The organism is Elusimicrobiota bacterium (genome assembly GCA_026388095.1).
GTDB lineage: Bacteria > Elusimicrobiota > Elusimicrobia > UBA1565 > UBA9628 > UBA9628.
Map to the genome: position 1 here is coordinate 1 of JAPLKL010000045.1, position 56,242 is coordinate 56,242.

General features: G+C 67.8%; 49 protein-coding genes. 13 read left to right on the plus strand and 36 right to left on the minus strand.

What is annotated here, in order from left to right; genetic code table 11:
- Positions 1–226 precede the first annotated feature (226 nt).
- Genes NTY77_11365 through NTY77_11375 form a run of 3 tightly spaced genes read right to left on the minus strand, consistent with a single transcriptional unit; the run spans position 227 to position 3,842 of the window.
- Positions 227–1,246: an alkaline phosphatase family protein gene (locus NTY77_11365; protein MCX5796084.1), complete on the minus strand. Its 1,020-nt coding sequence runs from the start codon at positions 1,244–1,246 to the stop codon at positions 227–229.
- Positions 1,247–1,263: 17 nt separating this feature from the next.
- On the minus strand, positions 1,264–2,313 hold the full coding sequence (locus NTY77_11370) for a hypothetical protein (protein MCX5796085.1): 1,050 nt from the start codon (positions 2,311–2,313) through the stop codon (positions 1,264–1,266).
- Positions 2,310–3,842 carry a sulfatase gene (locus NTY77_11375; GenBank protein ID MCX5796086.1) on the minus strand — a complete coding sequence of 511 codons (1,533 nt, stop codon included), beginning with the start codon at positions 3,840–3,842 and terminating at the stop codon, positions 2,310–2,312. The genes NTY77_11370 and NTY77_11375 overlap by 4 nt, the downstream gene beginning before the upstream one ends.
- 26 nt (positions 3,843–3,868) lie before the next feature.
- Between NTY77_11375 and NTY77_11380 the strand changes: the two genes are divergently transcribed.
- The 5 genes from NTY77_11380 to NTY77_11400 are packed head-to-tail and all read left to right on the plus strand — an operon-like array spanning position 3,869 to position 10,951.
- Positions 3,869–6,082: a sulfatase gene (locus tag NTY77_11380; protein ID MCX5796087.1), complete on the plus strand. Its 2,214-nt coding sequence runs from the start codon at positions 3,869–3,871 to the stop codon at positions 6,080–6,082.
- On the plus strand, positions 6,069–7,163 hold the full coding sequence (locus tag NTY77_11385) for an amidohydrolase family protein (protein MCX5796088.1): 1,095 nt from the start codon (positions 6,069–6,071) through the stop codon (positions 7,161–7,163). The genes NTY77_11380 and NTY77_11385 overlap by 14 nt, the downstream gene beginning before the upstream one ends.
- A 46-nt stretch (positions 7,164–7,209) precedes the next feature.
- A complete protein-coding gene (locus NTY77_11390; GenBank protein MCX5796089.1) occupies positions 7,210–8,277 on the plus strand; it encodes an ABC transporter ATP-binding protein in 1,068 nt (355 codons plus the stop codon).
- The gene (locus tag NTY77_11395) at positions 8,274–9,263 is read left to right on the plus strand and encodes an extracellular solute-binding protein (GenBank protein MCX5796090.1); all 990 of its coding nucleotides are present in this window, start codon (positions 8,274–8,276) and stop codon (positions 9,261–9,263) included. Before NTY77_11390 ends, NTY77_11395 begins: the two co-directional genes overlap by 4 nt.
- Positions 9,260–10,951, plus strand: coding sequence for an ABC transporter permease subunit (locus NTY77_11400; GenBank protein ID MCX5796091.1), 1,692 nt, complete (start codon positions 9,260–9,262; stop codon positions 10,949–10,951). Before NTY77_11395 ends, NTY77_11400 begins: the two co-directional genes overlap by 4 nt.
- Here NTY77_11400 and NTY77_11405 read toward each other — a convergent pair.
- A complete protein-coding gene (locus NTY77_11405) occupies positions 10,885–11,460 on the minus strand; it encodes a HEAT repeat domain-containing protein (GenBank protein MCX5796092.1) in 576 nt (191 codons plus the stop codon). The genes NTY77_11400 and NTY77_11405 overlap by 67 nt on opposite strands.
- A 38-nt stretch (positions 11,461–11,498) precedes the next feature.
- Here NTY77_11405 and NTY77_11410 point away from each other — a divergent pair, with 38 nt between their 5' ends.
- Entirely contained in the window at positions 11,499–12,851 is a 1,353-nt protein-coding gene (locus tag NTY77_11410) for an alkaline phosphatase (protein MCX5796093.1), read from the plus strand.
- Here the strand turns inward: NTY77_11410 and NTY77_11415 are convergent.
- The 9 genes from NTY77_11415 to NTY77_11455 form a co-directional block, all read right to left on the minus strand.
- On the minus strand, positions 12,842–13,933 hold the full coding sequence (locus NTY77_11415) for a sulfatase-like hydrolase/transferase (protein ID MCX5796094.1): 1,092 nt from the start codon (positions 13,931–13,933) through the stop codon (positions 12,842–12,844). The two genes, NTY77_11410 and NTY77_11415, sit on opposite strands and share 10 nt — an antisense overlap.
- A 22-nt stretch (positions 13,934–13,955) precedes the next feature.
- The gene (locus NTY77_11420; protein MCX5796095.1) at positions 13,956–16,013 is read right to left on the minus strand and encodes a TonB-dependent receptor; all 2,058 of its coding nucleotides are present in this window, start codon (positions 16,011–16,013) and stop codon (positions 13,956–13,958) included.
- Positions 16,014–16,105: 92 nt separating this feature from the next.
- Positions 16,106–16,870 (minus strand): Crp/Fnr family transcriptional regulator, encoded by a 765-nt coding sequence (locus NTY77_11425; protein MCX5796096.1) that lies wholly within the window; start codon positions 16,868–16,870, stop codon positions 16,106–16,108.
- 51 nt (positions 16,871–16,921) lie between these two features.
- Positions 16,922–18,310 (minus strand): sulfatase, encoded by a 1,389-nt coding sequence (locus NTY77_11430; GenBank protein ID MCX5796097.1) that lies wholly within the window; start codon positions 18,308–18,310, stop codon positions 16,922–16,924.
- Position 18,311: 1 nt separating this feature from the next.
- Positions 18,312–19,088 (minus strand): ABC transporter ATP-binding protein, encoded by a 777-nt coding sequence (locus tag NTY77_11435; GenBank protein ID MCX5796098.1) that lies wholly within the window; start codon positions 19,086–19,088, stop codon positions 18,312–18,314.
- A gap of 3 nt (positions 19,089–19,091) precedes the next feature.
- Positions 19,092–19,841, minus strand: coding sequence for an ABC transporter permease (locus NTY77_11440; protein MCX5796099.1), 750 nt, complete (start codon positions 19,839–19,841; stop codon positions 19,092–19,094).
- Positions 19,838–20,767: an ABC transporter substrate-binding protein gene (locus NTY77_11445; protein ID MCX5796100.1), complete on the minus strand. Its 930-nt coding sequence runs from the start codon at positions 20,765–20,767 to the stop codon at positions 19,838–19,840. Before NTY77_11445 ends, NTY77_11440 begins: the two co-directional genes overlap by 4 nt.
- A complete protein-coding gene (locus NTY77_11450) occupies positions 20,764–22,227 on the minus strand; it encodes a radical SAM protein (protein ID MCX5796101.1) in 1,464 nt (487 codons plus the stop codon). The genes NTY77_11445 and NTY77_11450 overlap by 4 nt, the downstream gene beginning before the upstream one ends.
- Positions 22,224–22,817 carry a class I SAM-dependent methyltransferase gene (locus NTY77_11455; protein MCX5796102.1) on the minus strand — a complete coding sequence of 198 codons (594 nt, stop codon included), beginning with the start codon at positions 22,815–22,817 and terminating at the stop codon, positions 22,224–22,226. The genes NTY77_11450 and NTY77_11455 overlap by 4 nt, the downstream gene beginning before the upstream one ends.
- Positions 22,818–23,110: 293 nt before the next feature.
- On the opposite strand from NTY77_11455, the gene NTY77_11460 reads away from it, so the two are divergent.
- The 3 genes from NTY77_11460 to NTY77_11470 all read left to right on the plus strand — a co-directional run bounded on the left by NTY77_11460 (position 23,111) and on the right by NTY77_11470 (position 27,500).
- Positions 23,111–25,210: a TonB-dependent receptor gene (locus tag NTY77_11460; GenBank protein ID MCX5796103.1), complete on the plus strand. Its 2,100-nt coding sequence runs from the start codon at positions 23,111–23,113 to the stop codon at positions 25,208–25,210.
- A gap of 127 nt (positions 25,211–25,337) precedes the next feature.
- The gene (locus NTY77_11465) at positions 25,338–26,135 is read left to right on the plus strand and encodes a 50S ribosomal protein L11 methyltransferase (protein ID MCX5796104.1); all 798 of its coding nucleotides are present in this window, start codon (positions 25,338–25,340) and stop codon (positions 26,133–26,135) included.
- Positions 26,136–26,153: 18 nt separating this feature from the next.
- Positions 26,154–27,500 carry a sulfatase gene (locus NTY77_11470; protein MCX5796105.1) on the plus strand — a complete coding sequence of 449 codons (1,347 nt, stop codon included), beginning with the start codon at positions 26,154–26,156 and terminating at the stop codon, positions 27,498–27,500.
- 27 nt (positions 27,501–27,527) lie between these two features.
- Here the strand turns inward: NTY77_11470 and NTY77_11475 are convergent, their stop codons facing one another.
- The 4 genes from NTY77_11475 to NTY77_11490 are packed head-to-tail and all read right to left on the minus strand — an operon-like array spanning position 27,528 to position 32,462.
- Positions 27,528–30,053, minus strand: coding sequence for a DegT/DnrJ/EryC1/StrS family aminotransferase (locus NTY77_11475; GenBank protein MCX5796106.1), 2,526 nt, complete (start codon positions 30,051–30,053; stop codon positions 27,528–27,530).
- A 2-nt stretch (positions 30,054–30,055) separates the two neighbouring features.
- Positions 30,056–30,835, minus strand: coding sequence for an ABC transporter permease (locus NTY77_11480; GenBank protein MCX5796107.1), 780 nt, complete (start codon positions 30,833–30,835; stop codon positions 30,056–30,058).
- 42 nt (positions 30,836–30,877) lie between these two features.
- Positions 30,878–31,762: a radical SAM protein gene (locus NTY77_11485; GenBank protein MCX5796108.1), complete on the minus strand. Its 885-nt coding sequence runs from the start codon at positions 31,760–31,762 to the stop codon at positions 30,878–30,880.
- Between the two features lie 19 nt (positions 31,763–31,781).
- On the minus strand, positions 31,782–32,462 hold the full coding sequence (locus NTY77_11490; protein ID MCX5796109.1) for an SDR family NAD(P)-dependent oxidoreductase: 681 nt from the start codon (positions 32,460–32,462) through the stop codon (positions 31,782–31,784).
- A gap of 160 nt (positions 32,463–32,622) precedes the next feature.
- Between NTY77_11490 and NTY77_11495 the strand changes: the two genes are divergently transcribed.
- The gene (locus NTY77_11495; protein MCX5796110.1) at positions 32,623–33,498 is read left to right on the plus strand and encodes a radical SAM protein; all 876 of its coding nucleotides are present in this window, start codon (positions 32,623–32,625) and stop codon (positions 33,496–33,498) included.
- Between the two features lie 246 nt (positions 33,499–33,744).
- Here the strand turns inward: NTY77_11495 and NTY77_11500 are convergent, their stop codons facing one another.
- The 6 genes from NTY77_11500 to NTY77_11525 are packed head-to-tail and all read right to left on the minus strand — an operon-like array spanning position 33,745 to position 38,655.
- On the minus strand, positions 33,745–34,689 hold the full coding sequence (locus NTY77_11500) for a hypothetical protein (protein ID MCX5796111.1): 945 nt from the start codon (positions 34,687–34,689) through the stop codon (positions 33,745–33,747).
- Positions 34,686–35,678: a glycosyltransferase gene (locus tag NTY77_11505; GenBank protein MCX5796112.1), complete on the minus strand. Its 993-nt coding sequence runs from the start codon at positions 35,676–35,678 to the stop codon at positions 34,686–34,688. Before NTY77_11505 ends, NTY77_11500 begins: the two co-directional genes overlap by 4 nt.
- The gene (locus NTY77_11510; GenBank protein MCX5796113.1) at positions 35,669–36,688 is read right to left on the minus strand and encodes a glycosyltransferase family 4 protein; all 1,020 of its coding nucleotides are present in this window, start codon (positions 36,686–36,688) and stop codon (positions 35,669–35,671) included. Before NTY77_11510 ends, NTY77_11505 begins: the two co-directional genes overlap by 10 nt.
- Positions 36,685–37,593 carry a glycosyltransferase family 9 protein gene (locus tag NTY77_11515; protein ID MCX5796114.1) on the minus strand — a complete coding sequence of 303 codons (909 nt, stop codon included), beginning with the start codon at positions 37,591–37,593 and terminating at the stop codon, positions 36,685–36,687. Before NTY77_11515 ends, NTY77_11510 begins: the two co-directional genes overlap by 4 nt.
- A complete protein-coding gene (locus NTY77_11520; protein MCX5796115.1) occupies positions 37,590–37,859 on the minus strand; it encodes a PqqD family protein in 270 nt (89 codons plus the stop codon). Before NTY77_11520 ends, NTY77_11515 begins: the two co-directional genes overlap by 4 nt.
- On the minus strand, positions 37,810–38,655 hold the full coding sequence (locus NTY77_11525) for a glycosyltransferase family 2 protein (protein MCX5796116.1): 846 nt from the start codon (positions 38,653–38,655) through the stop codon (positions 37,810–37,812). The genes NTY77_11520 and NTY77_11525 overlap by 50 nt, the downstream gene beginning before the upstream one ends.
- A 42-nt stretch (positions 38,656–38,697) precedes the next feature.
- Here NTY77_11525 and NTY77_11530 point away from each other — a divergent pair, with 42 nt between their 5' ends.
- The 3 genes from NTY77_11530 to NTY77_11540 all read left to right on the plus strand — a co-directional run bounded on the left by NTY77_11530 (position 38,698) and on the right by NTY77_11540 (position 41,997).
- Positions 38,698–40,248 carry a hypothetical protein gene (locus tag NTY77_11530; protein MCX5796117.1) on the plus strand — a complete coding sequence of 517 codons (1,551 nt, stop codon included), beginning with the start codon at positions 38,698–38,700 and terminating at the stop codon, positions 40,246–40,248.
- Positions 40,249–40,342: 94 nt separating this feature from the next.
- Positions 40,343–40,762 (plus strand): SPOR domain-containing protein, encoded by a 420-nt coding sequence (locus NTY77_11535; protein MCX5796118.1) that lies wholly within the window; start codon positions 40,343–40,345, stop codon positions 40,760–40,762.
- Positions 40,763–40,785: 23 nt separating this feature from the next.
- Positions 40,786–41,997: a hypothetical protein gene (locus tag NTY77_11540; protein ID MCX5796119.1), complete on the plus strand. Its 1,212-nt coding sequence runs from the start codon at positions 40,786–40,788 to the stop codon at positions 41,995–41,997.
- On the opposite strand, the gene NTY77_11545 is transcribed toward NTY77_11540, so the two are convergent.
- The 13 genes from NTY77_11545 to NTY77_11605 all read right to left on the minus strand — a co-directional run bounded on the left by NTY77_11545 (position 41,948) and on the right by NTY77_11605 (position 56,183).
- A complete protein-coding gene (locus NTY77_11545; protein ID MCX5796120.1) occupies positions 41,948–42,853 on the minus strand; it encodes a radical SAM protein in 906 nt (301 codons plus the stop codon). The two genes, NTY77_11540 and NTY77_11545, sit on opposite strands and share 50 nt — an antisense overlap.
- On the minus strand, positions 42,853–44,988 hold the full coding sequence (locus tag NTY77_11550; GenBank protein ID MCX5796121.1) for a radical SAM protein: 2,136 nt from the start codon (positions 44,986–44,988) through the stop codon (positions 42,853–42,855). Before NTY77_11550 ends, NTY77_11545 begins: the two co-directional genes overlap by 1 nt.
- A 22-nt stretch (positions 44,989–45,010) precedes the next feature.
- The gene (locus NTY77_11555; GenBank protein ID MCX5796122.1) at positions 45,011–45,259 is read right to left on the minus strand and encodes a CopG family antitoxin; all 249 of its coding nucleotides are present in this window, start codon (positions 45,257–45,259) and stop codon (positions 45,011–45,013) included.
- Positions 45,228–45,578 carry a BrnT family toxin gene (locus NTY77_11560; GenBank protein ID MCX5796123.1) on the minus strand — a complete coding sequence of 117 codons (351 nt, stop codon included), beginning with the start codon at positions 45,576–45,578 and terminating at the stop codon, positions 45,228–45,230. Before NTY77_11560 ends, NTY77_11555 begins: the two co-directional genes overlap by 32 nt.
- Before the next feature lie 62 nt (positions 45,579–45,640).
- A complete protein-coding gene (locus tag NTY77_11565) occupies positions 45,641–47,062 on the minus strand; it encodes a radical SAM protein (GenBank protein MCX5796124.1) in 1,422 nt (473 codons plus the stop codon).
- A gap of 10 nt (positions 47,063–47,072) precedes the next feature.
- Positions 47,073–48,518 carry a radical SAM protein gene (locus NTY77_11570; protein ID MCX5796125.1) on the minus strand — a complete coding sequence of 482 codons (1,446 nt, stop codon included), beginning with the start codon at positions 48,516–48,518 and terminating at the stop codon, positions 47,073–47,075.
- A complete protein-coding gene (locus NTY77_11575; protein ID MCX5796126.1) occupies positions 48,515–50,554 on the minus strand; it encodes a radical SAM protein in 2,040 nt (679 codons plus the stop codon). Before NTY77_11575 ends, NTY77_11570 begins: the two co-directional genes overlap by 4 nt.
- A complete protein-coding gene (locus NTY77_11580) occupies positions 50,551–52,113 on the minus strand; it encodes a radical SAM protein (protein ID MCX5796127.1) in 1,563 nt (520 codons plus the stop codon). Before NTY77_11580 ends, NTY77_11575 begins: the two co-directional genes overlap by 4 nt.
- Entirely contained in the window at positions 52,100–52,945 is an 846-nt protein-coding gene (locus NTY77_11585) for a radical SAM protein (GenBank protein MCX5796128.1), read from the minus strand. Before NTY77_11585 ends, NTY77_11580 begins: the two co-directional genes overlap by 14 nt.
- Positions 52,932–54,020, minus strand: a complete 1,089-nt coding sequence (locus NTY77_11590; GenBank protein ID MCX5796129.1) for a radical SAM protein — start codon at positions 54,018–54,020, stop codon at positions 52,932–52,934. The genes NTY77_11585 and NTY77_11590 overlap by 14 nt, the downstream gene beginning before the upstream one ends.
- Positions 54,017–54,958: a radical SAM protein gene (locus tag NTY77_11595; GenBank protein MCX5796130.1), complete on the minus strand. Its 942-nt coding sequence runs from the start codon at positions 54,956–54,958 to the stop codon at positions 54,017–54,019. The genes NTY77_11590 and NTY77_11595 overlap by 4 nt, the downstream gene beginning before the upstream one ends.
- Positions 54,955–55,254 (minus strand): hypothetical protein, encoded by a 300-nt coding sequence (locus NTY77_11600; GenBank protein ID MCX5796131.1) that lies wholly within the window; start codon positions 55,252–55,254, stop codon positions 54,955–54,957. Before NTY77_11600 ends, NTY77_11595 begins: the two co-directional genes overlap by 4 nt.
- A complete protein-coding gene (locus tag NTY77_11605; protein MCX5796132.1) occupies positions 55,224–56,183 on the minus strand; it encodes a radical SAM protein in 960 nt (319 codons plus the stop codon). The genes NTY77_11600 and NTY77_11605 overlap by 31 nt, the downstream gene beginning before the upstream one ends.
- Positions 56,184–56,242: the final 59 nt, after the last annotated feature.

Here is a 56,242-nt window from a genome sequence, read left to right on the forward strand (position 1 = left end):
CGCACGAAGAGAGAGTATTGGGCCGAAGTCTCAGTGATCTGGATGGCGACCTGAAATGCTAATTATATTTATGAAATAACGATAAATTTAGAAATACCTCCAGCGCTGGAGGTGGAGGGGCTAGAAGTGATGGGAAAATATTACAAATTGGGCACAGCAAGTCGCCGCCTTTCGTCATAGCACAACAACTGCGTGCCGCTAAGTGACTGGCATTGAGGTTAGCCGCTCAGGGCTCCCGCAGGGAGCGCCCGTCCAGGGGCGGAAGCACGCTTTCCGGAGCGACGCCCAGAGTCTCGAGTATGGTGGGCGTCACGTCCTTGCGGTCGCCCGCGCGCAGGCGGCCCGGCCGATCGACGGCCAGGAAGGTGTACGGAGCCTTGCGGTGGCTATTGAGCCCCGGATCGAAGCCGTGGTCGGACACCACGAAGACGGCTGTCCGGTCGTCGAGCCCCAGCTCCTTGAGCTTCGCCATCAGCCGGCCCAGCCAGCGGTCCTCGGCCCGGATGGCGTCCTTGTATTCCGGGGAACCATCCTTGAAAACGTGCCCCTGCTCGTCCGGCTCCTCGAAATGGATGAAGGCGAAGAAGCGGGAGCCGCGGCAGCGCTTGAGAGCAGAGAGCGCGGCCTTGCCGACCCGGTCCGCCGCCTCCAGATTGATCTTGTGTATGTCCAGCGATTTGGCGGCGTTGAAGTAGGGCTCGCCCGCCCGGCTTTCCCAGCGGCGGGGAGAACCGTCGTAAGTCCTGGTCTTGGCGAGGATCTCGTCCTTGTTCCACCAATGGGTCTTGGCGAAGTCCGGCGGCATGCGGGTGACGCAGTTGACGCAGACCTCATGCGGGCCGCGGGCAGCCACGTTGTTGCCCTTGCCCGCCAGGAAAACCGTCTTGATGCCCGGGATGCGGGCTTTGAGGAGCTCGAAGATGGTGTAGCCCGGGGGGATGGGCCGGTATATGACGTTGTCCTTTATGCCCATGAGCTCGGCGTTGCGGCCGGTCAGGATCTCGGCCCAGCCCGGCTTGGTCTCGGTGGCCCCGGTGGTCACCAAAGTGTCCGTCATCCCGCCCGCCGCGACCAGCCGGCCTAGGTTGGGGAGTTCCCCGGCCGCGAGCATTTCCAGGACCTCCGAGCGCTGCGCGCCATCCCAGCCGATGAGCACGGCGTTCTCGACCGTGCGGGTCGAGCCCAGGGCCGCCGGCGCGCCGGCGCAGAGAACGATGATGCAGAGCGGCAGCAGTCTGCGGATCATTGGCACAAATTCCCCCTTCATGATTGGCTATCCAGCCATTCTGTTCCTGTTATCAGATACCAAGCGTTCTTATAGGCTATCTTTTCCGCCGTCGAAATGGAAAGAGAGGCTAAAATGCGCTTTTGATTATTTATGATCTTGCCGTAGTCGGTCCAGGAATTGCGACTCAAGTCGCTCCCTACGACGAATCGTGTCGGGTGTTTCTCGAGGATGACCCGCCACTCCTCCAACAACGTCCCTTTCCGGTCTTGAAGAACATTGGTGAAGACCCCATTCACTGGGTAGATTTGGCCGGGAAGCGCGACAGCGAGATCAAAATAGAGATTGCGGTATCTGCTCAATAGACGATCCGCGTATGCCGGTGAGAAAATAGTTTCTTTCTTGGGATATTTCTTGTTGCCAAGATGGCACCATATGACGCTGGCCCTCGGATAACGGCCGAGGACTTCCTCCAACGAGCCCAGGAGTTCGTCATCCGGTTCGAGATGTATCTGAAAAGCGATCTGCGCGTCGGAACTCAACCTGAAAAGCTCTTGTACCCTGGGGGAATTCAAGGGCATGAAGCCCTCTCGATCTGTACGATGGTGCTTAGCCTGAGCGGCCGACATATATTTCTTAAGCTCATATTCCCCCATCTGCCAGTAGCGACCGCTTCCGACTTCTTTTTCAACGACCTCCATGAAAGGGCTTTTTTGGTCGTACCAATACCGGGTCGAGCCGTCCGCCGTGGTCGGCACAAAATAGTCCGGATCCCTGCGGGAGAGCTCCAAAGATTCCTCGCTTCCCCGAGCCGGGTCCGTGAATTTCGGGGCGAATGCGACCAGCGCGATCCCCAATTCATCCATGGCTTTCTTCATCTCGGGGATGTCGAACCCTTCCGTGTAAGTGGCTTGTCTATCGATTATGGGCAGCTTCCCGCTTTTCTTGATCCCGATTATTCTTTTCTTCCATCTGGCGATTTGGACCGGGTCGTGCCTTCGTATGCCCGGAAGCGGGGCCTCCTGGACCCCGGTCAAGCCGGCGGCCGCGGCGGCGCCGGCGCAGAGCATGATGAGGCAGAATTTCACCAATAGCCTCGCTCCCTGGCTTTGTCCACGAGCTTCTGGGGCATCGCTTGCGCGGCTGGCTCCGGGCCGGCAGAGCGCCGGGCCGCGTCCCGCCAGGCCAGCAGTTTGTCCAGCAAGTCCTTGGCCACGGCCGGCTGCGCCTCGGCCAGGTCGTGCAGCTCCTGCGGGTCATGCTCGACATCGTAGAGCTCGATGGCCTGCCGGGCGGGACCCAGCACGGCCGGGGGCTTGCCGGGAGCGACGGGGGTGGATTCTTCCCAGATGAGCTTCCAATGCGCGTCCCGGATCATGTCGTTCTCGCTGCGGTATCGGTAGTAGGAGGGGTGGGGGCCGTAGCTGGCCCCGGCGTAGACGTAGCGGTTGGGCCCGGCGCCGGAGAGCAGGGCGGGCAGCAGGGGTGAGCCCTGTCTTTGCGGCGGCATCTCCACCCCCAGCTCCTGCAGGACCGTGGGCATGACGTCGATGAGCTGCGCCAGGCCCGAGACCCGCCGGCGCGGTCCCTTTGGGAAGCGCATCAGCAAGGGCACGCGCGTCACGTCGTCGTAGAGGGTGCCGCGGATGTTCCCGGCCCGGCCGAAGCGGCCGTGCTTCTCGAACATCTCCCCGTGGTCCGCGAAGACCACCACGATGGTCTTCTCCAGCAGCTTGGCGTCCAGGGACTCCAGGAACTCGCCCACCAGCGCGTCGACCTCCGCCAGCTTCTCGTCATAGATGTCGCTGAGGGCTTCGATGTCGCGGCGGGTCATGGGGACTTCCGGCCCGAAGGCGCAATGGGTGCGGAAGCCGCTGCAAGCGCCGACGGTCTTGAAGACCGGGCCGAGCGCATGGCCGGGCGCGGGGCTCGCGTAGCCGCGGATGCAGGAGTCCGGGTCGACCAGGGGGCTCGTGCTCTTCGGGTCCGAGAAGAGTCCGCGGTAGGCCGGGGTCGGATAGAAAGGGCAGTGCGCGTCGTAGCCGTGCAGGAAGAGCATGAACTTTTGGGAGGAGTTCTTCGCGAGCCAAGCCTTGGCCTGCGGGAGGGTCGTGTTGAATCCGGCGAATTCGCCGTTGTCGATGGTGTCCTGGAAGCCGCGCAGGTGGCTCGAGCCCGTGAAGTAATCGAGCCCGCCGGTGAAGGCGGCGGTCCTGTAGCCGTGGTCGCGCAGCACCTCAGGCAGGGTCTTGAGGTCCGGGCTCAGTGAGTTGTGCAGGTCGCGGCGCAGGATCTGATGGGAATAGGGCTGCAAGGAGGTGAAGAGCGAGACGCCCACGGGCAAGGTCCAGGAGGCCGGAGTGAAGGCGTTCTCGAAGACCAAGGCCTTCTCGGCCCAACGGTCCAGATGGGGGGTGGTCTTGCGCCGGTAGCCGTAGAGGCTCATCCGGCTGGCGCCGACGTTGCTCAAGGAGATGAGGATGAGGTTGCAGTCCGGGCAGCCTGGGGCCGGCGCCCGCGCCGAAGCCGGGAGCGCGGCCGCCAAGTGCGCAATGGCCAGGCCCGCCAGCCCGAGGGCGCGGAGCGCGGAATTTAGGTAATATAGGGGCCTTGCCACGATCTTATTATCGTAGTTTGAGGTTGTTGGGCACAAGCCTCCTGCTCCTGACCGTCCTGTCATCATCCGCATGGTCCGCCGAGCCCGCGGCCTCGACGGTGACCGTGCGGGGCATCGTGCTCGTGGTCGTGGACACTCTGCGCGCCGACCGCGTGGGCGCCGCCTCCGGCGGCAGCGGCCGCGGCACGCCGGAGCTGGACCGCTTCGCCGGCGGGGCCGCGGTGTTCACCGCCGCCCGCAGCCCCTCTTCCTGGTCGCTGCCGGCCGCCCTGACGCTGATGACCTCCATGCTGCCCTCCCGCCACGGCGTGCTCAACCGCTATCGGGACTTCCTGGCCGAGCCGCCGGTTCCTGCCCGCCTCAAGGACGAGCGGCCCGATGCGCGCACTCTGGCCGAGGTCCTGCGCGCCGCGGGCTGGCGCACCGCGGCCTTCACGGGCGGTGCGGGCTGGGCCGGCGAGAGCGGGCTGGGGGCCGGCTTCGAGGTGTTCGACGACTCGCCGACATTTTCGGGCTTCGAGCGCACGGTGCCCGCGGCCCTGCGCTGGCTGGACGCCGTAAAGCCCGGGGAGCGGTTCTTCCTGCTGGTCCATGGCTATGATGTGCACCCCTACTATCCGGGCCGGCTGCCCGCGGCCCTCCTGGCGCGTCACAAGACCCTGCGCGCCGCCCACATCGAGGGCAAGCCCGTCGAGGCGTCCGCCGAGGAGAAGCGGGCGCTGACTCAGTCCTACGACCAGGCCGTCGCGGCCATGGACCGGCGGCTGGCTCCCCTGCTGGGCCGGCTGTCGCGGCGGGAAGCGTCGGACACGGCCGTCGTGTTCACGGGAGACCACGGCGAGGAGCTTTTCGACCATGGCGGCGTGGACCATGGGATGACCCTGTTCGAGGAGGTCCTGAGGGTCCCGCTTCTGGTCCGCGCGCCGGGCCTGCGGCCCCGCCGCGTCGCGGCCGCGGTCGGCCTGATAGACCTCATGCCCACGCTCCTGGACCTCGCCGGAGTCTCCGGGGACGCGGCCTTGGGCTCGCAGATGGAAGGCGTGAGCCTGCGGCCGTTCTTGGAGGGCAGCCCTCTGGAGCTGGACACTTTCGCGGAGACCGACTATCTGCTCAGCACCGCTTTGAGAGCCGTGGCGACGCACGACGGCTGGAAGGGGATATGGGACCGCTCCGCCCGCCGTACGGCCCTGTACCGGCTGGCCGAGGACCCCGGCGAACGCCGCGACCTCTCGCAGCAGCTGACTGCCGAAGCGGCGGGCCTGGAGCAAAGGCTCTGGAACCTGAGCGCCTCATCCGGCCCGGTCAAGGAGAATCCCTCAGCCGCCTGGCGGCGGACCCTCGACTCCATGCGGGCCCAGGGCGCCCTGCCGCTCATCGACCTCTCTTCCACCTTCGATGCCTTCGACCTCAACCCGGCGCCTCTGGCCGAGCGCCTGCAGGAGCTCGGCGTGGCCTTGATAGGCGTGACCTGCGAGGAGCCCGATCTGGATTCGGCGCTGGGGCCCTGCGCGAGCCGGGCCGCGGCCGAACGGTCCGCCGTGTTCATCCCCCTGCCCACCGGCGACCTGCCGCATTACCGGCTGTCCCGGCGCGCTGCGGATCCCGACCTTCTCTGGCAAGAGCTCAGGGCCGCGGCCAGCCGGGGAGCGCCGGCCCTGGGGCCGATGCATTTCCGGATCGAGCCCCGGGGCAGCCGCGACAGTGAGCCGGCCCCGTCTTCGCCGCCGGACGCGGACCTCGTCGAAAGGGTCTTCACCTTCTGCGCGCAGAGCAAAGTGGTCCAGCAGATCGTCGGCGAAGCGGATGACCGGTTCCTGCCCGCGCTGGAGAAGCTGCTCGCGGAGCATCCCGAGGCCCGGGTCATATGGGCGCGCGCCAGCGGGTCTCCCGTCGGAGCGGAGGCGGCGGCCCGGAGCGCCGTGTTGGCGCGGGGTCTGCTGGAGCGCCACCCCAACCTCTATCTGGATCTGTCTCTGCGGGCCGTCGGCCGCGGAGCGCCGGAAGACCTACGGGATCCCTACCTGGCGGCCGATGGACGGCTCTATCCCGGCTGGAAGCGGCTCATCGAGCAGCAGCCATGGCGGTTCCTGTCGGCATTGGGCATCTATCCCCGCACCATGGCGCAGCTGCCCGGGGCCGTGGCCCGGCAGCGCGACATCCTGGGCCAGCTGGCCCCCGAGGCGCGCGCGATCGTGGCCTACAAAGCGGCTTGGAGACTCCTCTTCGATGAAGACCTTTGACTCCCTACTCCGCTGGGCCGGCGCGCTGGTCCTGACCCTGTCTTGCTCGGCCGCCGCCCCGCCGGATTGGGCCGCCCGAAAGCAGGTCTGGCGGCAGAGCCTCTCGGAGGTGCGCGCCGCGGGCCGGCTGCCCATCATAGACCTGGAGTCCTCCTATTTCGAGGCCTACATGAACCCGGAGGCCATCCTCTCCTATCTCAGGGGCCGCGGCTTCGCCGTGGTCGCCTGGTCTGTGGAGGATGAGCCGAGCCGCATCAACGGCCGCGGCTACGGCTGGTGGGTGGAGCATTGGCAGGGCGTGCTGCGGGACCTGGAGGGGCGTTTCCCCGGCTTCGTGCTGCCGGTCCCATCCCCCACGGGAGTCATCTCGAACCCCCCGCTCAAGATAGGCTCCCAGCGGGTCCTGGACGACATGCTGGCCATAGCGGAGGCCGGGAGCTACCCTATGCTCGGCGAGTTCTTCTTCCGGCGCTATCCCTCCCCCAGGAACATGTTGACCGGAGGCGACTGGGACTCGGACCTGGCCGAGCCCATCGACGGCCCCATCGGACGGCGTCTCTTCGCCTTCTCGCAGCGCACCGCCATACCGTTCCAGATCCATTACGAGACCGAGGACGCCCTCATCCCGCCCTTGGAAGCCATGCTCCGGCGCTATCCGCGCGCGCGGGTCATCTGGTGCCACGGGGGGCGGGTGCGCCGCCCGGAAAAGGCGCCGCATTTCACGGCGCATTGGAGCGAGACCTTGCGGCGTCTCCTTGAGGAGCATCCGAACCTCTATTTCGATGTCTCATCCATCGACCCGGATCAGGCCTACCCGGCCGGGGGGCCGTCCTCCTCCCTGTGGTGGGACATGCCGGGCCGGCGGATGAAGAGGGAAGGCGTCAAGCTCGTCAGCGACCATCCCTGGCGGTTCCTGGCGGCCCTGGACCAGGGTGTCGACCGGGCCGGGGAGACCCCAAAACTGGCGGACCGGCTGATGAGCTTCCTGGAGAGTCTGCCGCCGCGGACCCGCGAGGTCGTCGCCTACCGGGCGGCGTGGAAGCTCCTGTTCGGAGAAGACCTTTCAGCCTCGGCTCCGTGAGGGCCGCCCTGGCAAGCCCGGGACTGTTTATAGTCTAATCATGAACATGAGCTCCTGCCGCGTCGCTATCGAGGGCGTGTCCTTGGACCTGGGCGCGTCGCGCATCCTGCGGGAGGTGGACTTGGTCCTGGAAAAGGGCAAGTTGACCGCCCTGCTGGGACCTTCGGGCGCGGGCAAGACGACCTTGCTCAAGGTCCTGGCCGGCTTGGAACGGCCTTGCTCCGGGCGTGTGCGCGCCGGGGACCTGGCCTGGAGCGACGCGGCCACCGGGCTCTTCGTGGAGGCGGCGGCGCGCGGCGTGGGCCTGGTGTTCCAGTCTTATGCGCTCTGGCCGCATCTCAGCGCGTTCGAGAATGCGGCCTTCCCGCTGCGGGTGCGCCGGGTCCCGCAGGCGCAGATCGAAGCGCGCGTGGCGGCGGCCTTCGACCTGGTGCGCCTGCCGCGAGCGGCGCAAGGCCGCGAGCCGGCCGGGCTCTCGGGCGGCGAACAGCAGCGCGTGGCCCTGGCCCGGGCGCTGGTCTATGAGCCCGCATTGCTGCTCCTGGACGAGCCGCTGGCCAACCTCGATGCTCCCAACCGGGAGGACCTGCGCGCGGACATGCGCCGTCTGCAGAGGCGCACCGGCGTGACCGCGCTTTACGTGACCCACGACCAAGGCGAGGCCCTGGCCATGGCCGATCAGCTTGCGGTCATGGACGGGGGCCGGATCGTGGAGACGGGAGAGCCCCGGGCGCTCTACGAGAGGGCCGACAGCGCGCTCGTCGCGCGCTTCTTGGGCGCGCGCAACGAACTGCGCGGCGTGCGCCGGGGCGGCGCGGTGGTCTTGGAGGGCGGGGTGACGCTGGAGGAGCCGGCGCCCGAGGGCGCGCGCGACGGCGAGGCGGTGGTGGCGCTGCTGAGGCCCGACGAGCTGGAGCTCGCCGTCCCCGGCTCCGGCCGCCAGGGCTGGGAGGGGGAGGTCGCCTCCGTGGAGTTCGCCGGCGACCGGGTCCGGGTCGGCCTGGAGGGCGGAGTGCGCCTGGCCATCGACGTCCCGGCCTCCTGCGCGCCGGTCCCGGGGCAGCGCGTCGTGGCCGTGGCGCGGCCCGGCCGCGCCAGGATCTATCCGGCATGAGGGGCGCGATGCTGCGCGCGCTGTTCCTGGCGGTCGTGGCCGCCGCATCCGTCCGGGCCGAGGACGAAAGATTGGTGGTCTGGTATGCCGGCACCCATGCCTTGCATCCGGCCCTGGCCGCGGCTTTCATGGCCGCCCACCCCAAAATCCGCGTGGAGCTCATCCAGCTGGGCGGTCCGTCCCTCACCGCGAGGTTCACCGCCGATGAGGAGCGGGGCGTGCATGCCGCGGACGCCTTCTCCACGGGCCTGACCGAGAGCTATCCCGGCCTGCGCGCGCGGGGCTGGCTCGCCGACCTGCGCAGCCTGCCGCATTGGGGAGAACTGCCGGCCTGGGCCAAGGACCCCCGCGGGACCTACGCGTTCTTCCACGTCCTGCGCCACTGCCTGGCGGTCAACACCGAACTGGTTCCGCCGCAGCGCCGGCCGCGCTCCTACGCGGAGCTCTCCGAGCCGCGGTGGAAGGACCAGGTCGCCTTGGTCGACCCGGATACGGGAGGCACGGGCATCTACCTAGCCCGCTTCGCCGCGGCCCAGCCCGGATTGGGACTGGCTTGGCTGACGCGCCTGCGGGCCAACGGCGCCCGGCTGTTCTTCCAGAGCGGACAGCTCACCGAGGCCGTGGCCAGCGGACGGCGCGCCGTGGGCTTGGACCGCGACGTGGAGGTCGCCGAGGCGCGCCGCGCCGGCGCCCCGATCGAGTGCGTCTTCGCCTCGGACGGCCTGCCCCTGCAGTTCACCGCCGTGGCCGTCAACTCTCGGGCCCCGCATCCGCGGGCGGCGCGGCTGTTCGCGGACTGGCTGATCTCGGCCGAGGGCCGCAGGGTCGTGACCCAGGCCGGCTTCCTGGCTCCCCGGGGCAGGCGCCCGCAGGCCGTCTGGCCCAAGGCCTGGGTCCTGGACATCGAGTCCCTCAAAGACGCCGAGGTCAAGGCCTTCGCGGGCCGGGTCTCGCAGGCGCTCAAGGGGCCGTCGGGGGGACGATGAAGCGGGGCCAGGCCGCCGCCCTCGTCTGCACGGCCTTGCTGCTGCTCGTGACCGCCTATCCCGCGGCCTGGCTGGCGTTCCGGGCGCTGCGAGATTCCTCAGGGGCCTGGACGCTGGCGAACCTGCGCACCGTGTTCGACACGGCGCGCCTGCGCGAGGGCGCGGTCAACACTCTGCTCCTGGCCTTGGTCGGCGCCGCGTTCGCGGTGGTCTCGGGCGGCGGGCTTGCGGCCTTGGCGGCGCGCACCGACGCCGCCGGCCGCGCCTTGATCCGGCCGCTGGCTTTGGCGCCCTACCTGGTCCCGCCCATCGTGGCCTCGCTGGCCTGGATCGTGCTGGCCGACGGACAGGGGGGGCTGCTCAACGCGCTCCTGGCCTGGACCGGCTGCGGCCTGCGCGTGGAGATCTTCTCCTTCTGGGGCGTGGCGCTCGTGGGGGGCCTGGTCTGCTCGCCGGCCGCCTTCCTCATCCTGCACGAGGCTTTCGCGGGCCTGGACGGCGAACTGGAGGAGGTCGCCCGCGTCTGCGGGGCGTCCGGGCTCGTGGTTTGGAGGCGCGTGATCTTGCCCGCGGTCTGGCCCGCGCTGGCCGCGGCGGGCCTGCTCTGCGCCCTGCTGTGCGTCGCCCAGTTCGGGGTCCAGGCTCCTATCGGCATGCCCGCCAACGTCTGGACTTTGAGCACCTTGATCTATTCCACCAGCCTGGTCGGACCAGTGGACCTGGGGCTGGCCTCGGCCATGGCCCTGCTCCTGGCCGCCGCGGGCGCGGTGCTGCTGCTCCTGCAGCGCGCCGTGGTCCGGCGCGCCGCGCCCCGTCGCGCCAACGCCCGGCCGGCCCGCAGGCTGGCTTTGGGCCTCTGGCGCTGGCCCGTGGCCGGACTTTTGGCTCTCTACGCGGCCGTGGCCTTGCTCCTTCCCTATGGGGCGCTTCTGCTTCGTTCCTTGCGGCCGTTCAACATCCATGCCGGCATGAGCGCGCAGCAACTGCTCTCCGGCTGGGACGCCGGGGTGTGGGCGCAGCTGGCGCGCGACGAGGTGGTGCGTCGCGCCTTCGGGCACAGCTTCGTCCTGGCGACGGCTACGGCCGCGCTCTCCTGCCTGTTGGGCGCGGTCGGGGGCTGGGTCCTCTACCGGGGCCGGTCCCGGGGCCGGGACCTGCTCGAAGGGCTTTTCCTGACGACGCCGGCCCTTTCCGGGGTGGTGGTGGGCCTGGCCGTGCTCCTCGCCTTCGGCGGCGCGCCGTTCTGGCTCTACGGCACCTATCTCATTTTGCTCGTCGCTTATGTGGCGCGCGAGGCGGCGACCGGGCTCAAGGCCGCCGAATCGGCCCTCAGGACGACCCCCGCGGAGCTCGATGACGCGGCGCGGGTCTGCGGGGCCGGCGGGCTCCAACTGGCCCGGCGGATCTGGTGGCCGCTGCTGCGGCCGGCTTTGGCGGCCGGCGCGGCCCTGTCCTTCATCGCGGCCTTCCGAGAGGTGGGGGCCTCGTCCATGCTCTACAGCCACGGCCGAGAGGTGCTGGGCTCCTTGCTCATGGTGGTCTGGCAGGACGGGCGCTACCAGGACCTGGCCGCCCTGGCTTTGGCGGGCGGCCTGGCCGCAATGCTTGGTTCAGCCTTGGTCTACCGCGTGGTGCGCGGCCCCATAGCCTGCGCCGCGGCGCGGCGGACCTCGGCGTCCTGGTCCTGAGTCGCGGCTGTCAGCGCCTGGCGGACCATGGCCGAATCCTTCCCGATGCGTCCCAGGGCTTGCGCCGCCGCGGCGCGCACCACCGGATCGGCGTCCTTGAGGGCGCCGGTCAAGGGAACGGCGGCGGCGCGGGCCGGCTGGCCGATGCGGCCCAAAGCCCGGGCGCAGGCGAAACGCAGGTCCGCGCTGCGGTCGTCGAGCACGCCCTCGGCCAAGGCGGGCACGGCCGCGGCGGAGCGCGGCCCGATGAGCGCCAGGAAGCCGGCGGCCTGGACGCCGAGGTGGGGCGCAGGGTCCTTCAAGATCACGGCCAACTGGGAGACCGTCCCGTCCACGTCCAGACCGGAGGTCTGGAGGATCCAGGCTCCGTCGCGCAGGTCCACATGGTCGTACATCAGCACTTCCCAGGTCGCGGCCAGGAAGGACGCCGAGGCTGAGGACGCGGGCGCCGCGGCGCGGGCCGAGGCGCCCCAGAGCGCCAGCGCGGCCGTCCAGATGAAGATCCTCATATGTGGCCCTCCCAGACCCGGATAAGTATAATCAGGGTATGATACTTTCATCCGTCCTGACAATCCTTCTGAGCGCCGCCGCCGCCGCTCCCGAGAGGCCCAAGAACGCCATCCTCCTCCTTGTCGACGGCCTCTCCTGGGGCCAGCTCCAGCTCGCCCTCGACGACGCGCGCCTGCGCGGGACCCGGCTGGCTTTGCAGGACATCCTCGACGCCGGGCACACGGCCTACTGCCAGACCGCGCCCCTGGGCGCCTTGGTCGTGGAGTCCGGAGCCGGCGCATCCGCCGTCTCGGGAGGCCGCCCGATCGCCAACCGCATGCTGGGCAAGCTGCCGGACGGCACGGACGTTCCCGGCATCCTCGAACTGGCCAAGCGCGACGGCAAGTCCACGGGCCTGGTCACGACCGCGCGCCTGACCCATGCGACCCCGGCCGGCTTCCTGTCCCACATGCGCCTGCGCGACGACGAGTACGAGATCGCGGACCAGATCGCGGACTCCGGCCACGACGTGCTCCTGGGCGGCGGTCGGTCCTATTTCCTGCCCTCGGCCGTGGCCAAGGCCCGCGCCCGCGGCACCACGGTCCTCTTCCACGCCGACGAGCTGGAGCAGGCCCCCTCGGGCCCGCTGCTGGGGCTGCTCAACGAGGACTCCTTCCCCTACGCCATCGACGGCGAGTCCGGGCCGGGCCGCGAGACCGTGCCCAGCCTGGAGCGCATGACGACGCTGGCCCTGGAGCGCCTCTCCCGCAACCCCAAGGGCTTCATCCTGGTGGTCAACTCCCGGCTCGTAGACGAGCTCTCCCATTACAATGACGCGGCCGGCGTCCTGGCCGAGATGGGCCGCACGGACCGCACCGCCGCCATACTGCGCGACTTCGCGCGCGCGCACCCGGACACATCTCTGATCGTCACTACGAACCACGACTCCGGTGGAATGGGCATGATGTGGCAGGCGTATCCGGCGAAATTCGGCGGCCCGGACGAACTGGCGCGCATGCGCGGGCAGAAAGCGTCGGCCCAGATGATGTTCGCCGAAGTGCGCCGCCGGGAACTGGCCGGGGAGAAGCGCGACGGGGCCTTGGTGCGCAGCGTGGTCGCCCCGAAGCTCGCCTCGGGAGTGGTCCTGAGCGACGCGGACTACGAAGCTTTGGCCAAGTCCCTGTCGATAGGCCCCAAGGGCGCCGCCTTCACCTACGCCCCGGCGGCGCGGGAATTCTCACGGGTCATGGTGCCCCACTACCTCATGGGCTGGGTGGACGGCACGCACACGAGCTCGGCCGTGCCCTGCTTCGGCATGGGGCCGGGCACCGAGGCCTTGAAGGGGCTTCTGCATCACTCCGCGGTCTCCGGCGTGATGCAGACCGCTCTGTCAGGCCCGGCTCACCAGTAGCCTTTCTCCCGCATCTGGCGCAGGAGCTCCGGCGAGAGCTGCTCGCCGCGCCGGCCCGAGGACTTGGTCTCCCGGAGGTGGCGCATCAGCCGTTGGGTGAGGTCCAGGCCGATGTCGGGCCGGCTCTCGGACAGGTCGGTCTTCATGTCCGGGTCGGCCTTGAGGTCGAATAGGCGCGCCTCCCCGCTGGCCTTGTCGTAGATCATCTGCCAGCCCCCGTCGCGGATGGAGAAGAGCGTGGGTTTCCCGGGCTGGGTCCCGGAGGCGCTGAAGCCGTAGCGGGGCGCGGCGGAGCCGCCCTCGGCCAGAGGCGCGAGGCTGGCGCCCTGGAACGAATCGGGCACCGCGGCCTTGGCCCATTCCAGCAAGGCGGGGCCCAGGTCGACCAGGCGCACCACCTCCGCCACGCGGCGGGGCTTGAGGCCAGGGCTCCAGATGAGCAGGGGCACGTGCACGGAGCGCTCGCCCAGCTCCGGTCCGCCGCCCGGGCCGACGCCGGCCGTGAGGATGAGCCAAGACCCGGCCGGGGCGGCCTGGCGCAGCGCGCGGACGGCCTCCAGGGATTCCGGCGCGGGGCGCGCGCCGTGTAGGTAGAGGAAGAACGGCCCGCGCTGCGCCGCGAGCCAGCGCAAGGCCCCGTCCCGGGCCTGCCGGAACGCGGTGGAGGATGACTCGGCCTGGAACCCGGCCACGGCGAAGCCGCGCGCCAGGCCGGCCTGGAGGTCGAGACCGGCGTCGGCGGCGAAGCCCGCGGTGGCGTAGCCGGCTCGGCCCAGAGCCTCGGCCATGGTCGCGGCCGCCGTGGAGATGTGGTCCCCGGGCGCCACGAGGCCGTGGTTCTGCACGTACTGGGAGGCGAGCAAGGAAGCCGCGCTCGGAGCGGCGGCGCCTCCCTGCGCGACGGCCTGCGCGAAGACCACGGCGCCCGGGGCTTCGCGCTCCAGGGCGGACTGCTCAGCGGGGAGCCCGACGAGGTCCAGGAGCACGATGCCTCGGGGCGCGGCCGGGGCGGCGGCCCGCAGGGGCGAAAACGCGGCCAAGAGCGCCAGCAGAAGGGGCAAAGACCGGGCTTGGTTCACCATGCTGCCATGCTAGCAAATCAGCTCAGCGGTAGTGCAGGCGCAGGCCGAGGGCCGCGTAGAACGGCTCGCCCAGCAGCGGCAAGGCGCCGAGCTGGACCGCGGTGTAGCTCCGGCTCAATAGGTTCTCGACGTCTCCGTAGACCTCCAGATTCTTGGTGAGCCAGCGCGAAGCCGAAAAGTCCATCACGAAGTGCTCGTCGAGGAGCTGGGTGTTGGCGTCATCGCCGTAGCGCCTGGTCAGGTAGCGCCCCCGGAGCTGCGCGGTCGCGATGCGGGGGTCGTCGAAGCCAAGCGCGAAGGCGGCCTGATGGCGCGGGATGTTCGGGATCATGTTGCCCGCGGTGCCCGGGCTGGCGATGCTGTCCATGATGATGGCGTTGGTGTAGGTGTAGGACGGGGTGAACGCCCATTGCCGGCTCACCTGCCAGGGGACCTCGAAGGTCGCGCCGCGGACGCGGATGGAGCTGATGTTCTGGACCTTGGTGAGCTTGCCGCTGACGATGGTCACGCTCCCGATCGAATTGGATATCTCGCTCCAGAAGCCCGTGGCGCGGAAGGTGGCGGGCCCGAGAGCCAAGTCCCAGCCGAATTCGCCGCCCACGCGCAGAACCTCCGGACTGAGGTCGGGGTTGGGCAATTGGATCTGACCCTGCGGCCGGGCCCCGCGGTAGAGGTTCTGCAGGGTGGGCGCGACGAAAGCTCGGTAGACCGCGCCGCGCAGGGCCAGCGGCTCTGTCGCCTGGTAGCGCGCCGCCAAGCGCGGGCTGAAGAAGGTGTAGCTCTTGGAGGGGAGGGCTTGGTGCCCGGTGCCGTCGAAAGTGTCCTGGAAGGCGCCGTGGTTCTGCCAGTAGTCCAAGCGGCCGCTGGGCACCAGCGTGAGCCCGGGCAGGGGGTCCAGGCTCCACTGCCCGAAGAGGCCGATGGTGGTCTGCGTGCCCCCCGAGCTGATGTTGTTCTGGAAGACGCCGGTGGTGGAGAAGTCGGACTCGTCGTTGCGCGCGGATACGTTGCGCACGTCGACGCCCGCCGTGACCGAGGAGGAGAGGAGGTCGAAGATGTTCGACCATTGCAGGCTGGCGCCGCTGTCCAAGGAAGGCAGCACGTTGTGCACGTACTGGTAGTCGTTGAACCGGCCGGTGCTGATGGCGGCGTTGGTGCTGTCGAGGAGGTGCTTGCCCACGAAGGCGTTGCCGCGCACCTCGCCCGCGGAGTCGAGCGGCAGGCGGAAGCCCGCGGCCAGGTCCATCTCGTCGCGCGAGTCGAAGAACTGGTCCATCCCATGGTTGCGCGCGTCTTGGAACATCATGCCGCGCACGAACCAGAGGGGCCCCCCCGCCCCGCCCCGCAGCGAGGCGGCCTTGATATTGAGAGCCCAGTTCCGGGCGGTGGCGTTGTGGTCGATGGGCCCGCGGTCTATGGTCCTCAGCCACGCGTAGCCGTCGGTGTAGTAGTCGTTGTAGCCCACGCTCAGGCCGAACTTGTCGAGGAACGTCTCGCTGGCATAGACGTTGAATATCCGGGTGCTGCGGTGTCCCGACTGGTCGTGCTCGCCGTATGAGTAGTCGAGGTCCAGAGCGCGTTCCTTCGGGGCGCGGGTGATGACATTGATGACGCCGCTCATGGCGTTGGTGCCGTAGAGGTTGGAGTTGCCTCCGCGCAGGATCTCCACGCGCTCCACCAGGGCCGGCGGGACCTTGCTCCAAGGCACGAAGCTGGTGAAGCCGTCGGTGAGCGGCAGGCCGTCGAGGAGGACCAAGGCGCGGCCCGTGCCGCCGGCGCCCAGCATGGACACGGTCTGCAGGGCCGGGTTGACCACCCGGCTGCTGCCCAGCGAGATGTTGACCCCCGGCATCGTGCGCAGGGCGTCGTCCAAGGTCTGCGCCGGGACGGCTTTGAGCGAGGCCGAGGACACGACGGTGAGATAGGCCGGGACCGAGTAGGCGGACTGGACGTAGCGGGAGGCGGTGATGACCAGGGGATCCAGAGCCGGGTCGGCGGCGCGGCCGCTGAGCGGGGCGGCGCAGATGAGCGTCAAAGCCGCGATCGTGGGAAAGGCCGCTCTCTTGAGGACGTCTCTCATCATCCCTCCTGGGACCGGTGGATAGCGGGGATTCAACTAAACCGCCCGGAGGTCATTGAATGAGCGCCCTCATGGAGGGCACATGACGCCCGTCATGCTGCCGGTGCTGAGCCGGCGGACCGCTCCAGGCGCGCTCGCAGCCGCCGCGCATCCCGGATCACGATCTCCCCTCGATGCCTCTCCACCAAGCCCGACTCCTCGAGCCGCCTCAGCGTCCGCATGGCCGTCTCCGCCGTGGTCCCGGCCATCTCCGCCACCTCGGCGCGCCGCACCGGCAGGACCGCGCCGAATTTGTGGTGGAGATAGAGCAGCGCAGCCGCCAGCCTCTTTTCCACCCTTTCGCGGGAGAGATAGAGCAGGGTCTCCACATACTGCAGGCGCTGGGCATGGCGATTGAGGATCTCCCGGAGGAAGGCGGGATGGCTGTCCAGCAGCCGGAGCACCGCTTCCCGCGGGATGACGAGCAGGACCGTGTCCCGGGCCGCGAGCACTTCCCAGATATAGCTGTCATGAGAGACGGTGGCCATGCCGGCTATGTCGCCGGGCAGCATGATGTCGATGCACATCCGGCCCCCGCCCGAACTGTACTGGTTGGTGCACAGCCGGCCCTCTTGGACCACGAACATCTCTCGCGCCGGCTCTCCCGCGTGGCACACGGTCTCTCCGGCGGCGTAGCGCCGAGGGGATGCCGCCGACGCGAGTGCCGCGACCGCTTCCTCGGGCAGGCGCCGGAACGACCCGCGGGTCCGCAGGAAAGAGACGACCCGGGCGCAGTCCTCGGGCCCCGGGCGCCCGCATGGCCCCAGGTCGGGGTAAAGCAGGTTCGGGCGCGCGCGCGCGGCGGTCCGTGTCGGCATCGGGATGAGAGATTCTATCAAATCACCCCCGCCATTTCTCGCTGAGGGAAATCAGTGACACTGGTCCGGATACACCGGGTTGCAGCCCACTTCCCAGTGATCCAGCACGGCGCCGATCTTGCGATATTGGGCTAAGAGCCGGTCGTCCAGCCCTTTGGCCCGGTCGGGCTGGCTGGCGGCCAGGTCGGTCATCTCCTGCGGATCGGAGTTGAGGTCGTACAGCTCTATCTTCCCCGTCTCCAACGTGTGGATGAGTTTCCAGCCGTCGCGCGTGCGCAGGCCGCGCTTATGGGTGAACAGACGGTAGTCCGTCTCCATGTAAACGTCCTCGCCAACCGTTTCCTGTCCCGTCATCAGCGGGACCAGGCTCCTGCCTTTGAGCTGCGACTGGAGCCGGGAGCTCTGCGGGATGCCGACCAACGACAGGATGGTGGGCATGATGTCGAGCGTTCCCACCTGGACGGTGACCCGGCGCCCCCCTTTGATGCCCGGCGCGACGACCGCCAGCAGGACATGCTCCATCTCGTCGTAAAGGCCGTAGCCGTGGTCGAACCTCTTGTGCTCGTATTCCTCGGTGCCGTGGTCCGAGGCCAGGACGAAGACGGTGCGCCGGTCCAGCTTCATCGCCTGGAGCGAGGAGAGGAAGCCGGCGAACAGGGCGTCCGTGCGGGCGATCTTCTCGTCGTAGATGTCGCGCCAGAACTTCACGTCCGGATCATCGAGGCCGATCGCTTGTTTGAGCCCCAGCTCGCGCAGGACCCTCTGCTGGGAGGGGGTCCCGTCGTAGAACCCCTCGTAAGGGGGGTCCACGAACCTCTTGTCGTAGCCCCCCGCGGGCATGTACTGCCCATGGATGCCGTAGCCGTGCAGGAACAGGAAGAAGCGCTGACCCTGGCGTCCCTCCAGCCACTTCAGGGCCTTGGGGATGGAGGCTTCCATGCCGGTGAAGGGCGGCACGTCGTCGGAATAGACATCGAAGCCCTTGCTGAAGCCGAAGCTCCCGCTGACTCCCGCCCCGCCTGTGAAGCCCCCGGTGGCGTAGCCGTGCTCATGCAGGGCCTCCGCGAGCGTCTCGGTCCCTGGGGACAGCTGCTCCAGGCTGGAGAGGACCAAGCGGTCCGGCTGGACCACGAACTTGTTGACGACTTTGTGCAAAGAGGGGTAGGTCCCCGTGAACCAGGACATGTGCGCGGGCAAAGTCCAGGGCGCCGGGCTGATAGCTTGGCTGAACAGGACGCCTTGGCCGGCCAGCCTGTCGATGGTGGGGGTGGTCAGGCGCTGATAGCCGAGCGAATGCACGTGCGCGGCCTGCAGCGCGTCGAACGACACCAGGATGACGCTGCAGCCGGGGCAGAGGGCGTCCCGGGAGAAGCCCGGCTCGGCGGCCGCGGCCGGGAGCCCGGCGCACAGCAGGGTCAACGCCGTGAGTGTGCGTAGCATGTCATGCCTCCTTGTCGGAATCGTTCATGAGTGCGGAGACCTTTTCCTTGAACGCCTGGAACTCGCTGCTGGACCCGAGCGACTGGAGCTGGTCCGGTTTCGTCGCGGAGGGGTCGAAGGTCGCCGCGATCCGGCCCGGGCCCTTGGTCAGCAGATAGACCCGATGTCCGATGTGGAAAGCCTCCTCGAGGTTGTGGGTGACCAATATGATGGTCTTGCCCATCTGCCCCGCGATGGCTTTGAGCTCGTCGATGACCGCGCATTTGGCTACCAGGTCCAGCGAGCTGAAGGGTTCGTCGAGGAGCAGGACGTCCGGCTCCGCGGCCAGTGCCCGCGCGATGCCGATGCGCTGCTGCATGCCGCCCGAGAGTTCGCGCGGGTAAGCGTCCGCATGAGCCTCCAGCCTGACCCGCCGCAGATACTCCAGCGCCTGCCCGCGCCGTAGGCCCGGGGGCAGTCCTCTGGCTTTCAGGACGAACTCGATATTCTGGGCGGCCGTCTTCCAGGGGAACAGAAGATGCCCTTGGAAGATCAGAACCCGGCTTCGGGACGGACCGAGCACCTCCTGGCCGTGGTCCAGGATCCTGCCGCGGCTCGGCCGCAGCAGGCCGGAGATCAGCGAGAGGAGCGTGGTCTTGCCGCACCCCGAGGGCCCGATCACGGAGATGAACTCCCCGGCCTGCGCCGTCAAAGAGATGTCTTCGAGGACCCAGGGGGCGGCCCCGTCGCCGTGCCGGCGCACGGGATATTTGAAATAGACTTTCTCAAGAGACAGCATGGCCTAGACCCAATGGATCCAACGGTCCTTCATATGGACGATCAAGGTGTCGACCAGGAGGCCGATCATCCCGATGGCCAGCATCCCCACCAGGACCCGGTCCGTGCGGAGCAGGTCCTGGCTGGTGTAGATCAGGTAGCCGAGCCCGGAACGCGTGGCGATCATCTCCGCGGCCACCACGGCCATCCAGGCGAACCCGAATCCGGTCCGGATCCCGGAGATCATCATGGGCAGCGAGGAGGGGATGACGATGTCCCAGAGGATGGACGTCCGCGTCGCCCTGAAGCAGTGCGCCACCGCCAAGTGCTGCTGGGACACGTTCTCCACGCCGGTCATGGTGCTGGTGAGGATCGGGAAGAACGAGGCGATCATGGTCAGGAAATATGACGGTCCGTTGCCGATGCCGAACCAGAGGATGGCCAGGGGGATCCAGGCGATGGGCGGTATGGGCCGGATGAACTTGAGCAGAGGGTCGAGAAGGGCTCTGAGCCGGCGGCTGTATCCCAAGGCGATCCCCAAGGGCAGCGCCGTCAAGAGCGAGATGCCGAACCCGCAGCCGACCCGCCACAGGCTCAGAGCCGCGGCGGATAGGAGCTCTCCGGATGAAAGGCCTTGGACCAGCGCGCGGAAGACCGAGCCGGGAGCCGGCAGGATGAAGACGTTGACGCGTCCGGTCGCGGACAGGCCCGCCCACACCAGAAGAGCCAGGGCGAAGGGGGCCAGGACCGAGAGCGCCCTGCGGAGGAAGCTCATCTGGGATTGCGGATGGAGCCGCCGATGTCCGGGTTCCGGCTGATGACCTTGTTGGCGTAGAGGAACGACCCCGTCATCTCCATCTTGGCGATGAAGGATGGGCTGATGCGGATGTCGATCTGCTCCAGCCGGGCCTTGTCGTAATTCCGGTTGGTGCGCGAGACCCGGTCGATAAGGCTCGCGTCCAGCTTGGTGGTGCCGCTGGCCCAGCCGTTGACCTCGTCCTTGTGCCGCACGAAATACAGGACCGCCTCGCGCAGCGTCCCTTGCAGCCGCTCCAGCGCGCCGGGCTGGCGGTCCACGAAACTCTTGGCCGCGACGGCGATGAGCTCCAACGGCTCCTTCCGGAGGACCTTGACGATCCCGCGGGCTGCGGCATCCGTCATGTACGGGTCCCACAGGAGGGCCGCGTCGATCTTCTTGGCCTCCAGCGCCGCCAGCAGCGCGCCGATGCTGGACATGCCGACGATCCGGACCTCCGGGACACCGCGGGTCCATTCCAGGGCCGGGCGATGCAGCGACGTGCCGAACAATGTCCCGATGGTCTTGCCGCGCAGCTGCGCGATACTTCCTAACCCCGAGCCCGCCCGGACCGCCAGCCCCATGTCGCCCCCGGCGCCCAGCGAAGCGATGCCGTAGGCCGGGAAGCCTTCCGCCAGGAGCACCACGAAATTGGCCTCGCTGGTCAGGATGACGTCGACCTTGCCGCCGACGAGAGCGAGCTTCATGTCCCGGCCGGTGGACAGGGCGAAGAGCTCGGGCGCGAAGCCGTTCGCCCGCAACAGGCCGGTCCGGCCCAAGGTCAGGCCGACTTGCGCGCTGATGAGCGTGCCGTTCTCGGGATAGGCGATGCGGATATTCGTCGGAGCGGCGGCGGCCAGGGTGGAGCCCAGGACCAGGGTCAGGCCCGCCGCGATCGGGTTCATTGGCTTGCGGGCTTCCTCTTGATGAACTTCTCTCCGGCCTCCAGGAACACGTTGTCCTCCCGGCTGTGGTCGTAGGGCCGGGACTCGATGAGGCCGTTGACGTCATGGTAGACCTGCCGGAGCTCGGCCTTGGTCAGATGCTCCGTGAACTTCACGAACCCGGGGTGGTCGATATCCTCTTCGATGGATTGCTCTTCCGAGAGCCACTCCAGGTGCTTGCGCTCGTCGGGGATGACGCCGTTCTTGAGGCACTCCCGGTAGAAGGGGGTGCCCGGCAGGGCGGAGAGGTACTTGACCCGGGTGACCTCCTTGAACTCCTTGCAGAACTCGACCAGGTCGCGCATGCCCTGGCGGTCGTCCTCCGGGGCGCCCACGATGAAGAGCCCTCCGACCTTCACCCCGCACTCGCGGTGCAGCCGGATGACCTCGACCATCGCGTTCTTGGAGGTGCCCTTGCGGTATCTGGCCAGGACCGCCGGGGAGACGGATTCCATGCCGTACAGGATGATATCGAGGCCGTTCTTCTTCATCAGCAGGAGCGTCTCCTCGTCCAGGCCGGTGACCCGGCTGAAGGCGTTCCAGCGGAAGCGATGGCCTTTGATCGCGGTGTCCATGAGCCGGCGCAGGTAGTCGCGGTCCGTGACGAAGGTCAGGTCGTTCCACCAGGCGTAGCGGAAGCCGCAGGGCGCGTAGTAGTCCATTTCCCTCTTCACCCGCTCCACGGACTTCCGCCTCAGCTTGGGGAAGGCGCGGTAGCAGAAGGTGCAGCTGTGGGGGCAGCCGCGCGAATAGGAAAGATAGAGCTCCGGGATGGGCTTGCCCCGGAACCGGTCCCAGGCTCTGAGGTCCTGGAATGGGACCACGTCCAGGTCCCGCAATTGCGGGCGCGGGGCGTTGAGCCGGGCCGCTCCGGACTCGTCCTTCCAGGCCAGGCCCAGGATCTTCGAGACCGGCAGGGCCAGCTCGCTGCCGGCCAGGCGGTCCAGCAGCTCCGTAAAGGTCAGCTCGCCTTCCCCGGCCACCACGAAGTCAGCCCGGGTCGTCTCCAGCAGCAGGCGCGGCACGGAGGTGGCCAGCGGTCCGCCGAGGACCACCGGGCGCTGCGGCCTTTCCGCCTTAAGGACCTCCACCGCCCGCCGCACGTAGTTGAAGCTGTCGCCGTAGACGCTGACCCCGACGATGTCGCAGTCCGCGGCCAGCCCCCGCACATGCTCGGCATCGAAATCATCCCTCTGGTCGATCATGCGGAAAGGATAGCCCAGGCCCTTGACCAGGCTGGACAGGATGGACGGACCCTCGAAAGGGGCGGTGTGGGTCCATTCCCAGCCCCGGGGGACCACGAAGACTGACGGCGGGATCAGCAGGCCGACGGCATGGCCGTGTACGGCCTTGGCTTCATGGGGCAGCGGGATCGCGGCGACGCGCTCGATGGTCCGAGCCGAGTTCTCCGGAAGCGTCATGGCCGCTGCGTCTTCCGGGCCGTGAAGACCACCCAGTTCCAGTCCTCGAAGACCGCGCCGTCCTTTACTGCGACCCGATGCAGCCGGCGATAGGCCTCGGGCGCCTGTGCGACGAGGCCGCAGACCTCCGCCGTCTTGGCCTTGGTCAGCTCGGGCGCGGCCGCCATCCACCTCGTGATGTTCTCCCGGACCGACAGCCGGCGCCTCTCCAAGATGCGGAAACCACCTCGCTCCAGATCCAGGGCGAGGGTCTCTTCCGTGAAAAATCGCCTCAGTTGGGCCTGCTTGGTCCGGTGGATGTGCCCCAGCCAATCGGCGTCATCCGCCGAGTAGGGCACCGTCTGACTGAACACCAGGACCCCGTCCGGCTTGAGCACTCGGGCGATCTCAGCCAGCGCCTGGCGGCCGTTCTTCAAAAGGAAATACGCCTGGCGCAGGACGGCCACGTCGAACGAGCCGGCAAGATAGGGGATATCCTCCGCCGCGCCGCATATGCAGGGGAAATAGCGGTTGGCTTCCTCGGCCATGTCGCGGGTCAGGTCGATGCCGCACACGCTCCAGCCCGCGGCCTGAAAGTTCCTGCCGACCATCCCGGTCCCGCAGCACACCTCGAGCACGTGCCCCGGTGGGCGCCGTCCGCAGGACTGCAGATGCGTTTTGATGAGTCGGCGGTCGGAGATCCAACTGGCTGAACCGGAATAGGTTTTAGCCCTCTTCTGGAACTGGCCTATCACTGGATCCCTGGGTCTCATCGCCCCGATGTTGCCATAAATCGTATGCCTCCAACATGACAACCGTCATGTTGGCTGCGTTGCCGCCGTCATGGACAGAGACGGAGACAATCGCCGATAATCACCTACCCCAACACTCCGGAGGTCTTGAGATGACCATGCTGACTCATCGCGGCGCACGTCGGACGGCCCTCGTGATCTTGCTCTCCGGCCTCCCGGCAGCCGCGCGGGCCTTGGGGACGCAGGCCGCTCCGGAGCCCGAGCCGGTCGTGATCACGGCGTCCCGGTACGGCCAACTGAACCGGACTGTCCCCGGGGTCGTGACCGTCATCTCCTCGGCCGAGGTCAAGGCCGCTCCGGCGCATGCGCTCGACGACGTCCTGCGCAACGTCCCGGGAGTGCAGATGCGGACCATCAGCAGCAACATCGTCAACCCGTCGCTGCAGACCGTCTCCATCCTGGGTCTGGGCATGAGCCTGCTCGGGGGCGCGCGCTCTTTGGTCATGCTCGACGGGATGCCGCTGACCGACGGATTCGGGGGCTGGGTGCCGTGGAGCATGGTTCCGACCGACACCGTGGAGCGCGTCGAGGTCATGCTCGGCGCCAGCTCCAGCCTTTACGGCAACAACGCCATGGGCGGAGCCATCAGCATCATCACGCGGTCGCCCAAGGAGCGCGCCGCGGACTTGAACTTCTCCTACGGCTCGCGCAACACCTTCAAGACCAACGCCTACGTCAGCGACGTCGTCAGCTTGAGCGATTGGTTCGGGGCGACCCCGAAATTCGGCTTGAGCATCGATTACAACGACTTCCGGACCGACGGCTACCAATGGCTTCCGACCCAGAGCCGCGGCCAGGTGGACCATAATGCCTGGGCCCGCAACACCACCCTGCAGGTCAAGGCGGCCTCGCTCAAGGGCGACGCGACCGGCCCCTTCTGGTTCCTGCGCGGAGACGCCTTCTACGAGGCGCGCAACTTCGGCATCGACCACTGGTTCACCAAGCGCGACATCCTCGAAGTCGCGGGCGGCTTCCACCATCCTCTGGACGCGGGCGGCGAGGTCCGCGGCCAAGCCTTCTACGGGAAGCACCACGTGGACTCCAACAACGGGGCCACCAACACGGCCCGCACGCTCGACGTGACCACCTTGCGCAACGACCTGCCCTCTTACGACAGCGGCGGCAGCCTCCAGTGGTCTCACCCCTTCGAGGCGTTGTCCTCCTCGGTCACCCTTGGGATGGACGTGCGCAATGTCTCCGGCCAAGTCCATGAGTTCGATTATGACAACAGCGGCAACTACACCGTGGACCGCAGCACGCGCGCCACGCAGACCAACATTGGCTTCTTCGGCCAGTGGACCGCGAACCCCGTCCCGGACCTGATCGTGGCCCCGAGCGCGCGCGTGGACTATTGGCAGAATCACGACTTGCACCAGCTCGATTCGGCCGGGGAGGCGGCATTGCCAGCGAAGCAGTACGCCTTCCTCAGCCCGCGCTTGGCCCTGCGCTACCAGGCCCTGGAATCCCTGGCCCTGCGCGGCGCGGTCTACCGCGCCTTTGTCGCGCCAGACATCAACTCCCTCTATCGAGGGGCGAAAACCCCGGTTCCAGGCAAGTCCACGGTCACGACCCTGTTGCCGAACCCTAACCTCGCACCCGAGATCCTCGATATCGGCGGCGAGTTCGGCTCCGACCTGGCGCTCGGGGCCTTGAACTTGCGCACGACCCTGTTCTGGGTCAAGATGAAGGACGCGATCTCCTCGGTCATCGTAAACTCAAACAACGACACTCAGCCGCAGAACGTCGCCCAAGTCCGCAGCCGGGGCGTTGTGGTCGAGGCGCCCGTGCGCTTCAGCCGCCAGTGGTCCCTGTTGCCGACCTATACCTACACGGATGCCACGGTCATCAGCAACCCCCTAAGCCCCACTTCCGAGGGCCAGGCGCTCGCGGACATACCTCGCCACCAAGCCTCCTTCAAGATCAGCTTCGACGACCCGAAGATCGTGACCGCGCGCCTGGGCGGACGCTATCTTAGCAAGCGTTGGAGCGACGATACGCACAAATATAGTCCCCTGGATGAAGAATTCGTGCTCGATTTCTCGGCCTCCCGCTGGGTCACGAAGGACCTCGAGGTCTACTTCGACGGCGAGAACCTGCTCGACCGGCGCTACACGGCTGTGTACATCGGTTCGCAGCCGTATCTCGGCGAACCGCTGTATGCGGCGCTCGGCCTGCGGTACCACTACCGCTGACGCGGTGGACCAGGAAAGAGCCCATTGGATCTCAGATCATTCGGCCATGGACCAAAGCAGGCCCGGGCCGACAAATGCGCCTTGCCGGCTTTGGCAAATTATTCGTAATGTCATTGGCGGTGTCCTCATGCTGGATTTGACCTATCATCTGCAGGGCCTATGCATCCGGCTCAAGATCCCGGAAAAGCGGGTCTTCGTCCCGAACTTCGTCGGCCTCTTCAACGCCACCCAGATCCGCCTGCGCCGAGGAGATACCGTCGTGGACGTCGGCACGGGCGCGGGCCTGCACGCCATCCTCTGCGCCAAGCTGGGGGCTCGGCGGGTCTACGGGATCGACGTCAGCGCCGACGCGATCCGCACCGCCCGCCTCAACGCGCGGCTCAACGGCGTGGCCGGCCGCTGCCGGTTCCTGCGGGGCTCCTTCGCAGAGCGCCTGCCGCGGCTGAGCTGCCGGCCCGACCTCATCGTCTCGACCTTGCCCAGCACACCCGGCGCGAGCCGGCTCATGCGCGAGCCGGCCATGCGCCGGGCCCCGCTGGTCTCGCGGTTCCTCAGCGGCGGCCGGGACGGCGCCGAGCTGTCGGTCGCGCTCGTAGAGGCCGCGCGGCGGAGCCTGGCCCCGGGAGGCCGGCTGCATCTGCACCTGGTCGACTGGTCCAATCCCCGGCGCACTTTGGCGGAGTTGGCGAGCCAGGGCTTCCATGTGCTTCCGCTCGCCCAGGCCAGCATCCCGCCCTGGGGGCAGAGGTGCAACGCCTTGGACGCTCTCCGGGAGCGCGCCCAAGGCCGCCCTTGGACGGTGCGTTATGCCGATTTTCCCCGCCGTCCCGGCTGCGGCGTCCGCGTCGTGGAAGCGCGGCTCGGGCCCGGACCCGGGTCCCGGCTGAAGAGGCCGGCGGAAGCTGTCGTGGAGGTCGTCAAATAGGAGCCATATGATATGTCTATGACCATGTTCTCCCTCTGCTTCGCCTTGGCGCAGCATCTCTCGGCGGCCGCGGCCCCCGCGGCGCGGCCGGCCCAGCCGCTCAACGTCCTCATCATCGGCGCCGACACCCTGCGCGCCGACCACCTGAGCCTGCACGGCTACAAGTATCCGACCAGCCCCAACATCGACCGCCTCGCCGCCCGGGGCGTGGTCTTCGACCGGACTTTCTCTCAAGGCTCCTACACCCTGTCGAGCTTCGCGAGCCTCTTCACTTCGCGCTACGCCGAACAGCACCACGCCGTCAGCAAGTTCACCGCCATCAGCGATTCCGAGACCATGCTGGCCGAGGTCTTCCATAAGGCCGGCTATCGCACGGCCGGCTTCACCGGCGGCCCGAACCTGGCCCTGCAGTACGGCTTCGGCAAGGGCTTCGACACCTACCTCAGCGGCGACCTGCCTCGGCAGATGGACGCCTATATCCCGCTCGCCCTGAAATGGATCCAGAAGGACCGCGCCAAGCCCTTCTTCCTATTCCTGCAGCCCCAGGACGTGCATCCGCCCTTCGACGTGCTAGAGCTCCCGGAGTCCGAGCGGGACCGTTGGGACCCGGGCGACCATGAACAGACGGAGCGGTTCATGGGGACCTTCTACTTCTTCAAGGCCTTCAACGGCGACTCCTATTCCGGCAACAAGCCCGAGCCCTCGGACTGGCTGCGCAAGGAGATCGAGGCGGCGGCCAAGGATCCCCGGACCAGGCGGCACATGGCTTCCATCTACGACGACCGGGTCGCGCACCTCGACGCCAGCCTGGGGCGGTTCTTCGCGGAGCTCGAGCGCTTGGGGGTCATGGAGAACACCGTGGTGGTGCTCATGTCGGATCACGGCACGCTCTTCGGCGAGGGCGGCAAGTTCGCCCACGGCATAAACATGTCCACGCACGACGGGATCTTCCATGTGGTCCTGGCCGTCTGGGCGCCGGGGCTCGCACCGCGCCGCGTGAGCTCGCTGGTGGAGTTGGTGGACGTGGCCCCCACTTTGCTGGAACTGGCGGGGTTGCCCAAGCCCGGGCCTTTCGAGGGCCGCAGCCTCCTGCCCCTGATGCGCGGCCAAGAGGACGTCCCGGAGCGTCCGGTGTTCGGCGCGGCGACCGCCACCTGGAACGAGTCCGGCGCGATCAAGCATTACGTCCGGGACTCGCGCTGGAAGCTGGTCTCCGAGGAGCCGGGGGGCAAGACCTCACTCTACGACCTGGCGGCCGATGCGGAGGAGACCAAAGACGTCAGCGCGACCCATCCGGACGAGGCCAAGCGGCTCTCCGGCGTCCTGACCCGCCACCTACAGAGGCTCCTGGCCCGGCCTGATTAGGAACTTTAGGGAAGACCGGGGCCCGTCTCAGCGGCGCAAGCCCTGGGCGTGGACGAACCGGGCCAGGGCCGCGCAGACTTCCGCCCCATCCTGGTTGTCCACGGCGATGTTGAGCCCCCGGCTGAGCAGGAGGCCGGTGTTCGGCAAGTCGCTGATGACCCGGGCTTCCAGGCCGTAGACGCGCTTCATCTGCGCGTTGATCCGGATGTCGATGGGCAGCAGCCCCACGGACGCCGCCGCCAGGGCCGCCGCCAGCTCCGCGGCGGAGAACGGGGCGGTCTCCTTCACGATGGCGGTGAAGCTCTCCGCGTCGGCGCTGAACTGCGCGTGCAGTTCCGGGAGCGTCAAGAGGTCCGGATAGGAGGCGCAGAAGGCCCGCAACTCCGCGACGGCCGCCTTGCGCCGCTTGGCCGCGTCGCCTAGACCGCGGCTGGCCTCCAAAGCCAAAGAGAGCCCCAGCGCCGTCACCGGCGCGGGATGATGCAGGATGAAAGGGAGGTTGTCGGGCCTGGGGGCCTTCTGGGCGAAGATATCGCCCAGCTCCGGCCGGGCCAGAGCCAGGGCCCAGGTCTCCGGGGAGTCGGACGGTCCGCCCGTGGAGCCGCAGCCGACGTCTCCCCAGGTCCCGACCATCCGGGTTCCGCACCGGCAGCCCAGATAATGCGGCGCGCACTCTATGAGCAGCAGCTTATGCTCGTCGCAGAAGGCGCGCAGGCGCTCCAGGTCCGGGGTGCCGCCGGCCAGGCAGGTCGCCAGAACGGCCCGGCTCGCCGGGCCTAGGGCTTTTTTCAGCTGCGACAGGCCCAGGTTGTAGGTGGCCGGGTCCAGGTCCACGAAGACCGGGACCAGACCGAAGGCGGGCAGATAGCCTGCGATCGGCATGTTGGCCGCGGTCGTGATGACTTCGTCTCCCGGACGCAGCCGGGGGCCGGAGGCCGGGGCCGTCAGCTGGCAGAGAAGGAAAAGGAACGCGTCGTTGAACGACCCGCAGACGTCGAGCGGGCCGGTGTGGCGCAGGGCCGCGGGCCAGGCCCGGAGGACCTCCTCCTCGATCGGTTGGCGGCGCAGGCCCCGCAGCGTGGAGGCGACATCCGCCGGCTTGCCGGCCGCCGCCAAGGAGGGCGCCTCCGGCGCGGCCGCAGCGACCTCGGCCAGCGTCTGCTGCCAGTCGGCCCGGAGCCCTTCGATACGGTCCGCGAGCTGGCCCACGGCGTGGTCGAGCTTCTTGACGAAGTCGGTCGAGCGCTGCTCCCATTCCGAATCCAGCGAGGCCTTCTGTCTGCTCCCGTTCTGCAGCCAGGAGCTTTGGATGCCCTCGATCTCCCCGGTGAGGCGGGCGACCGCTTCGTCGAGCTTCTTGGCGAAGGCGGCCGAGCGCTCCTCCCAATGCGCGTCCAGGAAGACGGTCTGCCCTTGGGTCAGCTTCTCGGCCGCGGTCTTCAGCCCCGCGAGTCGGAGTTCTTCGAGCCGGTCCGCGAGCTGTCCCATGGCATGGTCGAATCTCTTGAGCAAGGCGGCTGAAGTGCCGGCCTTGAAAGCCTCCAGCCGGTCCGTGATCTCTCCGACGGCCTGGTCGAGCCGCTGCGACAGATCTGCGGACTGGTCCGCGCGGTCGCGCTTGAGTTCCGCCCGCACCCCGTCGCGGATCTCTTCGAGGAGAGCGTCCGGGTCAGCGACGGGCGGCAGGACCGGAGCGGGGGATGGGACCGGAGCGGGCGGCAGGACCGCGGCGGGCGCCAGGGCGGGCTCAGCCTGGGGCGGCTCGGCCCGGCGCATCAGCGGGCGCGGCTCCGGCGACGCCCCGCCGCATTCCTTGACGAAGAGTCGGATGGCCTCGGTCGTGTCGCCCAGGAAGGCGGTCCGGCCCGCGTTGAGGTAGAGGGTCCGCGGGCAAAGCCGGTCGATGAGCTGGAGGCTGTGCGAGACGATGAGCAAGGTCTTGCCTTGCTTCTGGAAATCCCGGAAAACGGAGAGGCATTTGTCTTGGAAGGCGCCGTCGCCCACCGCGAGCTTCTCATCGACCAGGATGATGTCGAGGTCGCCGTGGATGGCGACGGAAAAAGCGACGCGGGCGGCGAGCCCGGTGGAGAGCTCCCCGAACTTCGCGTAGAGATAGTCGTGCAGCTTGGAGAAGTCGAGCATGGCCGGCAGCCGCGCCGCGAAGACCTCCGGCGGCATCCCCAGGAGGGCCGCGCACAGGGACATGTTCTCGCGGACCGTCAGCTGGGATTGCAGGCCTTCGTCAAGCCCGAAGAACTGATCGGTCTTGCCCGAGACCTCAAGGCGGCCTTCGCTCGGAGCGAGTATGCGGGCCAGCAGGAGCAGCAAGGTGCTCTTCCCGGCGCCGTTGGGGCCGATGATGCCCAAAGTCTCGCCGCGGTTCACCTCGAGGTCGAGGTGGCGCAGCGCCCAGAGGACGCGGCGGGACCCCGCGCCCGTGAGCAGGCGGTGGGTCGTCTCCAGGGAGCTCTCTTTTTCCGCCTTGCTGCCGATGAGAAAGCTCTTGGCGAGCCCCTGGGCCCGGATGACGACGTCGGCGCTCGGCTCGGGCATCGTCAGGGCTCCATCATCCGGTCCACGATGTGATATTCGAACCGGCGTATCAGGTAGAACCCGACCGCGCACAGGAGCAGTCCGACCAGGAGCGGCGCCCCGAAGGCAGGCCAGAGCTGGATCTTCCCGTCTATGAGGCAGCCTCGGGCGGCGATGAGGATCTGGGTGATGGGGTTGTAGAGCAGGATCGTCCGTTTGCCCTCGCTGATGATGGAGAGTGGGTAGAAGACCGGGGTGACATAGAAGAGGGCCATGGTCAGCACTTCCCAGATCCTCTCCATGTCCCGGTATTCGGCCGCGATCAGGGGCAGGAAGAAGGAAATCCCGGTGACGAACAGGAGCTGAACCGCGATGACGAAGGGCAGGAACAGCCAGGTGACCCGCGGCGGCACACCCAAGGCGAGGATGAAGACCATGAGGAGGGCCAGCTCCACCACGAACGGGATCAGGGCGGAGCCAATCGTCGAGAACAGGATGATTTCGCGAGGGAATTTGTAGTTCTTGATGAGCGAGCGGCGCCGCGAGAAGCCGGTGAGCGCCATGGAGGTCGTCCGCTGGAAGAAGTTCCACAGGACCAGGCCGATGAGCAGGTAGGCCGCGTACTGGTCCACGAATTTGCCCATCCAGCGCACGAAAAGGACGTACAGGACGATGAACATGAGCAGGGGGGAGAGCAGGGTCCAGATGAAGCCCAGGACGGTGCCCTGCTCGCGCAGCTTGAATTCGACCCAGGTCAGCTCGCGCAACAGGCGCCAGAAGGCCGGCATGCTGGCTCGGTCCATGTCTGAAATACTATCACATTTGGGCGGCGGCGCCGCCCGGGATCACCAGCCGAAGCGCCAGCGGTCTTTCTCGGCGACATCGCCGAGGTGATGGTACTCCATGGGTGAAAAGCATCGCGCCGCCGGGCACGGCGAAGGGGCGGACAGCATCTGAAAATCCGGGTCCTTGATGTTCCCCATCGCCTTGGCGCCGGGCACGTCTTTTGCTCCGCTGCAGCGATGGATCCACCCGTCCGGATAGGCACGGAAGTACTTTTGCCCCGCGGCGCAGAGCTTGCCCAGCGGACGGAGGACTTCCACGCCGTACGCGAAGGCCCTCCGGGACTCCGCGGCATGGCTCGCATAGAGCCACGCCCTCTGCTCGTCGGTGAATCCTTCCGGGTAGGAGACCCCTTCGTATGTCCCCTGGTAGGGCGCGACCCAGAAAGGGATGCCTGAGGACTGCAGGAGATCGCAGGCGTGCCGCAGCTGATCGAAGATCGGAGGATAGGCGACCGCCGTGGTCGTGACATGGAATCCGCGGGCGCGCAGGGCCAGGTTCTTGTCCAGGAAATCTTCGATCTTGGCGAAGTGGGGATGGAAGCTGGAATGAAACCGCACTCTTTGGGGATCCAACCGCTCCACGATGCCGCTGACAGGGGCGGAGAGATTCGTGATGATCCGCAGCAAGTGCAGTCTGGATATCTTTTCAACCAGAGGGATGAACCCGGGATACAGGAAGGGCTCGCCTCCGGTGATCTCTATCTTGAACGAACCGCTGGACCCGTGGATCCTGGACCAGAATGCCAGCCAATCCTCGGAGGAACACCCGGCGTGGCGCGTATTGGTGTCTTCGGGAGCGCTTTCCCAGCATTTGATGAAGAAACAATACGGACAGCGGAAGTTGCAGGCGTGAATGATCTCCCAACTGCAGAATAGGGAAGACATGTCGGATGGGCTCAGGAGCTCACCAGTCGATCCGCAGGCGATTGCGGAACATTCCCCCGTTGGGACCGTCAGCGCCAAGGGTGGCGAGCCAGACGATCGTATCGGCGCCGTTCTCGGTGTCCAGGGGGGCGGACGGCCCGCCCATCCGGGTGCGGACCCACCCGGGGCAGACAGCGTTCACCTTCACGTCCCCGGAAACCTCCTGCGCAAGCTTGAGCGTGAAGGCATTGAGCGCGGCCTTGGAGATGCTGTACCATGCGTCTGGCCCGGGCAGCTGCTCCGCGAAAGCGCCGCACCCGGACGAGACATTGACGACGCGGCCGTAGCCGCTGCGCAGCATCCTCGGGACGAAGGCTCGGCATGTCCACGCGGCGCCGAGAAGATTCGTCTTGAGCGTCCCCTCGACAATGCCGGAAGGGCATGCGAGCAGCGAGTCGGACAAGGTCATCGCCGCATTGTTGATGAGGATGTCAACGGCCACGCCGTCTCGATCCAGCTTGGCCGCGCAGGCCTGCACCGAAGATTCCTGCGCGACGTCCAGTTCCGCAAAGATGGCCTGGGCTTGGCCGAGCCTGGTGACCGCCTCCAGCCCTGCGCGGGCGTCTCGGGCGGTCAACACCACCCGTATGCCCTGAAGGGCGAGCTGCCGACAGACCTCGAATCCGATCCCGCGGTTGGCGCCGGTGACTAATGCCGTCAGCGATCTGTTCAGACCCCCATCCTCCGCATGAAGATTCTAGATAAGATGGACGCGGGCCTGCGGCTCCGGCCCATGTTCGAAATACTATCACATTTTGACGTCGAGCCCGGTCGTACCGGCCAAGGCCGCGCCCGGCGAGGATGTTGTATGATACACGCCCATGAGCTCGTCCGGGCACATGCACTGGAACATCACGGACTGGTGCGATTACCACTGTTCCTATTGCTGCGAGGGACGCTCGGACCCGCCAGCCCAGCGGGGCGGAGCCAAGCGCTTCATCGACGAGGACATGCTGGCCGCGGGCCTGGCCTTCCTTTCCGGACTGCCGCGGCCCTGGACGGTGCGGCTGAGTTCCGGCGAGCCTTCCGCCCATCCGGACCTGCTCTCGCTCGTCCGCAGGATTTGCGCCTTGGGCCACAGTGTGGCCATGGAGACGAATCTGTCCTTCCCGCTGGAGCGCTATCTTGGTTTCCTGGGCGCCGCCGGCGGCCAGTTGGCATACCTGCACGCCAGCCTGCACTTGGATGAGGCCGACCCGGAGGCCTTCCTGGGGAAATGCCTGCGCTTGCGGGAGTCCCTGCTCGCGGAGGGGATCGAGGCCAGGCTCCAGGTCTCGACCGTGGCGCGTCCGGAACGCCTGGAACAGATCGAGCGGCTGGCCGCCCGTCTGCGGGAGCAGGGCCTCACTTTGATCCTGCAACCCTGCTACGACAGGCGCCGGCGCGCCTTCCTCCCGATGCCTCCGCCGGGCAGCCCGCTCGCGGCACTATGCAGCCGGGAAGGCACCGTGGAATTCAATCAGGAGGCGGGCGGCCCCCGGGGGCGCCTCTGCGCCGCCGGCCTGCGCTGGCTCCTGCTCGACTTCGCCGGCGACTTGTGGCGCTGCCAAGCCGCGCTCAGAAAGGAGAAGGCTTCCTTGCGGCCCGAGTCTCAGGGATTCCTAGGGAACGTGCGCCGGGGCGGGGTGAGGTTATTCAAGGAGCCGGGACCCTGTCCCTATGACTGCTGTCTATGCCCTGGCCGGGCCATAGAATAAAGAAGCCTCGGCCTGGTCCGCGTCCACGGCTCAGTAGCTGTGAGCGAGAGCGGTCTTGGAAAGCTCACCATGGCGGGTGAGCCGCGGCTTGGAGTACTTCTTCCTCTTGGCATTCTTGCCGGCAGAGAGGCGGGTCTTCTTTGCCATCTTAAGGGTTAGTTTAACATCCTCTGTCCCGCTGGTCAAGGGCCTTTGGGCCCGCCAAGAAGGCCGCCAAGGCGGCCACGTTCGCCTTGGGATCGTCGCCTAGAGAAAAGCGCAAGAGGCGGGCTTGGCGCAGGATGCCGATGGCGGTCCGCGCCCGCGAGAGCGCGATCCCCGCCAAAGTGCGGGCCCCGACCCGACGAGGTCCGCGCGCAGCATGTATTCCGACATCTGGGCGATGCCCGAGCCCACGACCAGGTGGACCGCCAGCGCGCCCGCGGCGCGCAGCCGGGAGGCGGGCTCTATGCGGGGAGCGGCTCCGGGCCGGCGCTCCCCGATGAGGATCCAGGCCACGGGCACTCCGCCGCGCACGCGCTCCCGGAAGAATCCCAGGTCCACCAGGCGCTTGATCCCGTAGCGCAGACGGCGCATGCTGCGCAGCCATTTCTCGGGCACGTCGCGGAGCTCGGTGGCGGGGGCGAAGCCCAGCCGCAGGGGGAAGGCCATCAGCCGGAGGTCGTCGGCGATCAGGGGGGTGTCGTCGGAGACCAGGCCCAGGTCGGTCGCGCGGAGCAGCTCCAGGGCGGTGGTGCTCTTGCCCGCCCCCGAAGGCAGCAGCAGAAGGCCGCCCCGCTCGCCGCAAGTGAAGCCCAGGGCATGGATTCGGTGCCAGCCTTTGAGGTCCAGCGCCTCCCCCGCGCGCGAGAGCACCGCCAGGAGGGCCAGCTCGTGCAGCCGTTCCGGATCCGGGCAGAGTATCCTGCCGTGCTTGGCCGCGTAGTCGTATTCGGCACGGGCCTCGTCGGCATAGACGATGAGGCGTATTCCGGAGCGGTCGAAGACCGCGTAGTCTTTGGTCCGGAAGAGAGGCCGGCCTTCGGGGGAACGCTCCGGCAGGCGCGGCTCCAGCTCGATATGGATGGCTCCCTCGGCCGGGAAGGGCAGGAAGAAGTACTCGAAGTCCCGGCGCAGGTCGTCCAGGACCTCGGCCGGGCCTCCGCTCAGGGTCACGGGCACGCCGTGGATGTCCAGGTTGAGCTCGGTCATGGCTTGGCGGGGGCGCCCGTGGACAGAAGCAGGCCGCGCAGCATGCCCAGGGCGTAGGAGAGATGGCCCAGCGGCATCAGCAGAAGGAACCAGGCGGCGGCAGCCGGACGACGCGTCCGCCAGAGCAGGCGCAGGGCCGCGGCGAGGCAGACCCCCGCGTATAGCGCCGGGGGAGCCCAGGATGCCAGCGTCCTCGGCCCCAGCGCCAGGAACACGAGGTAGGCCAGCCCGGCGGGCGGCAGCAAGGTCACCGGCTGCAAGGAGCCGGGGGCCATGCGGGTGATCTGCATGCGCCCGGCTCCGCTTTGGAAAGCCTGATGGCAGAACCCGGGTATGTCCCCGCGGCGGACATGATAGACATGGAGCTCCGGGCTGAACAGGCCGGGCCCGCGGCGCTGCTCCGCGTGGTAGAGCAGGAGGTTCTCCTCGGCGCTCACGCAGGATTCGGGGAAGGCCAGCCCGTCCTCGCTGAAGACCCGGCGCCGCACCCCGAGATTGCAGAGCATGAAGCCCCAGGACGACAGCAGACGGTCTTCACCCCCGGCAGCGTAGCGGACGCGCATGGGGCCCGCTCCCCAGGCCGAGCTGAGGACCGCGTCCGCGGCGAGCTGGAACGCGGTGGGCTCGGGCGCCCCCAGGTTCGGGCCGCCGGCGTAGCAGACCTCGGGATGCCGGGCGAATTTCTCCAGGACCCGCCCGCAGAATCCGGGCGGGACGACCACGTCGTCGTCGAGGAAGTACAGGATCTCGCCCCGGGCCCGCCCTACGGCCAGGTTGCGGGCCGCGCCCCGCGACGAGCGCGCGGCGTCCAGCACGGTCGCCAGCGGCCAGCGCGAGGCCAGCTCTTCGCGCAGGCCCGCGCCGGCTGGCCCGAGGCCGTTGAGGAGCACGACGACCTCGGCCTCGGAGCCTGGCGAGACGTCGAGGCTCTCCAGGCAGCGCCGCAGCAGCTCCGGCCGGTGGCTGATGATGATGAGGCTCAGCCGCATGGCCGCTCCTTGCCGTCCTTGTAGAGGCGGGCGTACTCGCGCGCGCGCTTCTGCCAGAGCGCGCCTTGCGCCATGCGGCGCCCGGCCGTGGCCAAGCGCAGGCGCAAGGCCGGGTCCGACCAGAGGTGCCGCAGGCCGCGCTCCAGGGCCGCGACGTCGCCGGGCGGCACGAGCCAGGCCTCCCGGCCGTGGCGCAGCTGCCGGGCGGCCATGCCGGTGCGCGTGGTCAGGACCGGCGCGCCCCCGGCCAAAGCCTCCAGCACCGCCATGCCGTAGGTCTCGCGGCGCGAGGCAGAGACGAAGACCCTGGCCTTGGCCAAGGCCGCGCGCAGGGGCGCGGCGGCTGCGGCCTTGGTGAAGCGCACGCGGCCGCGCAGGCCCAGGCGCAGGGCCAGGTCCTGGAAGCGGCCATTTTGGAAATCCTGCCCAAAGACGAGCAGGCGGGCTCGCGGCTCCTGGCGGAGCAACCCGCAGAAGGCCCAGAGCAGGAGGTCAATGCCCTTGTAGGGGGCCAGCCTGGCCGCGGCCACGATGCTGTCTCCATCGCGGCGTCCGGCCGCGCGGCAGAACCACTCCCGACCCACGCCGTTGCCCACCACGGCGACCTGGCCCGCGGCCCGGGGATAGCGCCGGCCCACCGCCCGGGCCAGGTCCGGGGTCAGGGCGGTGACCCGGCTGGCGCGGGCGAGGAGGGATGCGATGTGCCGGCGCTGGACTGCGTCCGGAGCCGGCAGGTCCGGGTGGTCGAGGTCCTGGAAGGTGACCACCAGCCTGGCCCGCCTGACCGCGGCGGAGTCCAGCCAGCGGCGCGCGGCCGCACCGAGATGCCCGGAGAAATGCAGGTGCACCAGGTCGGGGCGGAAGAGCGCGAGGTCTCCGAGTCGGGAGCGCCGCGGACAGAAGCAGCGCGCCTTCCAGCCGCTGCCGCGCAGGGCCTCGGCCAGCGAGGCGAGCACCCGGCGATAGGTCGGGTCCTGCAGGGAGGTGCCGGGCAGCAGGGCGAGTCTCATGACCGCTCGACGACCCCGATCCGGCCGCATTCGCGGCGCACCTGCTCGCAGACCTCGGGGACGGTGAGCGCGTCGCCTGGCGCGCGCGCGGAGCCCCGCCCATAGGCGTAGTCCTGCCAGAGCGGGCTGACCACCTTGGCGAGCCTCCCGTAGCCGTGGATCTCGGCGGGGCTGGTGCAGATGAAGAGCGCCACGGTCCGGATGCCGAGAGCCAGGGCCAGGTGCATGGTCAAGGTGTCCCCGCAGACCACCAGGTCGCAGGCCGCGATGTCCGCCAGGAACTCCTGCAGGCTGTCACGCTGCCGGAAGACCTCCACCCGCAGACCGTCCTTTTCAAGGCCGCGGGCCAGCTCGGGGAAGCCGCTCCAGCGCTTCATGGGCCAACGCTCGCTGGCCCGCCCATCGAGGCCGATCCGCAGGGGCCGGCCCGGCCCTGGGCGCCGGGCGGCGGGGCCGATCCAGTATTCCTCGCCCCCGAACTTCCGGTCCAGCATGGCGAAGACGAGATCCTGATAGGTGCGGTCGTTGGACCGCTTGCGGCTGTCGGCCTGGGCTTGGCCGAGGCGGGAGATCAGGCTCAGGTCGAACCAGGCCGCCGCGCTGTCCGTGTAGCGCAGGCCGCCGTCCGGACCCAGATAAGTCCCCACAAGCCGGCCGGCCTGGACCGACGAGGCCAGAGCGGCGGCCTCCCGGTCCTCATCCAGGCTCAGGACCAAGTCGAAGCGGGTCCCGCGCAGGGCGGCGGCCTGCGCCAAGGTCAGGACCGCGGCTAGAGGTTCGCGCGGAAGCAGCGGATGGGCGGCGTGGTCGGCGACCCAGGTGATTTCCCCCGGGAGCGCGCGCAAGAGCGGGGTGGTGCGGACCACGTCGCCCAGGGCGCCGAGCTTGATGACGAGTGTGTTCAAGAGGCCGGCGCCAGGAGTTTGTCGCGGAGCAGCTCTTTGAGCAGGGCGTCGGCGTAGCGGGCGACGTCGGGGGCCGCGGCGCCATACTCCTCCGCCACGAGGGAGGCCACCTTCTCGACGGGATGTCCCGCCGCCAGCAGCTCCCAGATGCGGGAGCCGGTGTCGTTGAGGGAATAGTAGACGCTGGAGTCGAGGTCCAGGACCACGACTTCTTCGTCAACGCGCCGCCAGGCGACGTGCCCGGCGGCCTTGTAGCTCTTGTTCATCGCGGCTCCTCCGCAGGTCCCAGCTCGCCGCGTCCGTGTCGTCGAGGGCGTGGAACACGAACTGGGACCATTTGCGCGCCAGGATCTCGCGGTTGATCCTCCGGTGATGGGAATAATCCACCCCGCGGTAGCCCATGGCGCCGTAATGGTGCACGAAGACGTCCTCGGCCAGCAGGAGCTTGTAGCCCGCCTGCCGGACGCGCAGGCAATAATCGTAGTCCTCGTAGCCGCCCGGGCCGAAGCGCTCGTCGAGGAGGCCCACGCGGTCGACCACCTCGCGCTTGACGAGCAGGCAGAACGCGATGAGCCGGTGGACCTCCCGGCTGCGGCCGGCGTGCGCCTGCGCCCAGGCCCAGGAGAACTTAGGCAGGTCCGCGGCGCCGCGATAGGAGGGGGCGCTGGCGCTTTGCAGGCCCGGAGCCGAGTTGGTCATGGGCGCCACCAGTCCAGCCTCGTTGTCGCGCTCGGCCCAGGCGATGAGGCGGCTGAGCCACTGCGGCCCGACCACGGCGTCGGCGTTGAGCAGCACGAGGTGGCGTCCGCGCGCCGCCCGGATGCCCTGGTTGTTGCCGGCCGCGAAGAACCGGTTCTGCGCGTTGCGGATCAAGCGGATGTTCGGGCGCCGGCAGAGGCGCTCCAGGCGGCGCACGGCTGGAGCCTGGGAGGCGTTGTCCACCACGATGATCTCGTGCGGGACGTCTGTGCGGGACCGGACGCTCTCCAGGCATTCCTCGAAATAGTCCACGTCGTCGTGGGTGAGGATGATGATGCTGGCGCGGGGAGCCGTCTTGGTCATTTCCTGTGGAGGGGACGAGTATTTATTATACTTTTGGCACGGATGGTCCTGCAAGGCTCTCTGCGACGGCTGGTCATCGCCACCAGGGGCTGGCCGCTGTTCGGGGCCGGCTACTGCGCCGCGTACGGCCTCGCGGTCCGTCTGGCGGCCTTGCTCCTGGCTCCTCTGGCCGCGCTCTATCTGCGCCGGGGTCTGAGCCGGCAGGGCCTGACGCCCGGGGTCAGCGACGTGGACCTGCTCGCGGTCCTGGACATCCCCCGGGATGGGGAGGCGGACCTTCTGCGCGGTCTTTGGCGCCGCTATCGCCTGGCCAAGAGCCTATTCCCGATGCTGGGAGAGCTGCAGGTCGCCACGAAGGATGAGCTGGCCGCGTACCTCTCCTGCGGAGGGATCCGCCGCCTAGAGGCGCCGGGCTGGCAGGTCCTCAGAGGCGGGGCTCCGCCCGCGCCCGCGCCGGCAGGGGTCGACTCGGCCCGGCTGCACCTGCACGAGGCCCTGGCCGCCTACATCTTCCTCTCCCAGACCTACTTCGAATCCGCGCGCGAGCCGCGGCTGCCGGATTTTGGGTTCCGCGTGGCCAAGGGGTTCCTGGACGTGCTGCGGCACGCTTCTGCGGCGCAGGACGGCCTGCCCACGGCCCTGGAGAGGCTCCGGGCGCGCAGCGAGCTGACCGGCTCCTTGCCGGGGGACCTGCGGCGCGGCCTGGAGCAGCCCGACCTCCTGGACCGTGACGCGGGGCTGAGGCTCTTGGGCCTGGCCCTGTCCCGCATCGACGGCCTCTGCGGCGGGCTGGCCTTGCCCGCTGCGTCCGCGCCCACGGGCCCGGCGCACAGCCCCCCGGCCAACGCCGGCTGCGACGGCTGGCCGGCGCTGCTTTCAGCGCTCGGCCCGGGGACGGGTTTGTTCATGGATACCTTGTTCCATTGGTACGTGGTGCTGTCCGGCGCGCCCGAGCCGGAGGCGCTGCGCAAAGTCGCCGGCCTGATGGACGGCTGGCATCTGCGCGACCCGCGGTTCCAGAGCGCCGGCTGGCTGGTCACCCGGAACGTCATGCAGGCCCTGCTTCTGGTCCCGCATCTGGACACGCCGTTCTTCGCCTGGGCCTTGGGCGGGCCGGACCGCGGTGACGGCTTGTGGGTCCGGGCGCTGAGCCGCCACCCTCTCTGGGCGGGCCATTATCGCCTGCGCTGGAAGCTGGGCGGCGGCCTGCGGCCGCCTGGCCCGGAGGAGCTGCGACGCAGCGCCCGGCAGGCCGCCTCAGAGCTGGCGCTAGCGTTGCGCATGTTCGGCCTGGGCTCCTGGGCCGGGGGCAACTCCTACCGGCTTTTCTTCCTTTATAGCCGCGTCCTGAGCCTGCGCCTCTTCCTGGAACGCGGCGTCATCGTTGACCCGCACGACATCGACGCCTTGCTCGATGCCTACGCGGAGCATTTCCCGGAGGCGCGCTCCTGGCTGGAGCGCCTGGCGGCCGAGGAGTTGCGCAGCCCGGCGGCCGAGCTGGACGCTCTGGACCCCGCCGAGCTATTCTATCGGCACCTGCCCTTCCTGCGTGCGCAGGCGGACGCGGCGCTGGCGCGGCTCTGGCCAGATTGAAGTCCAGTATCCTAAACAAGAAGCTGCTTGAGATTCATAGCGCTTGAAGGTAGAATACATCCACTTTTAATAATACTCTTTAGGAGAGTCAGGTATGGCAAGCCAAAATAAGAGTTTATGGGTGGTGTTGGCGTTGGTTGCAGTGGGTATGGTTATTCTCTTTCTAAGCTTTAAGGCGTCTTCGAAGAAGGTGGTGCAAGATGTGATGGCTCAAAAGGATACCGTGCCTTCTCCGGCGATTGTGACTAGTCCTGAAAACGGTAAGGAAGCAGGTTTCGCAGTCCAGGTGTATTCGTTTAAGGGTCAGAAGAGAGCCAATTTGGCTTTAGATAGTCTGAAAAGCAAAGGATTCGCAGAAACCTATATTGAGATCAGCAATCTAGGTGAGCGAGGAACCTGGTATCGGGTTCGCATTGGTGGGTTAAAGGATGAGGCATTAGCCAGGACGAAGCTAGAGACGATCCGCAAGGATTTCAACAGGGCCTGGCTCGTAAAACCGTCCAGGACTAAATAAAAACAATCCGATAATCCCCGGATATGTCTTCCGAAGACCCGCTTGTCGCGACTACAATCAGGAACCGGCTCATCGCTTTGGGCCTCGGCGCGGCTGCCGCGCTCCTTCTGGCGCTCGCCGCGGAATGGGCCTGCGGAATCCTTCTGCGGGCCAGGGGCCCCATCCAGTGGGGACCGCCTGCCGCCGCGGCCTCCGGCTCGGCAGCGGAGAGCCCCTACCACATCATCCTGCCTCCGCCTCCGTCCGTCATGCGCATGGACCAGGCGCGGGCCTGGTCCGTCGACGCGGGACAGATCGAGGACATCCGCATCCCGCCGGATATCGGGGAAAGGATCGGGCCCGGGCTGCTGTGGCTGCCGCACCGCTCCTTCCGGTTCATCCGGAAGACCCGGAGCGGCCGGGTCATCTGGGACCTGTCCTGCGGGATCGACGAGTTTAACCGCAGGGATACTCCCGGCGAGAGGAGCAAGGCGCGCACCGAGCGCTTCCTCCTATTGCTCGGAGACTCCTTCATCTTCGGCGAAGGCGTGGGCCAGGATGAGACGCTGGCCGCGGACCTGGGCCGGCAGTTGCCCTGGGCGCGGGTGTACAACTACGGCATCGGCGGCCTCTATCCCGGGGAGCTGCTGGAGCGCCTGCGCCTGGTCCAAGGCCCGCCCGAGATCCGGGAGCCCAAGGGGACGGCGCTCTATTTCTTCGCGGATTCGCACCTGCTGCGCAACATGGGCTCGCTGACCTCGGTGGGCGGCTGGGGCTACTCCAGGCCTTACTACCACGAGGACGCCAGCGGCAGGATCGCGGCCGAGCAGTACATCAAGGACGCGCGGCCCGTCTGGACTGTCCTGGCCAAGCTCTTCGTGCGGTCCAACGTCGCGCGCTTCTTCAACGTGGACTATCCCACGCGCCCGCGCGAGGGCGACCTGCGCTTCATGGCCAAGCTCGTCGAGCAGCTGCGTGCCGAGACCGTCCGGCTCGGCGCCGAGCGCTTCTACGTCGTCTTCTATCCGAACAACTCGTATCTGGGAGGGCTGCTGCTCCCCTATCTTGAGAAGGCCTCCATCCCGGTCCTGGACCTCTCCGGCTGGGACCTCCTGCAGCTCACCCGCGGCCCGGCCTTCATCCCCGGAGAAGGCCATCCCACCGCCGAGTCGCACCGCCTGGTGGCCGACGCTCTGGCGCGCTTGCTCAGCTCGCAGCGCCCCGGCCGAAGGCCCCCACCTCGTCGAGGAACCTGAACTCCGAGCAACTGCAGCTCTCGTAGGGGCAAGGCTGCGCCTGCGCGGGGAGCCGGAAGCGGGGGTCGAAGATGCTTCCCAAAGGCTTTTGCCCGAAGGCGTCCTGCCCGCAGCGGTACACCGTGCCGTCGGCCTTGACGTTCGCGTAGACCCGGCCCGCGTGGCAGAGCTTGCCCTTGGTGGAGCGGCGTTCCAGCCGGTAGCGGACCTCGTCGTCCTTGACCGAGGTGTCGTTCATCAGGGAGGCGATGCGGGCCTTCTCCTGGGGCGTGAAGGACTCCGGGTAGTCGCGGCCCTGCCAGCGGCCCTGGAAGACCATGGGCGTGAAGGGGATGCCGCGGCTCCTGAAGGCCTCGCTCCAGGCGCTCAGGCGCTCCAGGTAGGGCGGCCAGGTCACGACCAGAGCTCCTGGCTCGAATCCCCGGTCCTTGAGCCTGAGCAGCCGGGCCAGGAAATCGTCGAGGCTGGTGAAATCCGGGTGGAAGCTGGCGTTGAAATGCACCCGCTCAGGGGAGAGACGCCCCAGCAAGGCTTCGAGCCGGTCCAGGGGCAAAGCCAGGCTCGTGGTGGCCTGCACGAAGTGCAGTCCTGAAAGTCCTTCCAGGAGCTCGTCGCAGCGGGGATAGAGCAGAGGCTCGCCGCCCAGGATGTCGATGCGCACGTCCCCGTGAGCGGCCCGGATGCGCTCCCAGACCGCCAGCCACTCCGCGGGCGGCAGGATGCGGTGCTGCTTGGCCAGCTTTTCCCAGAGTCCCTCGAGCTCCCACCAGCAGTAGGGGCAGCGGTAGCTGCAGCCGTACCAGAGGTCCCAGGTGAAGGTGACCGCCCCTTCGGAGAGCCGCCAGGCGTTGGGCATCAGTCCTTCCGGGCCGCGGCGAAGACATGGTCCAGGCCGGCGACGACCTTGCGGCTGGAGAGCTCCTCGAAGCGGGTGAAGCCGGCGGACTCGAGCAGTTCGGGCAGGCATTTCTTCGTGGGCACCCAGACCGGCCGTATGATGGAAGGGGCGATGCGCTCCGGCCCCCAGAGCAAAGCGCTGCCCGGCGCGCGCTTGTCCACCAGAAGGCTCAGGAAGACCCGGTCCGCCACCGCCGCGGTCTTCTCCAGGAGCAAGGCCGGATGGGGCACGTGGTCCAGCATGTCCAGCAGGAAGGCCCAGTCGAAGCGCCGGCCCGCCAGGGCGGGTTCCTGCGCGGCCCAGTGGTCCATGACGAAGGCGTTGACGGTGCGGAAGGCGACGCCGGAGAGCCCCAGCGTCTGCTGGGCGAAATCGGCCCGGCGGATGGAGGGGGCGTCAGTGTCGATGCCGTAGACCAACGCCGCGCCCTGGGCCTTGGCCTGGAGGGCGTGCCAGCCGTCCGAGCAGCCCACGTCGAGCACGGTCTTGCCCTTGAGCTCCAGCGGGATGCGGGCCTGGCGCTTGGGCATGGTCTTCTGGGGCACGTCCCGGCCCGGGGAATCGTCGGGGTACACGTCGCGCGTGCCCAGGCCGCGCAGCTCGATCTGGTGGTGCCAAGGCCCCAGCATACGGATCTGGCGGGCCAGCTGGCGGCCGGGGGCGGCGCGGCCGGGCTCGGCTTCGAGGCACTCGGCGACCAGGCGGCGCAGGGCGGCCGGGTTCTTCAGGGTGCGGCGGTTGACGGCCAGGCGCGGGCCGCCCATGGAGAGCACCCTCTCGCAGAGCTCCTGGAAGCGGCGCACGCGCTCGACATAGGTGTTGCCGCCGTCGGGGGTCTGCCACTTCTCGTGCTGGGACGAGGCCAGGCTTGCGGCCAGCGGAGTGCCGGGCTGGAGCAGGGTCGTCGGCGAGGTCAGGCGCACCTCCGCGATGTCCTGCCGGCTGCGCTCCAAAAAGCCGATGGTCTCGCGCAGGTCCGCGCGGGTCTCCGCGGGCAGGCCGACCATCACGTTGAGGGAGACGGGGATGCCGTGACTACGGCAGCTCCGCAGCACGCGCGCGGCCAGCGCGTTGCTGAAGAAGCCCTTGCGCACGGAGCGGCGCACGCGCTCGGAGCCGCTCTCCAGGCCGGTGCCGAAGCTGTTGCAGCGGGCCCGGGACAGCTTGGCGATGAGCGCGTCGGTCATCTCCGGCCGGATGATGAAGTCCCCGCCCCAGGCCACGGGCGGCTCCGGATAGGCGGCCAGGAGACGGTCGCAGAAGGCCTCCAGGGCGGCCATGTCGCCGTTGAGCAGGCGGTCGTAGTGGCGGAAATGGACCAGGCCGGGGTGGCGCTCGTGTTGGTGCCGGTACTCGGCCAGCCAGCGTTCGGCGCTCATGGAGCGGTACTTGCGGACCGTCACCCAGTCCTGGCAGAAAGAGCAGCGCTTGGGACAGCCGCGGGACACGCTGAGGCGCGCGGTGGTTCGGTCCGAGTAGCGCTTGAAGTCGTAGTCCGAGTAGTCGAGGAAGGGCAGCTCGTCGAGGTCCTCCATGAAGGGGCCCTGGGTTGCGTCTACGACGCGGTCCTCCAGGGGAAAGCGCCGGGCCAGGGCCGCGGGCAAGGCGAGCTCGTCTTCTCCCAGGATTAGGCAGTCGAAGGGCATGACCTTCTGGCCGTAGGCGTCGCTGGCGTCCTGCTCGGCCCGCCAGCGCCGCGCCGCGTCCGGGTCAGGGCTGCTCAGGCCCGAGGCGACGAGGGGCAGGCCGGGAGCCTGGGCTTGGAGCAGGCGGGCCATGGCCGCGGCGGCGGCGTAGACGTTGCCGGCCTTGAAGACCACGGCGTCGGGCTTGCCGGCGAGTATGCCCGCCGCGTGGCGGCGCAGGCGCTGCTCCTCCAGCAGGGGGATGGCCGCGGCGGGGTCGGCGGAATGGTCGGTGAGGCGGAACTTCCAGAAGGGCCGCTGCTTGAAGGTCTCGTGGAAGAGCTCGTTGTTGACGTCGCGGACCGTGACCTCATGGCCTGCCCGCCTGAGCACGGCCGCGCACAGGGCCAGCTCCATGGGCGGGGTGTCGCGCGGCTGCGGCGGCATCTGGACGAGAGTGATTTTCATGGCCTAAAGCGGAAGCGGATGTCTAGCGCGCATCTGCAACGCGCGACTGATGGATTCCCTCGAGGATGAACATGCGCATCAGGATCTGATAAGGTACTCCACGCCATTGGGCCAAGGCCTTTAGTTCCTTGATCGTCTCTTCTTCTAGCGCGACGCTCGTGGGCAATTTCCTTTTCTTCTTAAGACGGCGAGCCGCGGCGAGAATCTTTTTTTCCTCGTACTGGGATGGGGCCTTATATTCACTGAGAGACTTCGCGTAGATATGCTTCATAGAGTTCTTTCTCCTTCTTGTGGGCGGGCCGCGCGCTTATGGGTCGGATCTCCCCGTCACGCAGGGTGAAGACCACGTGCAGTATTCTGCCCAGGTAGGTAGGCCCCACGATGCCAAGTCTTTGCTCTGGGACCTCGGGGCTTACCTGGATGCCCAATGGCGCTGCCTGGCCTGAGAGGAAGACCTCTTCGGTTTCGATGGTAGTAACCGCGTGCTTGCTGACGCTCTTGGTTCTATTGCCCTCATCCCAATCGAAGCGGAAGCCGGCGGTTTCCTGCAGCCAGAGGACCAGCCACTCGACAAACCTGAATTTGGCCATCTCTTAGTATAGTGTACTACACTATCTCATTGTTCGCCAGGGCCAGCTCTGATCCCTCGGCATCATATCCACTCGATATGGTCGCGCCAATGGTCCACCAAGGCCCCGGACAGGCAGAAGTCCGTGCACTTGCCCCGCTGGGTGCGCGCCAGGATGCGCTTGCGGAACTCCTGCATGGCCGGGCTGTTCCAGCCCTCCATGAGGGACTGCTTCTCGCAGTGGCCGATGTCCATGTGCCGGCCGTCCCGGATGCAGTGCCAGTTGGGCACCAGGCCGCCGCCCTCGCGGATGATCAGCAGCTTCCAGGGAGAGAGGCAGTGGAAAGGCGGGATGGGAGCCTCGGCCTTGGGCGCCGTCGCGGGCTGGGGCTCGGCTCGGGAGCCGTCCAGCATCCCGGCGGGCGGGAAAGGCAGGTTGTCGCCGAAGCGCAGCTTATAACGCGCCGCCTTCTCCGCGGCCAAAGCGCGCTGGCGCTGAAGCTCGGCCCAGGTCTCCGGGGTCCCCCGCTCGAAGATGTCCTCCTCCACTGGATTGGCGCCGATCACGATGTGGCTCAGGTCAAGGATGTCGAAGCGGTGCTCGTGGGCGAAATCAACCATCGCGGCCACCTGGCGGTAGTTCGAGCGCATCACCAGCATGTGCAGCTCCAGGCGCACGTAGGGCTGGTTCTGGCGCACGCGCTCCTCGTTGAAGCAGGAGATGCCTTGGAGGAGCTTCTCCCAAGAGCCCCCGCAGCGGATCTTCTCGAACATCTCCTTATCAGCCCCGTCGATGGAGATGCGCACGTGTACCCGGTTGCGCACCAGGAGCTCAGCCCACTTCCGGTCTATGAGCAAACCGTTGGTGATGATGTTCTGGGAGAGGTGCGGGTTCCGGCCCCCGCTCTCGATGAGCTCGGGCAAACCGGCGACGATCAAAGGCTCGCCGCCCTGCCACTGCAGGTCCGAGAGGTAAGGGGTCATGGCCTTGACCTCGGAGATGGTCTTGGCCGAGACGGACCAGGGCTTGTCGTCCGGCATCACGCACATGGAGCAGCGGATGTTGCACTGGTTGGTCAGGCGCACGGTGAGCCGGTTGGGGTGGGACTTGAGCTCGGTGCGGCCCTCCGTGATCTCCCGCTCGTTGAGCATCTGATTGCGCAGATAGGGGTCCTGGGAGGAAGCAAAGCGCGCTTCCAGCTCAGCCTGCTTGGCCAGGGCCTCGTCCATGCGGCCCAGGCGGCGGTAAAGATGGACCAGAAGCACGCGGGCCCGGAACTCCTTTTCTTCGGAGAGCGCCCCGGTCTCCACGCAGCGATGCAGGCGAGCCGCGGTCCCGGCGAAGTCCCCGGCTTCGTAGAGGGTCCTGGCCCAGGCCTCGTGCAGGCGCGCCGCGTCCATGGGCTTGGCCTGGGGCGGCAGCTGGGACTCCGCTTCGGCGAAGCGTCCCTCCAGGGCCAGCTGGCGGACCCCGTCGGCTTCTATGGCGCGCAAAAGCTGCTGCATGGCTGTTCTCCTAATCCGCCCGGCACTCCGCGACAAGCTTGTCGATACCGTCCCGGCTCTTGATGACCCGGCGGTTGACCGCCAGCTTCATCCCCGGGACGTCCAGCATCCGGCGGCAGAACTCCTCGAAGCGCCGGACCCGCTCCGGATAATCGTTGCTCCCGTCCTCCGTCTCCCATTTCTCCGGGTGCGAGCTCTTCAGGTTGAAGCGGCCCGGGGCCGTGTCGAGCGGCGTGCCCGGCGGGATGTGCGTGGTGGGAGCGGTCAGGCGCACCTCCCAGATGTTCGAGGCGTTGCGCTCGACGAAAGCGATGGTCTCCTGCAGGTCCTGCCGCGTCTCCGCGGGCAGCCCGATCATCACGTTGACCGAGGCGTGGATGCGGTGCTTGCGGCAGGAGGCGAAGACCTTCTCCGCCAAAGCGTTGCTGAAGAAGCCCTTGCCGATGGCGGCCCGGACGCGCTCGGAGCCGCTCTCCAGCCCCACGCCCATGTTGTTGCAGCCGGCGCGGGCGAGCTTGGCCACCATCTCCTCGGTGAGCTCCGGCTTGAGCACGAAGTCCGCGCCCCAATAGACCGGAGCCTCGCGCCACTGGGCGATCACCCGGTCGCAGAAGCGCTCCAGCGCGGCCATGTCCCCGTCGAGGAGCCGATCGCAGTAGCGCAGGTGCCGCACGCCCGGGTTGCGCGCGTGCTGGACGCGGTACTCCTCGAACCAGCGGTCCCCGCTCATGCTTCGGAACTTGCCGGTCCAGACCCAGTCCCTGCAGTAGGCGCAGCGGAAAGGACAGCCGCGCGACACGGAGAAGCGGATGGTCTTGGGGTCCGAGTAGCGGTTGAAGTCGTAGTCCGTGAAGTCGTAGTGGGGCAGGCTGTCCAGGTCCTCCAGCCAAGGGCCGCGGCTGGTGTCTATGACCTTGCCTTCCACGCAGAAGCGCTTGAGCCCTTCCCCAGAGAGCGCCGCGGGCAAGGCCAGGTCGTCCTCGCCTATTATGAGCCGGTCGAAAGGCACGATGGCGCGGCCGCGCTCGTCGCAGAGTCCCTGCTGCTCCTTCCAGCGCTTCAGGGAGACCGGGTCCGTGGAGACCAGGCCTGAGCCCATGAGCGGCAGGTCCGGAGCCAGAGCCTTGAGCTGCCGAGCCATTTCCTCGGCGCCGCGGCAGGAATGCTCGGCCTTGAACACCACGGCCTCGGGCTTGGAGGCGAGGATGTCCTGCGCATAGCAGGCGAGCTTGGAGCTTTCCTCCTCGGCTATGGCTGAGTGCGGGTCCTTCGAGTGCGCGGTCAGGGCGAATTTCCAGTGGGGGCGGGACTTGAAGGTCTCGTGGAAGAGCTCGTTGCTGACGTCGAAGGCGCGCACCTCGTGCCCGTCCCGGCGCAGCAGCGCCGCGGTCAGCGCCATCTCGAAGGGCGGGGTGTCCCGGGGGCAGGGCGGCGTCTGGACCAGCGCGAGCCTCATCCGCATCCCTCCACGAGCCAGCGGGACTCGCCGCAAGGGCAGAAATCCATGGGGCAGGGTCGGGGGCAGGCGGAGGCCGCGAAGCCCTCGACGAGGCTGCCCAGGCGCAGCTCCGGCTTCTGGGGGACCTGTGTGCACCGGTACACGTCGCCCAGCTGGTTGATGTGGAAGTAGGACTGGCCGGAGCGGCAGGGCCTGCCGCGCGGGCTCTGGTCGCCCATGGCGTAGTCCAGGTCCGCGCTCAGGGCGGAGCGGGTCTCCTGGTTGAGCTCGTCGATGAGGCGCCGCTCCTCGGCCGTGTAGGCGGCGGGGTACCGGCGGCCTTCATAGGAGCCGACCATGGGCTGGACGCGGGTGATCAGGCCCTCGGACTTGAGCTCCCGGCAGTAGCGCGGGAGGTCCTTGAGATGCGGCGGGTAGGCCACGATGCAGACGCTGCAGTTGCGCAGGCCCAGCCCCTGGACGAAGAGCGCCCGGCGCAGGAAGCCCGCGAAGTCCGGGTCCTCGGTGGGATGGTAGCTCAACTGCACGCTGCCCCGTGCCATGTCCACCTGCTTGGCGAAGCTCTCCCATGGCGGGATGTCCCAGGATAGATTGGTGTTGAAGTTCCAGCGGTGCCAGCGGCCCAGGGCGGACATCAGCTCCGCGAACTGGGGATAGACCGTGGGCTCGCCGCCGTTGAAGGTGACGTAGCACTCCCCCAGGTCCTCGTGGATCCTGCCCCAGGCCTTCTGCAGCCCGTCCAATGCGGGAAGGCGGTTCAAGCCCGCCAGCTTTTTCCAATCTTCGTGGAAGATGCAATACGGGCAGCGATAGTTGCAGGCCACGTGGAAGTTCCAATCGAAGACCACTCCGGAGGCGCAGTCCGCCAGCGTCTTGCGCTTGACCTCTTCCGGGACCGTGATCCGGCTGTTGCGGAGGACCGGCCCGGGGACGGCCGCCTGCTTGGCGAAGACCTCGCGCAGGCGGCGGTTATCCGATTGGTACCAGTTGGGGCACTTGGCGCAGTAAGGCATCAGGCGGCCGGAGAGCAGGCTCTCTCTGACCTCCCCCATGTCCTGATGGAACCAGGCCTCCTCGAAGCTCACCCGGTGCAGGTCGCCCTTGGTCTGCGCGCCCTCGCCGTAGCAGCAGGGCGAGATGAAGCCGTTGGGGGTTATGGTCGCGTAGAACCAGGGGAAGTAGCAGGGCACGCGGGCTTGCGGGGGGCCGGAGGGCGGCTGCGCCGGCGCCGCTGCCTGCGGCGGGTCTTGGTAGGTGATTTGGAAATCATGGGAGATCCCGTAGGAGTCGAGCAAGTCTTTGTACTTGGGTACAAGCTCCCGATATTGCCGCTTGTCCTCCTCGCGCATCTCCAGGTCTTGGACGAACTCGGGATAAGGGGCGTTGTGCATGGGGAAGACCCCCACGTTGCCCACCCCGTGGGCCTTGGCGAGCTCGATGATCCGGTCGATCTGCCGAAAACTGCGCCGGGTCAGCACCACGTGGAAGCTCAGGTACGGCGTCTTGCGCTGGAGCGCGGACTTGAATCGGTTGAGCCGTTCCAGGGCCTGCGTCACGCGCGCGAAGCTCCCCGGCAGGTCCGTGATGTAGTCGTGTGTCTCGGCGTCGCCGCCGTGCAGGCTGAAGATGATCTCGTTCCAGCCGGAGCGCACGAAGCCCTCGGCCAGGGCCTCGTCGATCAAGGTCCCGTTGGTCAGCAACGTGCAGACCACCTCTTTCTCGGCGATGAGGGGGAACATGCGGGTGAGCAGCCGGCGCTTGAGCAGCGGCTCGCCTCCGCCGCGGAAGAAGATGCGGCGCGTGCCCATCTCGACTGCCTTCTCCAGGATCTCATACCAGCGGTCGTCGGAGAGGTCCTTGGCGCGGCGGTAGTAGTCCGCGGACTCGGCCTTCTTGCGGCAGAACCGGCAGTTCACGTTGCAGGCCGTGATCGGGCTGACCTCCATGTAGTAAGGGGCCCGGGGCTTGCCCGCGAACCAGGAGGCCACGATCTCGGCCTTGGGCTCGTCCAGCTCCTTTTCCGTGTCGCTCATCCTTGGAGTCCTTTGACCCGGCTGAGTACGAACTCGTTGGTCGGGTCCTCCTTCAGGTAGCTGCGGTAGCGCTCCAGCGCCAGCGCCGGCTCCCGGCGCGCCTCGTGGTAGCCGGCCATGGAGAAGTCCAGGTAGGCGGGCAGGGGCATGTCCAGGCCGTCGACCATCCGCGCTCCCAAGGACGAGGCCAGCTCGCGGAAGGCCCGGAAGCGCTCCAGGCGCACCGGGTAGGTGTTGCGGCCGTCCTGCGACTGCCAATAGAGGGGGTCCTGGCCCTTGGCCACGCCCCACTTCTCCGGGTCGCGCAGCAGCGGACCGTCGAGATGGGCCAAGGTGTAGCTGGGGAAGACTTGGTGGATGTAGGGGTGCATCTCCCGGAGGAAGTCCAAAGTGGCGGCGAAGTCCTCGTCGGTCTCGCCGGGATGGCCGAACATGAAGTTGCCCCGGGTCTTGAGGCCGGCGCGGTCTATGTTCTTGAGCACGGTCTTCATCTGCTCCACGGTCTGGCCCTTGCCCATCAGGTCCAAGACCTTCTGCGAGCCGGATTCCAGGCCGAGGATGAGCAGCCGGCAGCCCGCTTCGCGGAGCTTCACGCAGAGCTCGTAGGTCATCTCCGGGCGGACGAGCGCGTTGCACTCCTTCCAGGGCAGCTTGGGCCCGGGACCTGCGGCCAGCAGCTCGGCCAGGCGGGCCAGCTTGCGCATGTCGCCGTTGATGAGCAGGTCGTAGAATTTGATCTCGCTGTCCGGGTGTCCCAGGCTGGGCATGACCTTGCGCTGGTGCATGATCTCGGCGTGGACGCGTTCCCCGCTCATCTGGCGGAAGCCCTTCCAGGCGGTCCAGTGCCCGCAGTAGGAGCAGTGCCGCACGCAGCCGCGGCTGCTCATCAGCGGCAGGTCGTGCGGCCCCAGCTGGGGCGTGCCGTAGAGGCTCATGTCGAACGGGGAGAAATCCGCGAAAGGCAGAGTGTCGAGGTCTACCGGAGCTCTCAGCCCGGTGGACAGGGGGCGGCCCCGCGCGTCTCGGATGAAGAGGCCGGGACAGCCCGGCGGGGCGCAGCCCGCGGCGAGCGCGGCCAAGGGGTGCTCGCCGTCGCCCGGGACCACGGCGTCCACCTCTTTGCGGCCCAAGATGGTCTCCACGGTGCTCGGAGTCGTGGTGAAGATCTGTCCGCCGAAAACGACCAATGCGTCGGGCCGCCGGGCCTTGATCCAGCGGGCCAGGATCAGGCTGGCCGCGAAGGAGCAGGCGGTCACCGAGAAGCCGGCCACGGGCGCGGGCGAGGAGACGATGCGCTCCAGGAAGCGAGCTTCGATGAAGCCGCGGTCCTGCTCCAGGATCTGGGCGGCCAGCTCCTCTCCGGCCCAAACCGTGTTGGTCTCCTCGGACCAGAGATTGTGGCCCGGCCTGTGGCGGCGGTGGTAGAGCTCCACGCTGATGTCCATGACCTCGGAGTCCAGGCCTTCCCGGCGCAGGAAGGCGTAGAGCTGGGCCAAGGCCAAAGGCGGCTCGCAGGCGGCCAGCGGCATCTGGATGAGGAAGACCTTACCGCGGGGCACCGGTCTCCTCCTGTACCAGCCACTGCGATTCGAAGGGGCACCATTCCTGCATGCAGGGCCGGGGCTCCGGCCACAGGGCGAAATCCGGGGCGAAGAAGTCCCCGAGGGCGCGGTCTTCGTGGCGAGTGCAGCGGTCCACCATGCCGTCGCCGCGGATGAGCGCGTAGCGCTGGCCCGCGCGGCACAGCTTGCCCTTGGGCGTCAGCTCCTGGAGCTGAAAGCCCAGCTTCTGGTCCGAGGTGTCCTTGTTGGGGGAGATTTCCGCTATGGCCCGCTTCTCTCCCTCGTCGTTGCCGAGGTGTTGGCCCGACATCAGGGGCAGGGGCACCAGGATCAGGCCGTGCTCCGCGAAGCGGGCCTGGTACTCCGGCATGCGGTCCATCTGCTTGGGGTCGGCCACGAAATACACCGAGCGCTTGGGCGGCCAGCGCTGAGGGAGGTAGTCGCGGACCGCCACGGCCTTGGCGAGGAAATCCTCGAAAGAGACCTGCGTGGGATGGAAGGTCGCCGAGATTTTGAAGACATCGGGGCTCAGTCCCGGGACCAGGCGCTCCACCTGCCAGGCGAGGTTGGTGCACAGGTCCACCGTGTGCAGCGCGGCCAGGGCTTTGACCAGGTCGTAGAAGCCCGGATAGACGGATGGCTCGCCGCCCGACATGTAGATGTAGCAGCGGCCGTAGCGCTGCCGCATGCGCTGCCAGGCCGCCAGCCAGTCTCCGACGGGGCGCGGCTTACCCGCGGGCGGCAGGACGCAGTACGGGCAGCTGTAGCCGCAGGCGTAGGTCAGGTCCAGGCCGAAATGCACGGTCTGGGGGAGGTCATCTGCGGGCATGCGCGTCCTCCCCCAGCCAGCGCCGGATCTCGGAGTTGTTGTCGGCGTACATGGTCGTGCAGTCCTTGCAGAAGGGCAGGAGCTTGCCTTCGGCCATGGCCGCCCGGTACTCGCGGGCGTCGCCTTCCTCCCAGGCCTGCCGGAAGGTCACGGTGTTGAGGTTGGCGCGCGAGCGGTGGGTCTCCTCCGCGTAGCAGCAGGGCACGATGCTCCCGCCTGGAGTGATGGAGGCCTGGTACCACGGGTAGAAGCAGGGAATGCCTTCCGGCCGCGGGGCGGGGCCGGCCTCGCGCCGCACGTAGTCGGAGCGCCGGAACCTGTCGAAGTTGTGCGATATGCCGTAGCGCCCGAGTTTCTCCAGGCAGTCGGGCAGCAAAGCCGAGAAGCGCTCCTCCAGGTCCGGGGTCATCAGCAGGTGCCGCGCGCTCTCGTCGCGCAGGCTCATGGAGTCGAGTTCCAGGTGTTCCACGCCCTCGCGGTGCGCCAGCTCGATGAGCGGCGCGAGGCGGTCGTGGTTGGCCTTGGTCAGCACGCAGTGGAAGGCCAGACGCGGCAGAGACGAGCCGGTCGCGGCCTTGGCCGCGCGCAGCCGCGCCAGGCCCGCCATCACCGAATCGAATACGCCGGGCCGGGCGCGCAGGAAATCGTGGGTCGCGGCGTCCGGGCCATCGAGGCTGATGGTGACCTGATCCCAGCGGGTCGCCACGAAGAGGCGCGCCAGCTCGTCGTCGATGTGGGTCCCGTTGGTGACGAGGTGGCCGCAGGCTCCCCGCACCTTCACCAAAGGCACGAGCCGGCGCATGAGCTCGCGGCGCAGCAGGGGCTCGCCGCCGCCCTTGATGAAGACGAAGCGCACTCCCATGGACAGGGCCTCGTCCGCCAGCTCCAGCCAGCGCTGGTCCGAAAGCTCGGTGTTACGCTCGCGATAGGTCTTCAAGCCGTCCTGCCTGCGGCAGAACAGGCAGTTGAGGTCGCAGGCCATGGTGGGGCTCAGATGCAAGGTGTGTGGCCCTTGCGGGACGGCGCGCTCCAGCCAATCGCGCAGGCGTTGCACCAGTTCGCAGTCCTTGGTCATCGCGGCTCCGGGACCGCATAGGTCTCGAATCTCCAGAGGGGCTTCCAAGTCTGCTCCTCGCCCTGGAGCATCGGTTTCCAGCAGGAGCAGGCTGCCAGGTCGCAGGGCCGGGCCTCGTCGAACAGGCGGAAGCCGGGGTCGAGGAGGTTGCCCACGAGGAATTCCTTGCGCCTCTCCGGCGGGACCGGGGTGCAGCAGCGCACCACGCTGCAGTCGGGCTGGATCTTGGCGTAGACCGCGCCGTGCAGGCAGAGCCGGGTCTTGGCCTCGGGCAGGCGGTCCTGCTTCTCTACGTACCAGTCGAAATAGCGCTTGTTGACCTCATGGATGTGGCCCGGGGCAGTGGCGTCGATCGCGACTTTGAGCAGGCGCTTTTCCTCGTCGCTGTAGGAGTCCGGATAGGGCTTGTCCTGGTGCCGGCCGCGGAAGGGCAAGAGCACGGAATCGAGGCCCTGGGAGGCGAAGAAGTCCTTGGCCGCGATGAGCTTGTCCAGCAGGGGGGGGTAGCCCACCATGTGCACCGAGCCCATGAAACCGTGCGATTGGAGCAGGCGGCATTTGGCCGCGAACTCCTGCATGTCCCGGTAGAAGCCGGGATGAAAGCTGGGCTCGATGCGCGCCGCGCCCTGCGGCACGCGCCGGATGAATTCCTCCGCATCCCAGTACATGTTGGAGGAGAGGTCCAGGAAGTGCCGCTGGCCGAGCCGTTCGAGCAGCTTCATGAAATCGGGGTAGGTGAAGGGCTCGCCGCCTGCGAACTTGATGATGCAGCTGCCGTAACGGTCGTAGATCCGGTCCCAGGCCGCGATCAACCGGTCCAAGCCCGGGTAGGAGTTCTCCAGGAAGACGTCCTTCTGCCCGGTGGTGATGAAGCAGTAGGGGCAGCGGTAGTTGCAGGAATGGTGGATGGTCCAGGTCAGGAACAGGCGCTGGTTCATGGGGCGGGGCGCTCCACGATGTAGCTCAAGCCGCCCGGGACAGAGGCCGCGGTCACTTCCACGCCGAGCACGGTCTGCTTCTGCCCGGGCCGCAGGACCAGTTGGTTGAGAGGCAGGCCCTGGATGACTTCGGCCGGGCCGGCCACCACGGTCTGCGGCCGGGAGACGCGCATGATGTCGGGCCGCGAGCAGGGTCCCGTGCCGGTGAGCAGGATGAGGTCGGCGGCAGGCAGGTCCTGGCTCTGACCCGCGGGGTCAATATAGATCAGGGGGCGGTCGGCGCGGGATTCTGGCATGGCTCCGTCCATCGGTTGTGGAACCGCTCGGCTTGGTCCACCAGCCAGCGGTACTCCCACTCGCAACAGTCGCAACGGCAGGGCCGCGGCGCTTCCCAGAGCGCCAGGTCCTGGTCGAAGAAGCTGCCGAGCGGCTCCCATCTTTGGGTCGCGTATTCTCCGCAACGGTAGACCGTGGCGTCGTCCTCGATGCGCACGTGCTGATAGCCGGCCCGGCACAGGCGGCCCTTGGGCGATTCGCGGCCGAGGATTTGGCGCACGAATTCCTTATGGGGGGCGTTGGCGTCGTTGTCCTCCACGTTGACCGAAGCGCCGGAGATGAGGGCGCGCTCCTCGGCCGTATAGCTCTCCGGATAGCGGCGGCCCTGGTAGTCTCCCTGGAAGGGGTTGACGACGAAGGTGAGCTCCTTCCGCGCGAAGAGCTCCCGGAATCCGGCGAGGCGGCCCAGCAGGTCGGGGTAGGCCACCAACCGGTTGATGTAGGAGAAGCCTGCGTCGCGCACCAGCTGCGCACGCTCCAAGAAGGCTTGCGTGTCCACGGAATGGGGATGAAAGCTGATCTCGAAGCTCAAGCGTTCGCGGCGCGCGCGCGCCAGGAACCGCGCCAGGCGCTCGCGCGGCCAGGACAGGTTGGTGTCGAAGGCGACCCAGAACCAATCCCCAAGCTTGAGCACCAGCTCATCGAAGCCGGGGTAGATGGTGGGCTCGCCTCCGGTCATGATGATGTTGCCCTCGCCGTGGCGCCGGTGCATGCGCTCCCAGCCCTCCAGCCATTGCGCGGCGCTATAATGCTGCGCGGTCTGGCGCCGGTCGGTGGGGACCAGGCCGTAGACGCAGTAGGGACAACGGTAATTGCAGCGCCCGGAGACCATCCAGAAGTACTCTATGCGCCGCTGTTTGGGCCAAGAGCCGGCTGAGGGCTGGGGCATCGGGGAGTCCATTCTAATGGGGAAAAAGCGGCGGGCGGGCCTTCAAAAAGGATAGCATA

Bases quoted from the DNA above. Each gene is read 5' to 3' on its own strand.
- NTY77_11365 (MCX5796084.1), bottom strand. From the start codon at position 1,246: ATGATCCGCAGACTGCTGCCGCTCTGCATCATCGTTCTCTGCGCCGGC.
- NTY77_11385 (MCX5796088.1), top strand. From the start codon at position 6,069: ATGAAGACCTTTGACTCCCTACTCCGCTGGGCCGGCGCGCTGGTCCTG.
- NTY77_11390 (MCX5796089.1), top strand. From the start codon at position 7,210: ATGAGCTCCTGCCGCGTCGCTATCGAGGGCGTGTCCTTGGACCTGGGC.
- NTY77_11395 (MCX5796090.1), top strand. From the start codon at position 8,274: ATGAGGGGCGCGATGCTGCGCGCGCTGTTCCTGGCGGTCGTGGCCGCC.
- NTY77_11400 (MCX5796091.1), top strand. From the start codon at position 9,260: ATGAAGCGGGGCCAGGCCGCCGCCCTCGTCTGCACGGCCTTGCTGCTG.
- NTY77_11405 (MCX5796092.1), bottom strand. From the start codon at position 11,460: ATGAGGATCTTCATCTGGACGGCCGCGCTGGCGCTCTGGGGCGCCTCG.
- NTY77_11410 (MCX5796093.1), top strand. From the start codon at position 11,499: ATGATACTTTCATCCGTCCTGACAATCCTTCTGAGCGCCGCCGCCGCC.
- NTY77_11415 (MCX5796094.1), bottom strand. From the start codon at position 13,933: ATGGTGAACCAAGCCCGGTCTTTGCCCCTTCTGCTGGCGCTCTTGGCC.
- NTY77_11420 (MCX5796095.1), bottom strand. From the start codon at position 16,013: ATGAGAGACGTCCTCAAGAGAGCGGCCTTTCCCACGATCGCGGCTTTG.
- NTY77_11425 (MCX5796096.1), bottom strand. From the start codon at position 16,870: ATGCCGACACGGACCGCCGCGCGCGCGCGCCCGAACCTGCTTTACCCC.
- NTY77_11430 (MCX5796097.1), bottom strand. From the start codon at position 18,310: ATGCTACGCACACTCACGGCGTTGACCCTGCTGTGCGCCGGGCTCCCG.
- NTY77_11435 (MCX5796098.1), bottom strand. From the start codon at position 19,088: ATGCTGTCTCTTGAGAAAGTCTATTTCAAATATCCCGTGCGCCGGCAC.
- NTY77_11440 (MCX5796099.1), bottom strand. From the start codon at position 19,841: ATGAGCTTCCTCCGCAGGGCGCTCTCGGTCCTGGCCCCCTTCGCCCTG.
- NTY77_11445 (MCX5796100.1), bottom strand. From the start codon at position 20,767: ATGAACCCGATCGCGGCGGGCCTGACCCTGGTCCTGGGCTCCACCCTG.
- NTY77_11450 (MCX5796101.1), bottom strand. From the start codon at position 22,227: ATGACGCTTCCGGAGAACTCGGCTCGGACCATCGAGCGCGTCGCCGCG.
- NTY77_11455 (MCX5796102.1), bottom strand. From the start codon at position 22,817: ATGGTCGGCAGGAACTTTCAGGCCGCGGGCTGGAGCGTGTGCGGCATC.
- NTY77_11460 (MCX5796103.1), top strand. From the start codon at position 23,111: ATGACCATGCTGACTCATCGCGGCGCACGTCGGACGGCCCTCGTGATC.
- NTY77_11465 (MCX5796104.1), top strand. From the start codon at position 25,338: ATGCTGGATTTGACCTATCATCTGCAGGGCCTATGCATCCGGCTCAAG.
- NTY77_11470 (MCX5796105.1), top strand. From the start codon at position 26,154: ATGACCATGTTCTCCCTCTGCTTCGCCTTGGCGCAGCATCTCTCGGCG.
- NTY77_11475 (MCX5796106.1), bottom strand. From the start codon at position 30,053: ATGCCCGAGCCGAGCGCCGACGTCGTCATCCGGGCCCAGGGGCTCGCC.
- NTY77_11480 (MCX5796107.1), bottom strand. From the start codon at position 30,835: ATGGACCGAGCCAGCATGCCGGCCTTCTGGCGCCTGTTGCGCGAGCTG.
- NTY77_11485 (MCX5796108.1), bottom strand. From the start codon at position 31,762: ATGTCTTCCCTATTCTGCAGTTGGGAGATCATTCACGCCTGCAACTTC.
- NTY77_11495 (MCX5796110.1), top strand. From the start codon at position 32,623: ATGAGCTCGTCCGGGCACATGCACTGGAACATCACGGACTGGTGCGAT.
- NTY77_11500 (MCX5796111.1), bottom strand. From the start codon at position 34,689: ATGACCGAGCTCAACCTGGACATCCACGGCGTGCCCGTGACCCTGAGC.
- NTY77_11505 (MCX5796112.1), bottom strand. From the start codon at position 35,678: ATGCGGCTGAGCCTCATCATCATCAGCCACCGGCCGGAGCTGCTGCGG.
- NTY77_11510 (MCX5796113.1), bottom strand. From the start codon at position 36,688: ATGAGACTCGCCCTGCTGCCCGGCACCTCCCTGCAGGACCCGACCTAT.
- NTY77_11520 (MCX5796115.1), bottom strand. From the start codon at position 37,859: ATGAACAAGAGCTACAAGGCCGCCGGGCACGTCGCCTGGCGGCGCGTT.
- NTY77_11525 (MCX5796116.1), bottom strand. From the start codon at position 38,655: ATGACCAAGACGGCTCCCCGCGCCAGCATCATCATCCTCACCCACGAC.
- NTY77_11530 (MCX5796117.1), top strand. From the start codon at position 38,698: ATGGTCCTGCAAGGCTCTCTGCGACGGCTGGTCATCGCCACCAGGGGC.
- NTY77_11535 (MCX5796118.1), top strand. From the start codon at position 40,343: ATGGCAAGCCAAAATAAGAGTTTATGGGTGGTGTTGGCGTTGGTTGCA.
- NTY77_11540 (MCX5796119.1), top strand. From the start codon at position 40,786: ATGTCTTCCGAAGACCCGCTTGTCGCGACTACAATCAGGAACCGGCTC.
- NTY77_11545 (MCX5796120.1), bottom strand. From the start codon at position 42,853: ATGCCCAACGCCTGGCGGCTCTCCGAAGGGGCGGTCACCTTCACCTGG.
- NTY77_11550 (MCX5796121.1), bottom strand. From the start codon at position 44,988: ATGAAAATCACTCTCGTCCAGATGCCGCCGCAGCCGCGCGACACCCCG.
- NTY77_11555 (MCX5796122.1), bottom strand. From the start codon at position 45,259: ATGAAGCATATCTACGCGAAGTCTCTCAGTGAATATAAGGCCCCATCC.
- NTY77_11560 (MCX5796123.1), bottom strand. From the start codon at position 45,578: ATGGCCAAATTCAGGTTTGTCGAGTGGCTGGTCCTCTGGCTGCAGGAA.
- NTY77_11565 (MCX5796124.1), bottom strand. From the start codon at position 47,062: ATGCAGCAGCTTTTGCGCGCCATAGAAGCCGACGGGGTCCGCCAGCTG.
- NTY77_11570 (MCX5796125.1), bottom strand. From the start codon at position 48,518: ATGAGGCTCGCGCTGGTCCAGACGCCGCCCTGCCCCCGGGACACCCCG.
- NTY77_11575 (MCX5796126.1), bottom strand. From the start codon at position 50,554: ATGAGCGACACGGAAAAGGAGCTGGACGAGCCCAAGGCCGAGATCGTG.
- NTY77_11585 (MCX5796128.1), bottom strand. From the start codon at position 52,945: ATGCCCGCAGATGACCTCCCCCAGACCGTGCATTTCGGCCTGGACCTG.
- NTY77_11590 (MCX5796129.1), bottom strand. From the start codon at position 54,020: ATGACCAAGGACTGCGAACTGGTGCAACGCCTGCGCGATTGGCTGGAG.
- NTY77_11595 (MCX5796130.1), bottom strand. From the start codon at position 54,958: ATGAACCAGCGCCTGTTCCTGACCTGGACCATCCACCATTCCTGCAAC.
- NTY77_11600 (MCX5796131.1), bottom strand. From the start codon at position 55,254: ATGCCAGAATCCCGCGCCGACCGCCCCCTGATCTATATTGACCCCGCG.
- NTY77_11605 (MCX5796132.1), bottom strand. From the start codon at position 56,183: ATGCCCCAGCCCTCAGCCGGCTCTTGGCCCAAACAGCGGCGCATAGAG.